Origin of the sequence: Aquipseudomonas ullengensis (assembly GCF_014174475.1) — a bacterium.
Lineage (GTDB): Bacteria > Pseudomonadota > Gammaproteobacteria > Pseudomonadales > Pseudomonadaceae > Aquipseudomonas > Aquipseudomonas ullengensis.
The window spans coordinates 1-55,748 of sequence record NZ_JACJUD010000004.1 but is presented as its reverse complement, the minus strand read 5'-3'; the positions used below and the strand labels follow the sequence as shown (position 1 = coordinate 55,748).

The 55,748-nt window shown below is 61.9% G+C and carries 56 protein-coding genes (1 of these 56 running past the window's edge); 29 read left to right on the top strand and 27 right to left on the bottom strand.

Annotated features, from left to right (window positions below; translation table 11 throughout):
* The 8 genes from H3H51_RS12665 to flgB all read right to left on the bottom strand — a co-directional run.
* On the bottom strand, positions 1-605 hold the 5' portion of the coding sequence (locus tag H3H51_RS12665) for a flagellar basal body P-ring protein FlgI (RefSeq protein ID WP_183089421.1). Its footprint begins 496 nt before the window's first position; only the first 605 of its 1,101 coding nucleotides appear in the window; its start codon is at positions 603-605; the stop codon falls past the left edge of the window.
* Between the two features lie 11 nt (positions 606-616).
* Positions 617-1,312 carry a flagellar basal body L-ring protein FlgH gene (flgH, locus tag H3H51_RS12660; protein WP_183089420.1) on the bottom strand — a complete coding sequence of 232 codons (696 nt, stop codon included), beginning with the start codon at positions 1,310-1,312 and terminating at the stop codon, positions 617-619.
* 64 nt (positions 1,313-1,376) lie between these two features.
* Positions 1,377-2,162 (bottom strand): flagellar basal-body rod protein FlgG, encoded by a 786-nt coding sequence (gene flgG, locus H3H51_RS12655; protein ID WP_183089419.1) that lies wholly within the window; start codon positions 2,160-2,162, stop codon positions 1,377-1,379.
* A gap of 46 nt (positions 2,163-2,208) precedes the next feature.
* Positions 2,209-2,952, bottom strand: coding sequence for a flagellar basal-body rod protein FlgF (gene flgF, locus H3H51_RS12650; protein ID WP_183089418.1), 744 nt, complete (start codon positions 2,950-2,952; stop codon positions 2,209-2,211).
* A gap of 198 nt (positions 2,953-3,150) precedes the next feature.
* The gene (flgE, locus tag H3H51_RS12645) at positions 3,151-4,464 is read right to left on the bottom strand and encodes a flagellar hook protein FlgE (RefSeq protein WP_183089417.1); all 1,314 of its coding nucleotides are present in this window, start codon (positions 4,462-4,464) and stop codon (positions 3,151-3,153) included.
* A gap of 44 nt (positions 4,465-4,508) precedes the next feature.
* On the bottom strand, positions 4,509-5,189 hold the full coding sequence (gene flgD / locus H3H51_RS12640) for a flagellar hook assembly protein FlgD (RefSeq protein ID WP_183089416.1): 681 nt from the start codon (positions 5,187-5,189) through the stop codon (positions 4,509-4,511).
* Positions 5,190-5,209: 20 nt separating this feature from the next.
* Positions 5,210-5,653, bottom strand: coding sequence for a flagellar basal body rod protein FlgC (gene flgC / locus H3H51_RS12635; RefSeq protein ID WP_183089415.1), 444 nt, complete (start codon positions 5,651-5,653; stop codon positions 5,210-5,212).
* Positions 5,654-5,667: 14 nt separating this feature from the next.
* Complete coding sequence (flgB, locus tag H3H51_RS12630; protein ID WP_183089414.1) at positions 5,668-6,075, bottom strand: flagellar basal body rod protein FlgB; 408 nt, start codon at positions 6,073-6,075, stop codon at positions 5,668-5,670.
* Between flgB and H3H51_RS12625 the strand changes: the two genes are divergently transcribed.
* Positions 6,040-6,339, top strand: coding sequence for a hypothetical protein (locus H3H51_RS12625; protein WP_183089413.1), 300 nt, complete (start codon positions 6,040-6,042; stop codon positions 6,337-6,339). The two genes, flgB and H3H51_RS12625, sit on opposite strands and share 36 nt — an antisense overlap.
* Here the strand turns inward: H3H51_RS12625 and cheR are convergent.
* Together cheR and H3H51_RS12615 are read right to left on the bottom strand one after the other, a co-directional pair.
* A complete protein-coding gene (gene cheR, locus H3H51_RS12620; RefSeq protein WP_183089412.1) occupies positions 6,320-7,147 on the bottom strand; it encodes a protein-glutamate O-methyltransferase CheR in 828 nt (275 codons plus the stop codon). The two genes, H3H51_RS12625 and cheR, sit on opposite strands and share 20 nt — an antisense overlap.
* 44 nt (positions 7,148-7,191) lie before the next feature.
* Positions 7,192-8,124, bottom strand: a complete 933-nt coding sequence (locus H3H51_RS12615) for a chemotaxis protein CheV (protein ID WP_183089411.1) — start codon at positions 8,122-8,124, stop codon at positions 7,192-7,194.
* Between the two features lie 80 nt (positions 8,125-8,204).
* On the opposite strand from H3H51_RS12615, the gene flgA reads away from it, so the two are divergent.
* The 4 genes from flgA (at position 8,205) to H3H51_RS12595 (ending at position 10,785) form a co-directional block, all read left to right on the top strand.
* Positions 8,205-8,963: a flagellar basal body P-ring formation chaperone FlgA gene (gene flgA / locus H3H51_RS12610; RefSeq protein ID WP_183089410.1), complete on the top strand. Its 759-nt coding sequence runs from the start codon at positions 8,205-8,207 to the stop codon at positions 8,961-8,963.
* Between the two features lie 133 nt (positions 8,964-9,096).
* Positions 9,097-9,438, top strand: a complete 342-nt coding sequence (gene flgM, locus H3H51_RS12605) for a flagellar biosynthesis anti-sigma factor FlgM (RefSeq protein ID WP_183089409.1) — start codon at positions 9,097-9,099, stop codon at positions 9,436-9,438.
* Positions 9,439-9,487: 49 nt separating this feature from the next.
* Positions 9,488-9,955 carry a flagella synthesis protein FlgN gene (locus tag H3H51_RS12600; protein ID WP_183089869.1) on the top strand — a complete coding sequence of 156 codons (468 nt, stop codon included), beginning with the start codon at positions 9,488-9,490 and terminating at the stop codon, positions 9,953-9,955.
* Between the two features lie 86 nt (positions 9,956-10,041).
* Entirely contained in the window at positions 10,042-10,785 is a 744-nt protein-coding gene (locus tag H3H51_RS12595; RefSeq protein WP_183089408.1) for a flagellar brake protein, read from the top strand.
* A 22-nt stretch (positions 10,786-10,807) separates the two neighbouring features.
* Here H3H51_RS12595 and H3H51_RS12590 read toward each other — a convergent pair whose 3' ends face one another.
* The 3 genes from H3H51_RS12590 to H3H51_RS12580 form a co-directional block, all read right to left on the bottom strand.
* The gene (locus tag H3H51_RS12590; protein WP_407926501.1) at positions 10,808-12,151 is read right to left on the bottom strand and encodes a glutamine synthetase family protein; all 1,344 of its coding nucleotides are present in this window, start codon (positions 12,149-12,151) and stop codon (positions 10,808-10,810) included.
* Between the two features lie 98 nt (positions 12,152-12,249).
* Positions 12,250-12,486 (bottom strand): glutaredoxin family protein, encoded by a 237-nt coding sequence (locus H3H51_RS12585; RefSeq protein ID WP_183089407.1) that lies wholly within the window; start codon positions 12,484-12,486, stop codon positions 12,250-12,252.
* A gap of 48 nt (positions 12,487-12,534) precedes the next feature.
* Positions 12,535-13,692 carry a DUF5610 domain-containing protein gene (locus H3H51_RS12580; protein ID WP_183089406.1) on the bottom strand — a complete coding sequence of 386 codons (1,158 nt, stop codon included), beginning with the start codon at positions 13,690-13,692 and terminating at the stop codon, positions 12,535-12,537.
* A gap of 166 nt (positions 13,693-13,858) precedes the next feature.
* Between H3H51_RS12580 and H3H51_RS12575 the strand changes: the two genes are divergently transcribed.
* Positions 13,859-15,820: a monovalent cation:proton antiporter-2 (CPA2) family protein gene (locus tag H3H51_RS12575; protein ID WP_183089867.1), complete on the top strand. Its 1,962-nt coding sequence runs from the start codon at positions 13,859-13,861 to the stop codon at positions 15,818-15,820.
* 1 nt (position 15,821) lies between these two features.
* Here H3H51_RS12575 and H3H51_RS12570 read toward each other — a convergent pair whose 3' ends face one another.
* Positions 15,822-16,379 (bottom strand): TetR/AcrR family transcriptional regulator, encoded by a 558-nt coding sequence (locus tag H3H51_RS12570; protein ID WP_183089405.1) that lies wholly within the window; start codon positions 16,377-16,379, stop codon positions 15,822-15,824.
* Between the two features lie 153 nt (positions 16,380-16,532).
* Between H3H51_RS12570 and H3H51_RS12565 the strand changes: the two genes are divergently transcribed.
* Both H3H51_RS12565 and H3H51_RS12560 read left to right on the top strand, forming a co-directional pair.
* Positions 16,533-17,399, top strand: coding sequence for an MBL fold metallo-hydrolase (locus H3H51_RS12565; RefSeq protein WP_183089404.1), 867 nt, complete (start codon positions 16,533-16,535; stop codon positions 17,397-17,399).
* 107 nt (positions 17,400-17,506) lie between these two features.
* Entirely contained in the window at positions 17,507-18,781 is a 1,275-nt protein-coding gene (locus tag H3H51_RS12560) for an OprD family porin (RefSeq protein ID WP_183089403.1), read from the top strand.
* Positions 18,782-18,837: 56 nt separating this feature from the next.
* Here H3H51_RS12560 and H3H51_RS12555 read toward each other — a convergent pair whose 3' ends face one another.
* Positions 18,838-20,046, bottom strand: coding sequence for an ammonium transporter (locus H3H51_RS12555; RefSeq protein ID WP_220790997.1), 1,209 nt, complete (start codon positions 20,044-20,046; stop codon positions 18,838-18,840).
* 380 nt (positions 20,047-20,426) lie between these two features.
* Between H3H51_RS12555 and H3H51_RS12550 the strand changes: the two genes are divergently transcribed.
* The 4 genes from H3H51_RS12550 (at position 20,427) to H3H51_RS12535 (ending at position 22,687) form a co-directional block, all read left to right on the top strand.
* The gene (locus H3H51_RS12550; RefSeq protein WP_183089401.1) at positions 20,427-20,741 is read left to right on the top strand and encodes a DUF883 family protein; all 315 of its coding nucleotides are present in this window, start codon (positions 20,427-20,429) and stop codon (positions 20,739-20,741) included.
* A gap of 3 nt (positions 20,742-20,744) precedes the next feature.
* Positions 20,745-21,137, top strand: coding sequence for a phage holin family protein (locus H3H51_RS12545; protein ID WP_183089400.1), 393 nt, complete (start codon positions 20,745-20,747; stop codon positions 21,135-21,137).
* The gene (locus H3H51_RS12540; RefSeq protein ID WP_183089399.1) at positions 21,134-21,451 is read left to right on the top strand and encodes a hypothetical protein; all 318 of its coding nucleotides are present in this window, start codon (positions 21,134-21,136) and stop codon (positions 21,449-21,451) included. Before H3H51_RS12545 ends, H3H51_RS12540 begins: the two co-directional genes overlap by 4 nt.
* 72 nt (positions 21,452-21,523) lie before the next feature.
* Positions 21,524-22,687, top strand: coding sequence for an EAL domain-containing protein (locus H3H51_RS12535; RefSeq protein WP_183089398.1), 1,164 nt, complete (start codon positions 21,524-21,526; stop codon positions 22,685-22,687).
* 5 nt (positions 22,688-22,692) lie between these two features.
* Here the strand turns inward: H3H51_RS12535 and H3H51_RS12530 are convergent, their stop codons facing one another.
* Entirely contained in the window at positions 22,693-23,787 is a 1,095-nt protein-coding gene (locus tag H3H51_RS12530) for a GGDEF domain-containing protein (protein WP_183089397.1), read from the bottom strand.
* A gap of 183 nt (positions 23,788-23,970) precedes the next feature.
* On the opposite strand from H3H51_RS12530, the gene H3H51_RS12525 reads away from it, so the two are divergent.
* The 3 genes from H3H51_RS12525 (at position 23,971) to H3H51_RS12515 (ending at position 29,418) form a co-directional block, all read left to right on the top strand.
* Positions 23,971-25,302, top strand: coding sequence for a deoxyguanosinetriphosphate triphosphohydrolase (locus tag H3H51_RS12525; RefSeq protein ID WP_183089396.1), 1,332 nt, complete (start codon positions 23,971-23,973; stop codon positions 25,300-25,302).
* Between the two features lie 2 nt (positions 25,303-25,304).
* Positions 25,305-26,360, top strand: a complete 1,056-nt coding sequence (locus H3H51_RS12520) for an FUSC family protein (RefSeq protein WP_183089395.1) — start codon at positions 25,305-25,307, stop codon at positions 26,358-26,360.
* 103 nt (positions 26,361-26,463) lie between these two features.
* Positions 26,464-29,418, top strand: coding sequence for an HD domain-containing phosphohydrolase (locus H3H51_RS12515; protein ID WP_183089394.1), 2,955 nt, complete (start codon positions 26,464-26,466; stop codon positions 29,416-29,418).
* A gap of 105 nt (positions 29,419-29,523) precedes the next feature.
* On the opposite strand, the gene H3H51_RS12510 is transcribed toward H3H51_RS12515, so the two are convergent.
* Entirely contained in the window at positions 29,524-29,862 is a 339-nt protein-coding gene (locus H3H51_RS12510) for a 50S ribosome-binding protein YggL (protein WP_183089393.1), read from the bottom strand.
* 242 nt (positions 29,863-30,104) lie between these two features.
* Here H3H51_RS12510 and dacB point away from each other — a divergent pair, with 242 nt between their 5' ends.
* Positions 30,105-31,547, top strand: coding sequence for a D-alanyl-D-alanine carboxypeptidase/D-alanyl-D-alanine endopeptidase (gene dacB, locus H3H51_RS12505; protein WP_183089392.1), 1,443 nt, complete (start codon positions 30,105-30,107; stop codon positions 31,545-31,547).
* A 115-nt stretch (positions 31,548-31,662) separates the two neighbouring features.
* Here the strand turns inward: dacB and rlmKL are convergent, their stop codons facing one another.
* Positions 31,663-33,861, bottom strand: a complete 2,199-nt coding sequence (gene rlmKL / locus H3H51_RS12500) for a bifunctional 23S rRNA (guanine(2069)-N(7))-methyltransferase RlmK/23S rRNA (guanine(2445)-N(2))-methyltransferase RlmL (protein WP_183089391.1) — start codon at positions 33,859-33,861, stop codon at positions 31,663-31,665.
* Positions 33,862-34,246: 385 nt separating this feature from the next.
* On the opposite strand from rlmKL, the gene rmf reads away from it, so the two are divergent.
* The gene (gene rmf, locus H3H51_RS12495) at positions 34,247-34,462 is read left to right on the top strand and encodes a ribosome modulation factor (protein WP_183089390.1); all 216 of its coding nucleotides are present in this window, start codon (positions 34,247-34,249) and stop codon (positions 34,460-34,462) included.
* Between the two features lie 135 nt (positions 34,463-34,597).
* Here the strand turns inward: rmf and H3H51_RS12490 are convergent, their stop codons facing one another.
* Positions 34,598-35,623: a quinone-dependent dihydroorotate dehydrogenase gene (locus H3H51_RS12490; RefSeq protein WP_183089389.1), complete on the bottom strand. Its 1,026-nt coding sequence runs from the start codon at positions 35,621-35,623 to the stop codon at positions 34,598-34,600.
* Positions 35,624-35,732: 109 nt separating this feature from the next.
* Positions 35,733-35,954 (bottom strand): DUF2835 domain-containing protein, encoded by a 222-nt coding sequence (locus tag H3H51_RS12485; protein ID WP_183089388.1) that lies wholly within the window; start codon positions 35,952-35,954, stop codon positions 35,733-35,735.
* A gap of 149 nt (positions 35,955-36,103) precedes the next feature.
* On the opposite strand from H3H51_RS12485, the gene H3H51_RS12480 reads away from it, so the two are divergent.
* A complete protein-coding gene (locus H3H51_RS12480; protein WP_183089387.1) occupies positions 36,104-36,997 on the top strand; it encodes a DUF6685 family protein in 894 nt (297 codons plus the stop codon).
* A 66-nt stretch (positions 36,998-37,063) separates the two neighbouring features.
* Here the strand turns inward: H3H51_RS12480 and H3H51_RS12475 are convergent, their stop codons facing one another.
* The 4 genes from H3H51_RS12475 to H3H51_RS12460 form a co-directional block, all read right to left on the bottom strand.
* Positions 37,064-37,405 carry a ribonuclease E inhibitor RraB gene (locus tag H3H51_RS12475; protein WP_183089386.1) on the bottom strand — a complete coding sequence of 114 codons (342 nt, stop codon included), beginning with the start codon at positions 37,403-37,405 and terminating at the stop codon, positions 37,064-37,066.
* A gap of 286 nt (positions 37,406-37,691) precedes the next feature.
* Complete coding sequence (locus H3H51_RS12470) at positions 37,692-38,453, bottom strand: SDR family oxidoreductase (protein ID WP_183089385.1); 762 nt, start codon at positions 38,451-38,453, stop codon at positions 37,692-37,694.
* Entirely contained in the window at positions 38,450-39,376 is a 927-nt protein-coding gene (locus tag H3H51_RS12465) for an alpha/beta hydrolase (protein WP_183089384.1), read from the bottom strand. Before H3H51_RS12465 ends, H3H51_RS12470 begins: the two co-directional genes overlap by 4 nt.
* Positions 39,360-40,832: a flavin-containing monooxygenase gene (locus H3H51_RS12460; RefSeq protein WP_183089383.1), complete on the bottom strand. Its 1,473-nt coding sequence runs from the start codon at positions 40,830-40,832 to the stop codon at positions 39,360-39,362. Before H3H51_RS12460 ends, H3H51_RS12465 begins: the two co-directional genes overlap by 17 nt.
* Positions 40,833-40,940: 108 nt before the next feature.
* Between H3H51_RS12460 and H3H51_RS12455 the strand changes: the two genes are divergently transcribed.
* The gene (locus H3H51_RS12455) at positions 40,941-41,954 is read left to right on the top strand and encodes an AraC family transcriptional regulator (RefSeq protein ID WP_183089382.1); all 1,014 of its coding nucleotides are present in this window, start codon (positions 40,941-40,943) and stop codon (positions 41,952-41,954) included.
* Between the two features lie 168 nt (positions 41,955-42,122).
* Here H3H51_RS12455 and H3H51_RS12450 read toward each other — a convergent pair whose 3' ends face one another.
* Complete coding sequence (locus H3H51_RS12450; protein WP_183089381.1) at positions 42,123-44,174, bottom strand: LTA synthase family protein; 2,052 nt, start codon at positions 44,172-44,174, stop codon at positions 42,123-42,125.
* 403 nt (positions 44,175-44,577) lie between these two features.
* Between H3H51_RS12450 and H3H51_RS12445 the strand changes: the two genes are divergently transcribed.
* Both H3H51_RS12445 and H3H51_RS12440 read left to right on the top strand, forming a co-directional pair.
* Positions 44,578-46,023, top strand: coding sequence for a methyl-accepting chemotaxis protein (locus H3H51_RS12445; protein ID WP_183089380.1), 1,446 nt, complete (start codon positions 44,578-44,580; stop codon positions 46,021-46,023).
* A gap of 97 nt (positions 46,024-46,120) precedes the next feature.
* Complete coding sequence (locus tag H3H51_RS12440; RefSeq protein WP_183089379.1) at positions 46,121-47,131, top strand: alpha/beta fold hydrolase; 1,011 nt, start codon at positions 46,121-46,123, stop codon at positions 47,129-47,131.
* Positions 47,132-47,179: 48 nt separating this feature from the next.
* Here the strand turns inward: H3H51_RS12440 and speE are convergent, their stop codons facing one another.
* Together speE and H3H51_RS12430 are read right to left on the bottom strand one after the other, a co-directional pair.
* Positions 47,180-48,040 (bottom strand): polyamine aminopropyltransferase, encoded by an 861-nt coding sequence (gene speE, locus H3H51_RS12435; protein WP_183089378.1) that lies wholly within the window; start codon positions 48,038-48,040, stop codon positions 47,180-47,182.
* A 174-nt stretch (positions 48,041-48,214) separates the two neighbouring features.
* A complete protein-coding gene (locus H3H51_RS12430) occupies positions 48,215-48,406 on the bottom strand; it encodes a PLDc N-terminal domain-containing protein (protein WP_183089377.1) in 192 nt (63 codons plus the stop codon).
* Between the two features lie 231 nt (positions 48,407-48,637).
* Between H3H51_RS12430 and H3H51_RS12425 the strand changes: the two genes are divergently transcribed.
* The 8 genes from H3H51_RS12425 to H3H51_RS12390 all read left to right on the top strand — a co-directional run bounded on the left by H3H51_RS12425 (position 48,638) and on the right by H3H51_RS12390 (position 55,564).
* Positions 48,638-48,904, top strand: coding sequence for a hypothetical protein (locus H3H51_RS12425; protein ID WP_183089376.1), 267 nt, complete (start codon positions 48,638-48,640; stop codon positions 48,902-48,904).
* A 173-nt stretch (positions 48,905-49,077) separates the two neighbouring features.
* Positions 49,078-50,061, top strand: coding sequence for a GlxA family transcriptional regulator (locus tag H3H51_RS12420; protein WP_183089375.1), 984 nt, complete (start codon positions 49,078-49,080; stop codon positions 50,059-50,061).
* Positions 50,062-50,152: 91 nt separating this feature from the next.
* Positions 50,153-50,392, top strand: a complete 240-nt coding sequence (locus tag H3H51_RS12415; RefSeq protein ID WP_183089374.1) for a DUF1272 domain-containing protein — start codon at positions 50,153-50,155, stop codon at positions 50,390-50,392.
* A 13-nt stretch (positions 50,393-50,405) separates the two neighbouring features.
* Positions 50,406-51,581, top strand: a complete 1,176-nt coding sequence (locus H3H51_RS12410; protein WP_235981370.1) for an MFS transporter — start codon at positions 50,406-50,408, stop codon at positions 51,579-51,581.
* A 348-nt stretch (positions 51,582-51,929) separates the two neighbouring features.
* Entirely contained in the window at positions 51,930-52,433 is a 504-nt protein-coding gene (locus tag H3H51_RS12405; protein WP_183089372.1) for a hypothetical protein, read from the top strand.
* A gap of 512 nt (positions 52,434-52,945) precedes the next feature.
* Positions 52,946-53,377 (top strand): WapI family immunity protein, encoded by a 432-nt coding sequence (locus H3H51_RS12400; RefSeq protein WP_183089371.1) that lies wholly within the window; start codon positions 52,946-52,948, stop codon positions 53,375-53,377.
* Between the two features lie 1,294 nt (positions 53,378-54,671).
* Positions 54,672-55,028 (top strand): hypothetical protein, encoded by a 357-nt coding sequence (locus tag H3H51_RS12395; protein ID WP_183089370.1) that lies wholly within the window; start codon positions 54,672-54,674, stop codon positions 55,026-55,028.
* 80 nt (positions 55,029-55,108) lie between these two features.
* Complete coding sequence (locus tag H3H51_RS12390; protein ID WP_183089369.1) at positions 55,109-55,564, top strand: DUF4304 domain-containing protein; 456 nt, start codon at positions 55,109-55,111, stop codon at positions 55,562-55,564.
* Positions 55,565-55,748: the final 184 nt, after the last annotated feature.

Here is a 55,748-nt window from a genome sequence, read left to right as displayed (position 1 = left end):
ATATTCTTCGCCGTGGTGAAGTCCGGACGATTGAGGTTGAGGGTCAGGCTGTTGCCCTGATCGAAACCACTTGGCACCGGACGCTCCACGGTACCGCCGGCAGGAATGCGCCCAGCCGACGGGATATTGACAGTGATGCGCGAGCCATCGGCGCCACCAGCGTCGAAGCCGCCAACCACCAGATTGCCCTGGGCGATGGCGTACACGTTGCCGTCGATACCTTTCAGCGGCGTCATCAGCAAGCTGCCGCCGCGCAGGCTCTTGGCGTTACCGATGGAGGAAACGGTCACGTCCAGGGTTTGTCCCGGCTTGGCGAACGGCGGCAATTCGGCGTGTATCGACACGGCCGCGACGTTCTTCAACTGCACGTTGCCGCCACTGGTCGGTACCTTGATGCCGAACTGCGCCATCATGTTGTTGAAGGTCTGCAGGGTGAATGGCGTCTGCGTGGTCTGGTCACCCGAGCCATTGAGGCCGACCACCAGGCCGTAGCCGATCAACTGGTTGGCCCGCACACCCTGGATGCTGGCCAGATCCTTCAGGCGCTCGGCCTGCACCGTGCTCGCAACGAGCAACAGGCAGAGGGTCGAAATCAGTCGCTTCATGATCAGGCTACTCAGAACGGGAACAACGGGCTGGCGAAGAAGCGATCGAACCAGCCCGGTTGGCTGGCATCGGCGAAGGCGCCCGTGCCGGAGTAGGTGATGCGCGCATTGGCCACACGGGTGGAGGCCACGGTGTTGTCGGTGGCAATGTCATCGGCGCGGATCATGCCGGCAATGCGCACCAGCTCGTCGCCGGTATTGAGGGTCATCCACTTCTCGCCGCGCACAGAGAGAATGCCGTTGGGCAGCACTTCCGCCACGGTTACGGTGATCGAACCGCTCAGGCTGTTGCTCTGGTCGGCCGCCGCGTCGCCTTCAGTGTCGCGCGAGCCGCTGTAACCGGCGTCCAGGCTGAGTTTGCCATCGGAAAACGGATTGTTGGTGCTCACGCCACCGCCAAACAGCGAGGTCAGGCCGATATTGGTGGTGCTGTCCTTGGACATGGACGAGCCGGACTGCTTGCTCGCCTGGGTCCTCTCGCTGAGGGTGATGGTGATGATGTCGCCCACCCGGTAGGCCTTGCGGTCGTCGTACAGGTTGGTTTCGAAACCGGCCTGGTAGATCGAGCCGTTGGTCTGCGCGGCCGGCAGCGGAGTGCGTGGCAACACGGGCGCGTAGTACGGGTCATCCGGCTTCGGCGGGGGCGTCACGCAGCCACTAAGGGCGACGCTACCCAGCAGGGGGAGAAGAATAATCAGCCGGTTCATAACCACTACCTCACGGCGTTCGTGTTGCTCAATGCCGGCACCGACCTAGGTCAGCGCCTGCGGATTAAAGATTCTGGGTAATAAAGGACAGCATCTGGTCGGCGGTGGAGATGACCTTGGAGTTCATCTCGTAGGCACGTTGGGTGGTGATCATGTTCACCAGTTCCTCGACCACGCTGACGTTGGAGTTTTCCAGGGTGTTCTGCAGCACCACGCCCAGGCCGGTCAGACCTGGCGTTCCCACCTGCGGCGCGCCGCTGGCGGCGGTTTCGAGGAACTGGTTGTTGCCAATCGCCTGCAAGCCAGCCGGGTTGACGAAGTCGGCGGTCTGGATGTTGCCGATCACCTGCGAGGCCGGGTTGCCGGCCACGGTTACGGAAACGGTGCCGTCCTCGCCCACGGTAAAGGTCTGGGTCTCGGCGGGCAGGACGATGGCCGGCTCCAGGGCAAAGCCTTGCGAGGTGACGATCTGGCCGTCGGAGTCCAGGTGGAAGCTGCCGTCACGGCTGTAGGAAACGGTGCCGTCTGGCTGCAGGATCTGGAAGAAGCCGCGACCGTTGACGGCCAGGTCCAGCGGCTGCTCGGTAGTCTGCAGGCTGCCCTGGGTGAAGATCTTCTGCGTGCCGGCAATGCGCACACCGGTACCCAGCTGCAGGCCGGTGGGCAGTTCGCTGTCCTGGCTGGACTGACCGCCGGGCTGGCGACGAATCTGGTACAGCAGATCCTCGAATTCAGCGCGATCGCGCTTGAACCCGGTGGTCGATACGTTCGCCAGGTTGTTGGAAATAGTGGTCAGGTTCATGTCCTGGGCGGACAGACCGGTTTTACTGACCCACAGAGCCGGAATCATCTTTCTTCTCCTCGAGCGCCGGTTTTACGGCACATCGCGCTGGTAATTAGCTGAGTTGCATGACGCGTGCCATGGCCGCCGCGTCGTCTTCGGCGGTCCGCATCATCTTCACGTGCAGTTCGAACTGGCGGGACAGCGAGAGGATCGCGGTCATCTCCTCCACGGCATTCACGTTGCTCGCCTCGATGAAGCCGGAGGTCAGGCGTACGTTGGCATCCGCCTGGGCCGGGCCGGTGGCATCCTTGACCCGGATCATGCCGTCGAGGCCCTTCTCCATGGTCTTGGGATCGGGGTTGACCATCTTGATCCGGTCGACTTCAGCCATCGTGCTCGGCGACTCGCCAAGGGCGCGGATGCTGATAGTGCCGTCCTGGCCGATCTCCACTTTCTGCTCTGGCGGGATGGCAATCGGTCCGCCATTGCCGAGAACCGGCAAACCGTTGCCGGTGCGCAGCTGGCCCAGCGAATCGATCTGCAGGCTGGCGGTACGCACATAAGCCTCGCTGCCGTCAGCCGACTGCACGGCAACCCAGCCCTGGCCATCGATGGCAATGTCCATGTCGCGACCGGTTTCCTGCAGCGAGCCCGGGGTGAAGTCCGTACCCGGACGTTCGCTCATCGCGTAGACGCGGGCCGGATAGCTGTCGCCGAACACCGGCATCGAACGCGCCTGCTCGAAGTCACGGCGAAAGCCGCTGGTGGAAATGTTCGCCAGGTTGTTGGCGTGGGCACGTTGAGCCATGGTGTTCTGGCTGGCGCCAGTCATGGATACGTACAGCATCTTGTCCATTGTCTTCTCCGAGGTGGGCGGCGATTGCCGCTCGCTGCTCTGTTACAGGCTATTCAGCAAAGCCCGTGCCAGACTCGAAAAATAATTACAAGATACTGATTTTAAAGGATTTAAATAAAACAAAAGGCTCCCGAAGGAGCCTTGAAAATGCGAAGACGGCGAGGCCTTGCCGCCTGCGGCAAGGCCCCTCCCCTGGCGTTACCGCAGGTTGATGATGGTCTGAGTGATCGCGCTTTCGGTCTCGATGGTCTTGGCGTTGGCCTGGTAGTTACGCTGAGCCACGATCAGGTTCACCAACTGATCAGACAACTCGACGTTGGAGTCCTCCAGGGCGCCGGCCTGCAACGCACCGAGCGTACCGGAGCGCGGGGTTCCCACCACCGGCTCACCGGACTGGAAGGACTGCACCCAGGCGGTCTTGCCGACCGGGGTCAGGCCCTGCACGTTGGCAAAGTTGGCCAGCACGATCTGCCCTTGCACCTTGGACTGGCCGTTGGTGTAGCGCGCAAAGATCACCCCGGTATCGTCGATTTCCAGGCCCGACAGCTCGCCGGTGGTGTAACCATCCTGGCTGATGCTGCTGACCGCGAAGGCACTGGAGAACTGGGTGGACGAACGCAGGTCGAGGGTTACACCGGCGGCGGCGGGATCAGCGCCATTGCCTGCCCAGACGGGCGGCGTCCCGCCATCCGATGCAGCTGGCACCCAGGCACCGGCAGGCATGGTGATAGTGCCATCGGCATTCACCGTCAGCTCAGGCGAACTCAGGGTCGTCAGATCCAACTGACCGGCCGTGGTGAAACCCACGTTCGCGGTATAGGGCGTGGTCAAGCTCGGGTCCGCCGGGTTACGCCCATCGATCAACACGTTCATGTTCCAGGTATTGGCCGCGGTCTTGACGAAATACTGAGTGAACACGTGGGCGTTGCCCTGCGAGTCATAGATGTTGGTCGAGGTCGACGAGTTGTACGAGGTCGGATCGGTCGGATCGAACGGCGTGGTAGTCGGCACCGTGTTCGTCGAGTTCAGGTTGAAGGTCTGGGTGATCTCTTCCGTCGGACGCGGCGACTGGCTGGCCGTCTGGATCTGGATGTCACTGACCACACCGTTCTGCAGGTTACCGGCGTCATCCACCGCATAACCCTGCAGCTTGTAGCCGAAGTTGTTGACCATGAAGCCATCGCGGTCGGTACCGAAGTAACCGGCGCGGGTGTAGCTGACTTCGCCGTTGTTGCTGGTGACGAAGAAGCCGTTGCCGTTGATGGCCAGGTCCAGCGCGTTTTGCGTGTAGTTGATGTTGCCCTGGTTGAACAGCTGCGAGACGTCCGACAGCAGCACACCGCTGCCCTGAGGGTTGGAACCCGAGCCCAGTACGGACGCGGCATACACGTCGGCAAACTCGGCACGCGACTGTTTGAAGCCTGCGGTGCCGGCGTTGGCGATGTTGTTGCCGGTGACGTTGAGGTCACTGGTGGCAGCTCGCAGACCGCTCAGACCGATGTTGAAAGCCATGGAATACTCCTTTGCCGCTACTGCCGGCGCTTACAGTCTGTGAGTTATTGACCGATCATTTGTACTTGCGACAGCGAGACGCTGCCGAGGCCGGCGAGATTGAGCTGCATCTCGCTGCCGTTCTGGCCCAGGGTGACGCTGTCGACGTTGGCCGGTAGCAGCGTGTAAAGCCCTTTGGTGCCATCTGCATAGGTGGCTTGCGCCTCGAACTTGTAGGTCCCCGGCGTCATCACGTTGCCGCTGGAGTCCTTGCCATCCCACATGAAGCTGACCTGGCCAGCAGCCTGCTCACCGAGGTTGACCCGGTTGACCACCGAGCCCTTGCTGTCATAGATGTTCACGTACACGTTGCTGCTGGTGACCGGCAGCACCAGGCTGCCCTTGAAGGTTTCGCTGGTATCCACCACGGCCTTGTCGGTCGGCACAATCACCGTATGACCCACCAGCGACGAAGCCTGCAGCGCCTGCGAAGACTGGTATCCCGTCAGCAGCGAACCCATGCTGGTGTTGAGCTTCTCGATGCCCTCTACCTGGCTGAACTGCGCAAGCTGGGCGATGAACTCACCGTTGGCCTGCGGCTCCAGCGGGTTCTGGTTGTTCAACTGAGCCACCAGCAGCTCCAGGAACTGGTTCTTGCCCAGCTCGTTGCTCGCCGTACCGCTGCTGTCGTTGTTGATCTGGTATTGATCAAGTGCCGAAGAACCGACGCCACTTACACTGCTCATCCCTTACTCCTCCCTGCGACTTACTGACCCAGGGTCAGGACGCGCTGCATCATCTGTTTGGCGGTGTTCATCATTTCAACGTTGGTCTGGAAAGCGCGGCTGGCGGAGATCATGTCAGCCATTTCCTCGACCACGTTGACGTTCGGGTAGTACACGTAACCTTTCGCATCAGCCGCCGGATGGTTCGGCTCGTAGCGCGGCATCAGGCTGCTCTGGTCCTCGACCACACCCAGCACCTGCACGCCACGGCCCGGCTCGTCCTGGTCGGCGAACAGCGAGCCGCGATCACCGTCCATGCTCGACTCGAACACGGTGGCGAACACCGGGTGACGGGCGCGGTAGGTCTGGTCGATGCTGGAAGACACGGTCTCGGCGTTGGCGATGTTGCTGGAGATGGTGTTCAGGCGAGTGCTCTGGGCGCTCATGCCGGTACCGGCGATATTGAAAACACTGGAAAGTGACATAACTGAATCTCCCCTTATTCGCCGCGCAGGGCGCTGACCAGCCCTTTGAATTTGCTGTTGAGCAGGGTGAAGCTGGCCTGGAACTGCACCGCGTTCTCGGTGTAGTTCGACTGCTCCTGCTGCATGTCGACGGTGTTCTGGTCGATGGACGGGTGGAACGGCGTACGGAAGCGCAGCGCCGGATCAGCCAGCTCTAGGCCATCGGCCGGAATGTGCTGGCTACTGGTCCGGTTCAGGCTGATCTGCTTGCCCTGAGCCCTCTCGTTCTGCTCCGCCAGCACCGAGGCGAAGTCAAGGTCACGGGCCTGGTAATGCGGGGTGTCGGCGTTGGCGATGTTGTTGGCCAGCACTTCGGCGCGCTGGGCGCGGAAGTTGAGAGCCTTTTCGTGAATGCCGAGAGCGCTTTCGAAGCTGATACTCATGACCTTGAACCTTTGCCGTTGGGCGATCTGGTGGTGCGTACCAGATATTTAGCAAAGGCTGTGCCAATTTATTTTTTACTTATAGATCAATTACTTACTTATTTATTAGCCAATCAAAAAGCGGCAAGCGGCAAAGCTTTTCCGCTATCAGGCAAGGCAAGCGGCAATGCCCGACAGCCTGTTTTGCCGCCACAAACAAAAACGGGAGGCCATTGGCCTCCCGTTCACTTACCAGCGCTGCGGTTCATTTCACCTTATAGATGATCCCCGGGCTGCACTGGACCATCTGGTACAGATGAGGCAACCCGTTCAACGCCTCGGACGCACCGAGAAACAGGTAACCGCCAGGCTTCAGGGTGGCATGGATGCGGGTGAGGATGTCCTTCTTCACTTCAGCCGAGAAGTAGATGAGCACGTTGCGGCAAAACACGATGTCGAACTTGCCGAGCGCCGCATAACTCTCCAGCAGGTTGATCGCACGAAACTCGACGCGACTCTTGATCGGCGCCTTGACGGCCCAGCGCCCCGGCCCTTTAGGGTCGAAGTAACGCTGCAAACGCTCCTGGGACAGCCCCCGCCCCATGGCCAGGCTGTCGTACTCGCCGGACTTGCAGGTCGTCAGCATCGAGCCCGACAGATCAGTGGCAACGATCTGCACACCAGCCTTGAGCTGGCCCAGGTTGGTTTTTTCGAACTCGTCGATGGTCATCGATAGCGAGTAAGGCTCCTGCCCGGATGAGCAGGCCGCGGACCAGATACGCAAGCGCTGGTTGGGGCTGGCCTTGATCATCTCCGGCAGCACGCGATTCTTCATCACTTCAAACGGATAGGTATCGCGAAACCACAGGGTTTCGTTGGTGGTCATCGCATCGACCACCTGCTCTCGCAGGCCGCCGCGCGGTTGCAGTTGCATCTTCTGCACCAGCTCACCGAGCGTCTTGATCCCTTGCTGTTCCATCAGCTTATTGAGACGGCTAGACACCAGGTACTGCTTGTTACTGCCGAGCAGGATGCCGCAGGCCTTCTCCAGAAAGACGCGGAACTGCTCGAAATCCAAATTGCCTGAAGACACTAGTGCCGCCTCACCAAACATAGAATCAACAGAGGGCCAGGCCCTCAGCCCCCATCTGAAACCCGGATACGCTCGACCACGCGGGAAGCCAGATCGTCGGGACGGAATTTCGCCAGGAAATCATCCGCACCAACCTTCTTCACCATCGCCTGGTTGAATACGCCGGACAGTGAAGTATGCAGAATCACATGCAGCTTCTGCATCCTTGGATCGGAGCGAATCTCCGCCGTCAGGGTGTAACCATCCATCTCCGGCATTTCGATATCGGAGATCAGCATCAGGAACTCTTCCTCCGGACGCCGTCCTTCTTCGACCATCTTGTGCAGATAGTCGTAGGCCTGGCGACCGTCGTTGAGCGACACCACTTCGACCCCGACGCTTTCCAGGCAACGCGTTACCTGCTTGCGCGCCACCGACGAGTCGTCACAGATCAGGACCTTCTTGGAAACCGCCTTGGCCTGTGTCTCGACGTCCACCACGCCCTCGGAAATCGCTTCCGACATAGGCGCCACCTCGGCGAGGATTTTCTCGACGTCGATGATTTCCACCAGTTGCTGATCCAGCCGGGTAACCGCGGTCAGGTAATGATCGCGGCCGGTGCCCTTGGGTGGTGGATGAATTTCTTCCCAGTTCATGTTGACGATGCGCTCGACCGAGCGCACCAGAAAGCCCTGAACCTTGGTGTTGTATTCAGTGATGATGACGAAGCTGTTTTGCAGATCGTTCAAACCTGTACGCCCGGTGGCGAGCGCCAGATCGAGGATCGGAATGGTGCCACCGCGGATGTTGGCTACGCCGCGCACTACCGGGCTGGACTTGGGCATGATGGTGAGTTTGGGGCATTGCAGCACCTCCTTCACCTTGAACACGTTGATCCCATAAAGCTGCTTGCCGTCGAGACGGAACAACAGCAACTCCAGGCGGTTCTGCCCAACCAATTGGGTACGCTGGTTAACCGAGTCCAATACTCCGGCCATGCCCAGACTCCTTCTTATGCAAGTCGTCACGTGCTTGGCCTTAGCGTAGCAGGCGGCACGAGGCTTGCTTTGTAGTGTTCATGAACGTTATGACGACACTTTTCCGGCACATGATGGCAAAACGCCGCTTCTCTTTCGGTGTTTTACCTGCTTTGTGCCTGCTCGGCTACAACCCACTGCAAGCAGCAGCACTGGTCATGCCTGAGGAGCTTATCGGCGCAACCGAAGGCTTTCTTGAGTTCAGTGTCGAAGACTATTTAGAGCGTAGCGAAATCCAGGCTCGCTATGAAATAAGCGTTAACCCACTCGACCCGCGGTTACGCCTTGCCGCTTGCGACAGCGATTTGACGCAGGCCCTGGAAAGCCCTGCGCAGCCTGTTGGACGGGTTACGGTACGGGTCAGTTGTGAAGGCAGCACGCCTTGGACTATTTTCGTCCCAGCACAGGTTCGCCTGTTCAGTCCGGTGGTCGTCGCCACTCGGCCGCTTAATCGCGGCGATTTGCTTGGCCCAGACACTGTTGCCTTGGCTGAACAGGACATTGGCACGCTGACCCGAGGTTATCTGACCAGCACAGAACTGGTTGTCGGCAGAAAAATGACGCGCCCCGTACGCACCGGCCAGGCGCTGACCCCAGCGCTGCTCGAGTTGGCTGAAAGTATCAAGCGTGGCGACCAGGTGGTAATCAGCGCCCGCAGCGGCGGTATCAATGTGCGTATGCCTGGCGAGGCCTTGTCTGGCGGGACGCTCGGGCAGCAAATCAGTGTGCGCAACCTGAGCTCGCAGCGGGTGATCAAAGCCAGAATTGCAGGCCCTGGCCAGGTAGAAGTAGAAATGTAGGCATGAATTTTGTAGCGTGGTTGTTTAGCGATTCCCTACACTGTTAAGCATTGCTCAGTTTTTTACCCTAAAGTTCCGGCGGATACGGCCGACAAGCTAGTCAAGCGTCCAGATACCGTCAGAGGTTTGCACCATGGTCATCGACTTCAACCGGCTGAATAATGCCGCCTCCACCGCCAACAGCGGCCGAGCGGGCAATACCCAGTCCAGTAGCCGCAATGAAGCAGTCAGCGGCACTCAGCCGCCTGCCGCGCAGGCTACCAGCGAGCAGGCTGGCACCAGCAAACCTGGTGACTCCGTGCAGCTCAGCCATGATGCGCAGCAATTGCAAAAAGCCAGCGACAAGCTGCGCGACCTGCCCACCGTGGACAAGGAACGCGTTGCCAAACTGAAGCAAGCCATCGCCGATGGCAGCTATCAGGTAGACAGCCAGCGAGTTGCCGGCAAACTGCTCGACTTCGAATCCCAGCGCTAGTCCCAGGGCTGCGCTGGGGATATTGGACGCCCAATCCCCAGAGCCCGCGATGCAAGAGACGACCCTGCTCCATCTGTTCAGTGAAGATATCGGCACAGCCCAGCATCTGCTTGAGCTGATCGATGCCGAATTCCAAGCGCTTAGCGAGCGAGACCTGCCGCGCCTGGAAAAGCTTCTCGGTGAAAAACTCCCCCTTCTTAGCCTGCTCGATCAGCACGGTACTGCGCGCAGTAAAGCGCTGCTTGATCAGCAACTCAGTGCCGACCGCAGCGGCCTCGAAGCATTGGCTGGCCGTTCTGAAAACGGCACAGAGCTGCTTGCCAGCAGCGAGCAGCTGGGGCAATTGCTGGAGCGTTGCCGTGAAGCCAACCTGCGTAACGGCCGGGTGATTCGCGCCAACCAGGCCTCCCTAAACAGTGTGCTCGGCATACTTCGCGGCGGCGAAACACCAGGGCTCTATGACAGCCGTGGCAGCGCCGCTAAAATCGGCCAACAGCGCCCGCTCAGTCAGGCCTGATCACAAGAAAACAAGCACAGGGACATACCGGCAATATGCCAGTATCCTAGGTGCCGTAGTCGTTCGTGCCTGGAGATTTTTGGTCCGTGTCCAATCCATTTCTCGATGAAGATGGCCCTCAGCCGCCCAAGGTGCTGAGTGCACCGTTGGAAATCTTCACCAACCTGCGCCTGCTGCAACAGCACAACGATCCGCTGGTCATCACCTTCAAGGATCGCAACCAGCGTTTTCAAAGCTTTCTGGTAGCCGCCGACCGCGAACGCGGCGTGCTGGCACTGGACGAACTCGTACCCAATGACGGTGAGCGCTTCCTGAAAAGCGGCGAAGCCTTCCGCGTCGAAGGCTTCCACGATGGCGTGCGCATTGCCTGGGACTGCGAAGACCCGATCGAGATTGGCGAGCTGGAAGGCGCACGTTGCTACTGGTGCCACCTGCCCGAAAAGATCATTTACCACCAGCGCCGCAGCGCTTTCCGCGCCCAACTTGGCAAGGCGCAGATGGTGAATATCGAACTGAATGGCAAAAGACTCAGCAAGCCGATCAAAGGCCAGATGCTGGATATCTCCGCCACCGGCTGCCGCCTGCGTTTTCCCGGCGACATCACCAACACCCTGCAACCTGGCCAGGTCTATGAGAGCCTCAGCGCTTCATTGCCCGTAGGCAACCTGAGCACGTCGATCGAAGTGCGCCACGTGCGCTTCGACGAGAAGGTCGAGATGACCTTCGTCGGCGCCCGCTTCCACCGCCTCGGCGGATTGGAGTCGCGCCAGGTCGAGCGCTTCGTCTATCAGTTGCAGCGCGAAGCCCGGCGCACCGACAAGGACGACTAACGAAGTCGTCCCGCCTCAAGCATCAGACCTGGGTGCCCAGCACTCGCCGCTCCCAGGGCGTGATCTCGTCGAGAAAACTCATCATCTCTATGGTCTTGCTGGCAACGTAGCCGTCGACGAACTCGTTACCGAACAACTCCCGTGCCAGCGTACTTTGCTGCAGGCGCGCCAGTGCCGCATGCATCGTGCAGGGCAAGCTCAGGTGCTCAGGTACCTCGAACTCGCCCTGAATCGGCTCGCTCGGTTGCAAGCACTGCTCCAGTCCATACAAACCCGCCGCCAGGCTGGCAGCAATGGCCAGGTAAGGGTTGGCGTCCGCCCCCGGCAAGCGGTTCTCCACGCGCCGCGCCGCCGGACCGCTGGCGGGAATACGCAAACCGGCCGAGCGGTTGTCGTGCGACCAGCAGGCATTGTTCGGCGAGGCATACGGGTGGCAGAAGCGCTGGAACGAGTTGATGTTCGGCGCGAACAGCAATGTGAAATCCGCCAGAGCCGCCTGCTGCCCAGCAATAAAATGCAGGAACTCTGGCGTCGCATCGCCCGCCGCATCACTGAAGATATTGCGACCACTGCCCTGCTCCACCACGCTCTGGTGAATGTGCATCGAGCTGCCCGGCGTGTGTGCCAGGGGTTTGGCCATGCACACCACACTGAGGCCGTGTTTCAGGCCGACTTCCTTAAGCAGGTGCTTGAACAGGAAGGTTTGATCGGCGATCAGCAAGGGATCGCCGTGCAGCAGATTGATCTCGAACTGGCTGACCCCCATCTCGTGCATGACCGTATCGCGCGGCAAGCCAAGCTCAGCCATGCAGCGATAGACCTCATTGAAGAACGGCCGCAGGCCATTGCCGGAAGACACGCTAAAAGCCGAGCAACCATCCTCGCGCCGACCGTTCAAGCCAACTGGCGGCTGGAACGGCTGCTGCGCATCGCCATGTCGATCAAAGATGAAGAATTCCAGTTCGGTGGCCACTACCGGCTGCCAGCCGCGCTGGGCGTAGCCTTGCACCACGCGCTTGAGCAGGCCGCGGGTAGAAAGCCCCGAACTGCGCCCATCCAGCTCATCGGCGTCGCAGATAGCCAGCGCGCGTGGCGGCTCGCTCCAGGGCAGGCGGTGGATCTGCGTCGGCTCGGCATTCAGTGCCAGGTCGCCGTCGTCGCTGCCATAGAAGCGCGCGGGCGGATAGCCACCCATGATGCATTGCAGCAGCACACCCCGCGCCAACTGCAGCCGCCGCCCTTCGAGGAAGCCCTCGGCGGTCATGACCTTGCCGCGGGCAACGCCGTTCAGGTCAGGGGTAACGCATTCGATTTCATCAATGCCGGTCAAGCGCTCTGCGAGCGAACTGCGGCCGTCGGTTGTCATGACTTCTTGTCCTTGTTAGCGCGAATGCCGGTACCACGGCGATGCGTACAAAATACGCATCAGCCGTTCGAAATATCAAGCATCCGAAAACAAGGAAATCAACCGAGAAACTGCACCACCTGATCCGCATCGAAGGGCCAACCCAGCTCGGCGCCAGTGTCCTGACGCCGCAGTAGCGGGATGCGCAGGCCGTACTGTTCGACCCAGTCTTCGCGCTCGGCAATATCGACCAGTTCCACCAGCAGGCCATGTTCGACAAAGGGCATCAGCAACGCCTCGGCCACCTCACAGAGGTGGCAACCAAGGGTGCCGAAAAGTTGGCATTCGGGAAGCATGCGGGGCGTCTCTGCAAGGGTTCAGAGACGCAGTTTATCGCAGCGACTTCAGCTTGCCGAAGCCTCGTCAGCCGGCAGCAACCCTTGCAGGCCCTCGAGCAGGCGTTGATTGAGCGCCTTGGCCTTGTCCAGCTGCTCATCGCTGAAGCGATTGTCCAGGCTGAAACCGCCGTCCAGCAGTTGCTCCAGGGTGGTCTTGGCATCGTCGCTGACGTCGCCAGCAGTGCTCAGCGCATCGAGCAGGCTGCGGGCGTAGTCGATCAGATTGTCGTTGACCGCACTGGCCGCCTGGCCACCCTGCTGAGCCACGCTGCTGTAGGCGTCGGTGGCCTGGCGCACGCTGGTCTGAGTCAGGTGCAGGGACATCGACGCCAGCTGCGAGCCATCCATATCCAGTTGCATGGCTCGGTCGAAAGCGCCCTCCAGATCACCGGAATAGAACTTGCTGGAAAGGTCCTGCACCTGGCTGAACAGATCCCCCAGGGCCGCACGCTCCTCGGCATCCAGCTCACCTTCAACCTTCACCTGCCAACCGCCGATCTGCAAAGTACCGGACTCGCTGCTGGCAATCGCGGCAGAACCGTTGGCGTTGCTGGCGGCGGCGACACTGGTCTTCGACCAACTGGCCGAAGCACTGGCAATGGAAATGCTCAGGCGATCACCGTCACGGGTGGTGACCTGCATATCGAAGGTATCCGCGCGGGCGGAAAAACGTTCGCTATAGGCAGCAACGGCGCTGCTGCCGGTATTGGTGGTCGGCGTGGTGCTGGCCAAGCTATCGGCCAGGCCGGCCAGCCCGCTCTGGATCTTGTCGTAGGTGGCGTCGATGTTCTCCGCGACCTTGCCTTGAAGCACGCCCATGCCGTCGAGAATCTTGCGCGCCTCGGCAAAGCCCTTCTCCACGCCTTCGCGGGCCTGGTCCAGCAGGCTCTGCAGTTTTGCCGGATCGGCACCAGCGGCCGCTTCGCTTTTCAGGCGCTGCTCGACGAAGCCGAGTATGCGATCGGCTACCTTGTCCGGAGTGAAGTCTTCGCTCTTGCCAGACAACGCGCCCGCACCCAACCCCAGCTTGTCTGCCAGGCGATTGGCCAGGGTGGCTTGGGCATCGACCTTGCCGTTCGAACCGGGCAGCGTGTTAGAGCTGGTCAGGTTTTTCAGCGACGGGGAGTGTTGCAGCACGGGGGAGAAGCTGGGCAGCGAGTTCATGGCGGTGTACCAAGGCAGGACATCTACTCGTATGACGGCCTTTAGACGGAAAACTTGAAGCGCACCGACAAACGGCCCTAATTGTTGCAGATCAAGGAGATGCAGCGTGCCCGTGGACGACCGCCTGTCGCCCGGTCATGCTCGCGACACGCCCAGGAGAAATACCGTGTTCACTGACCTGCTGATCATTCTCGCCTGCTCCCTGCTGGTGATCGCCCTGTTCCGCCGCCTGCGTCTGCCCGCCGTGCTGGGGTATCTGTGCGTTGGTCTGCTGGTCGGGCCAAGCGCCCTGAACTGGATCAGCAACTCGCAGGACTTGCCGCACCTGGCCGAACTTGGCGTGGTTTTCCTGCTGTTCAGCCTGGGCCTGGAGTTTTCCCTGCCGCGCATGCTCGCCCTGCGCCGTACCGTGTTCGGCCTCGGCAGCCTGCAGGTACTGACCTGCGGCGCGGCGCTGAGCGGCTTGCTGTATCTGTACGGTTTGTCATTTGGCAGTGCCGCGCTGCTCGGCCTGGGCCTGGCCCTGTCTTCCACCGCCATCGTCGGCAAGGAGTTGAACAGCCTGGGCGAGGTCTTCAGCAGCCACGGCCAGAACGCCATCGGCGTGCTACTGTTCCAGGATCTGGTGGCGGTCCTGCTGCTCAGCGTGGTGCCACTGCTCGCTGACGGCAGTGGCGAGCAGGCCTGGTACTGGAGCCTGCCGCTCATCCTGGGCAAGACCGTGTTGCTTTTCTGCGGCCTGCTGCTGGCCAGCCGCTGGCTACTGCCGCGCCTGTTTCGCGAGGTCGCCGAGGCCCATTCGCCCGAGCTGTTCGTCATGCTCGCCCTGGTCATCGTGCTGCTGACTGCCTGGCTGACGCACCTGCTTGGCCTGTCCATGGCGCTTGGTGCGTTTCTCGCCGGCATGTTGCTGGGCGAGAGCCATTATCGGCATCAGATCGAAGCCGATATCCGCCCCTTCCGCGACATCCTCCTTGGCTTGTTCTTCGTCAGCGTCGGCATGCTCATCGACCTGCGCCTGTTCACCGAGCACGGCGGGCTGATTCTGCTCGCCACTGCCTGCCTGCTCGGTATCAAAGGCTTGCTGGTGGCCGCCCTGGTGCGACTTCGCGGTGAAAGCGGCGAGACCGCCTGGCGCAGTGGCCTGGCCCTGGCCCAGGCCGGCGAGTTTTTCTTCGCCCTGGTGGCGGTGATGAGCCAGCAAAAGCTGCTGGATGCCGACACCAGCCGCCTGCTGCTGGCCGCGGCGTTCTGCTCGATGGCGCTCACGCCGCTGCTGCTGCGCCTGGCACCGCACCTGGCGGTACGCCTGCGCCAGGTGCAAGGGCAACCCAGCTCGCTGGAGGATATTGCCAGCCACGGCGCCGAGCTCAGCGGGCATGTGGTGATCTGCGGCTATGGCCGGGTTGGCCAATCGATCGGCCGCTTCCTGCAGCGCGAACAGCTGTCCTTCATTGCCCTCGATGACGACCCGGTGCGGGTCGAGGAAGCCAGCGCCGGCGGCGACAGCGTGCATTACGGCGACTCGCGGCGCCCGGAGTTGCTGGTTGCCGTTGGCATCGCTCGCGCACACCTGCTGGTGGTCGCGGTGGACAAGACCGACGTCGCCCTGCACATCGTCCAGCAAGCCCGCCAGCACTGCCGGGACTTGCCGATTCTGGTACGCACCCGTGACGACAGCCGGCTCGCCGAGCTGCAGGCGGCGGGCGCCACAGAGGTGGTGCCGGAAGTGCTGGAATCCAGCCTGATGCTGGCGTCCCATGCACTGGTGATGCTCGGCGTGGCCGAGCAGCGGGTGCAGGAGCACATGAATCAAGTGCGCGGCAGCCGCTATCGGTTGCTGCATGGCTTCTACCATGGCGCCCAGGCCAATCTGCTGGATGCCCGCGGCCAGCCGCGCCTGCTGCTACACGCGGTCAACCTGCCAACTGGCGCCCACGCCTGCGGGCGCAACCTCGGGGACTTGCAGTTGGAGAGCCTCGGCGTGGAAGTCCAGGCGCTGCGGCGCGACGGCGAAGAGCTCGGCCTCGGCGCCAGCGCACAACTGCAGGAAGGCGATGCGGTACTGATTTCCGGCCCACTGCAGGCCGTTGAGGCCTGCGAGTCGCGGCTGCTGGGCGGTAGCTGACTCAGCGGCTAGCGGCGTCCAGCAATACTTCAGCGGCGGCTTTCGCCTGCTGCGCCTGTTCACCCGGGCCTTGCAGGTGAGCCATGCTCAGCGCGCCCTCCAGCAGGAACTGCAGCTGATTGGTCAACGTGTCGACTTGCTCCACGCCCAGCGCCAGCAGCTGCTCGCGGAAGAACCCGGCAAATGCCTGCTTGAATGCGGCTGCCTGCTGGTGGATCGCATGCTCGCGGCTCTGGAATTCCGCCGCAGCGTTGATGAAGCTGCAGCCGCAGAAATCCTGCTGATGAATCCACATATGCAGCCCGTCGAAGATGCGCAACAGCGCCTCGCGCGGCGCCAGGCCCTGCAATCCAGCAGCCAGCAGATCGAGCGTGGCCTGCTGGTTTGACTCAAGGACGGCCAGGATCAACTCGTCCTTGGAGCGGAAGTGCTTGTACAGAGTCATCTTCGCCACCCCGGACTCCGCCAAAATGCGGTCGATGCCCGTCGCGTGGTAACCCTCGCGGGCAAAGAGCGCCTGCGCGGTGTGGATCAGTTGATCGCGTTTGCTTGTTGCCATTGGAAGCCTCCAGGGGCGGCCATTATGCGCAAACCGAGGCGTGACGCTCTACGGCAGAAAGTCGATGGACAGAAAGCACGCTTGAAATATACAGACCTGTCTGTCTAATATCTATCACATCGACATCACTTCTGCCCGCCAAAGGAACCCGACATGCGCTATCTATCGCTGTTACTGCTGGCCCTGCTCGGCTTTGGCTGCCTGCCCGTCCAGGCTGACGGCCTGCGTTTTGCCTTGGTCAAGACCAGCGAAACGCAGACCCGCGATGCCTTCACCATCGTCGGTGGCTCGTGGACCGAAACGGCCATCGCCAACCATGTCGCCATCCTGATCGAACACCACGCCGCGACCCTGCTGTTCGATACCTCCCTCGGCCGCCAGGTCGACCAGCAGTTCGAAAGCGAAATGCCCTGGTATGACAAACCGCTGCTGCGCTACGGCAAGGTCGTGCCGGTACGCGACCAACTGGACCGCGATGGCATCCGCATCGACCGCATCCTGTTGTCCCACGTTCACTGGGACCACGCCTCAGGCCTGGCCGATTACCCGGAAGTGCCGGCCTGGGCACCCTACGAGGAAATCGAGTTCAGCCAGATCTCCACCCCGCCCGCCGTATTGCCCAGCCAGTTCAAGCACCCGATCAAATGGGTGCCGTATAGCTTCGGCGAGCAACCATTCGAGGGTTTCGCGCAGAGCCACGACCTGTTCGGCGATGGCAGCCTGGTACTGGTGCCGCTGGATGGCCACACCCCCGGTTCAGTCGGGCTGTTCCTGACGCTAGAGGATGGTCGCCGCTTCTTTTTCACCGGTGACGCCAGCTGGCGCCTGGAGGGCTTCACCGGCCCACGGGAGAAGTTCTGGATCAGTCGCCGGATGGTCGACAACGACCGCGAACGCACTCGCCAGCAACTGGAAAAAGTGCATGCCCTGATGCAGGCCGAACCCCAGTTGACGGTAGTGCCCGCCCACGATGAACGCGTGCAGCGTGAACTCGGCTACTACCCGCATTGGGTGCAATGACTCGACCAAGGTCTAGAAGCGGTAATAATTTCAAAATGTTTTAGTCTTCAGGCTGCAACGAGTTCGGACAGACCGAACCGCCATCACCAGCCGAGGAAACAATAACAATGAGCAAGTCCCCCCTAGCCCGCAGCGTGGCTCTGGCCGCGCTGGGCACCAGCCTCACCTTGCCCACCCTCACCCAGGCGGCCTTCCTTGAAGACAGCAAGGCATCCCTGGAGCTGCGCAATTTCTACTTCAACCGCGACTACCGCCAGGACGCTGACCCCACTCCGACCCAATCCAAGCAGGAAGAGTGGGCGCAGGGTTTCCTGCTGCGCTATGAATCCGGCTTCACCGAAGGCACGGTCGGCGTCGGCCTCGACGCCATCGGCACCCTGGGGCTGAAACTCGACTCCAGTGCCGACCAAAGTGGTAGCGGCCTGCTGCAACGTGACCGCGAAACCGGCCGCGCCCAGGACAGTTATGGCGACCTCGGCGCCACTGCCAAGGTCAAGGTTTCCAAGAGCGTGCTGAAAGTCGGCACCCTGATGCCGAAGCTGCCAGTGGTGCAGGCCAACGACTCGCGCCTGCTGCCGCAAGCGTTCAGCGGTGGCGCGGTGAACTCAACCGAAATCGACGGCCTGATCGTGGATGCCGGCCGCCTCAAGCAATACAACCTGCGTGATTCCTCGGACTACGAGGACATGCTCATGACCACCGGCGGCAAGCGCAACATCACCGGTACCACTGGTGTTACCGCCGACCAGTTCGACTTCGGCGGCCTGAGCTACAAGTGGACCGACAACCTGACCACCAGCTACCACTACGGTGCACTGGAAGACCTGTACAAGCAGCATTACCTGGGCCTGGTCCACGTCCTGCCGCTGGCCGACAAGCAGTCGCTGAAGTCGGATATCCGCTGGGCACGCTCCACCGACGACGGCGCCACCAACGTCGACAACAAGGCGCTCAACGCCATGTTCACCTACGGCCTGGGCGGCCACGCTTTCGGCCTTGGCTACCAGGAAATGAGCGGCGACACCGGCTTCGCCTACATCAACGGCACCGACCCGTTCCTGGTGAACTACGTACAGATCGGCGACTTCGCCAACAAGGACGAGACGTCCTGGCAGCTGCGCTACGACTACAACTTCGCCGCCATCGGCATTCCCGGCCTGACCTTCATGACCCGCTACCTCAGCGGCGACGATGTCGACCTGGGCGTGGAGGGCAACAACGGCAAAGAGTGGGAACGCAACATGGACATCGCCTACGTCTTCCAGGATGGGCCGCTGAAGAACTTCGGCGTGAAGTGGCGCAACGCCACGACGCGCAGCAACTTCACCAACGACCTGGACGAAAACCGCCTGATCCTGAGCTACATGCTGCCACTCTGGTAAAACGTTGCCCCATGAAAAAGCCCGCCAATTGGCGGGCTTTTTCGTTAGCGCAGGGCTCAGTCCTGGCTATTGGCGCCAATCTTGTGGATCGACAGGTCAGCCCCGTAATACTCCTCTTCCTGGCTCAGGCGAATGCCCACCAGCAACTTGAGCAGGCCATACACGGCAAACCCGCCGAGCAACGCGACCAGCACGCCAAGGCCGGTACCGATCAACTGACTGATCAGGCTCACACCGCCCAGGCCAGCCAGGGACTGCTGGCCGAAGATGCCGCAGGCGATCCCGCCCCATACGCCGCACAGGCCATGCAACGGCCACACGCCGAGCACGTCGTCGATCTTCCATTTCACCTGAGTGGCGGTGAACGCCCAGACGAACAGTGCACCGGCGATGGCGCCGGTGACCAGCGCGCCCACCGGATGCATCACATCCGAACCGGCACAGATCGCCACCAGGCCGGCCAACGGGCCGTTGTGCAGGAAGCCCGGGTCGTTACGCCCGACCAGCAGCGCCGTCACCGTGCCGCCGACCATCGCCATCAGCGAGTTGACCGCCACTAGGCCGCTGATGCTGCCCAGAGTCTGCGCACTCATGACGTTGAAACCGAACCAGCCAATGATCAGGATCCACGAGCCCAGCGCCAGAAACGGAATGTTCGACGGCGCGAAGGCCACCAGGCGACCCTCGCGGTAACGACCATTACGCCGGCCCAGCAGGATCACCGCGCCGAAGGCCAGCCAGCCACCGACCGCATGCACCACCACCGAGCCGGCGAAGTCATGGAACGCCGCGCCGAAACGCTCGGTCAGCCAGGCCTGCAGGCCGAAGTTGCCGTTCCACACCAGGCCCTCGAAGAAGGGATAGATGAACGCCACGATCAGCACGGTGGCACACACCTGCGGCGCGAACTTGGCGCGCTCGGCAATACCGCCGGAGATGATCGCCGGAATGGCCGCAGCGAAGGTCAGCAGGAAGAAGAACTTCACCAGCGCATAACCACTGCTGCTGGTCAGCTCACTGGCCGGCGCGAGGAACGTCACCCCATACGCAACCCAGTAGCCGATGAAGAAATAGGCCAGGGTCGACACGGCAAAGTCGGACAGGATCTTCGCCAGGGCGTTGACCTGGTTCTTGTGGCGCACCGTACCGACTTCCAGGAAAGCGAAGCCGGCATGCATGGCCAGGACCATGATCGCGCCCAACAGAATGAACAAGGTATTGGAACCGTGGACCAGATTTTCCACGGCGCTATTGAGATTTTCCATCGACAGATTGGCTCCGGCAGTGTCGAAAAGCACCAAAAAAGCTCGCCACCCACTCATCACGCACCGTTATGTGACCGGCGCGCACCATAAATAGCCGTCCCTGAGAGCTGAACTGGCGCAGGCAAGGTTGACGAAGCACACGAGCTTTTTGTGTTTATCGTTGTTTTTCATCAGCTTGAACGCTCTACATCGGGTGTTGCAGCGGCAACAAAACGCCCCGTTATCGAGCACTTAACGCTGTATTCGCACCAGCGAAATGCAAGGGCTATACCAGCGCGTCAGTTCAGCCGACCAGGTGCAGGCGCCGCAGCGTTTTGTTGAACCATCGCCAAACCAGCGAACTCCTAACCTCAGACCCTGAAGAAGAAGGAGTGCACCCCATGCCCCGCAAACCCGCCATTCATGCCCAGGATGATCTGATGAACGAATTCAAGGCGCTGGTCAGCGATACCGAAAAACTCCTGCAACACACCGCAGAGCTGGCCGGCGACCAGGCCAGCGAGCTGCGCGACCAGTTGCACGACAACCTCAAGCGCGCCCGGGAAACCCTGCACAGCACCGAAGAAGGCCTGCGCGAGCGTGGCCGGGCCGCGGTCGAGGGTGCCGAAGACTATGTGCAAGAGCATCCGTGGCAGTCGATCGGTATCTCCGCTGGCGTCGGCTTCCTCCTCGGCCTGCTGGCCGCGCGGCGCTGATCGATGAGCCAGACGCCACCGCCAGGTGCCTCGGCCATCGGCCAATCCCCATCGTTGACGCGCCTGGCGGCGGCCTTTCTCGGCCTGCTGCACGGGCATGTCGAACTGTTCGGCAGCGAGCTGCAGGAAGAAAAAACCCGCAGCCTGCGTCTGCTGCTGCTCGCCGGGCTGGCTCTGGTATTCGGCCTGCTGCTATTGCTTGGCCTCTCCGCACTGGTGCTGATCCTGGCCTGGGAGGATTACCGCCAGCAGGCGATTCTCGGCCTGTGCCTGTTCTATGCCCTGGCCACCCTGTATTGCGCGGTCCGCCTGTATCGCGCGCTGGATGAAGATGTCTCGCCTTTCAGCGCCACCCTCGAAGAACTGGCCCGCGACCGGGAGCGCCTGTTGCCATGAGCCTGCCTGAACTGCCGCACAACTGCTCACGCCGCGAACTGCGGCGAGCGCTGATCCGCATGCGACTGGAGATGCATCGCCAGGAAATCCGCCACGAAAGCCTGCTGCTGACCCGCCCACTGCGCCAGGTACAAGGGCTGGCCCGCGACCTGCCCGCCAGCCTGGGGCTCAAGCACGCACCGCTATGGGGCATTGCCGGTGTCGGAATCCTCGGCTTCCTGGTCGCCCGCGGCGGCGACATCGGTCGTTGGGCCAGTATCGGCAGCCGCCTCTATCCCCTGTTACTGGCCGCCCTGCGCCCACCCCGAAGCTGACCCGTCGGACAAAACTGGCCACATTCTTGCTATGTCAGTGCGGTCTTCCACCGTACAACTAAGGATGTCTCCGTGATCGACGGGCAACCGCTCGCCAGCTTCCAGCCCTTTATCGACACTGCCACCGGCCTGATTGCCGGTGTCGAGGCGCTGGGCCGCTTGCGTCAGGAAGACGGCCGACTGCTCTCCGTCGGCCCGCTGTTTACCGACCCCAAGGTTTCCCCCGCACTGTTGCGCCGTCTCGACCGCGAGATTCGTGACAATGCGTTCAACCGCCTGCACCAGGCACCGGCGGACTGGTTTCTCAGCGTGAACATTTCCCCTCGCTGGATCAGCCGCCTGCGCCCCAACCAGCCGCTGCCAAGCCTCAAGCAACTGGAGCGCTGCGGTATCCCGGCGTCACGGGTGGTGTTCGAAATCACCGAACTGGGCGGTGCCAACGACAAGCTGAGCGAGGTGGTCGCACGCTATCGCCTGGCGGGGGCACGCATCGCCATCGACGACTTCGGCGCCGGTTACTCGCAACTCGACCGCGTGCTGGCCCTGCAGCCGGACATTCTCAAGCTGGACATGCGCCTGTTTCAGGAAGCGGCGCGCGGCGGGCCCAGCGGTGAAGTGGTCAAGGCGCTGGCGCAGATGGCCGAGAAAACCGGCTGCTGGATCATTGCCGAAGGCGTGGAGACGCCTGCCGAACTGGATTTCGCCCTGGAATGCGGCGCGCGCTATGTGCAGGGCTATCTGTTCGCCAAACCGGAACTGGAGTTCTTTGCCACCGATGCCTTCGTCGAGCGCTTCGCCGAGCTGCGTGACCGCTACGTGCAACGCAAACTGGCTGAACGCGCACGGCTGATGAACCTGCGCCAGCAATTGGCCGATCTGATGAGCCTGCTCAGGGGCTGGGTCGAGCGCGGCGACAGCCTGGCAAGCCTGCTGACGCCGAGTAACTATCCCTGGCTGCTGCGCATCTATCAGTGCGACCGGCATGGCACGCAGTTGACGCCCAACCTCGAGTGGGACGGTAAGAAGTGGCAGGAGGATGCGCGCTACCTGGGCCACAACTGGTCCTGGCGGCCATACTTCTATCAGTTGCTGGCCGAGGGCTGGGATGAGCGCCGTCTGACGCTCTCCACTACCTACCGCGACGCCACCACCAACCAGTACTGCCTGACGGCAGGCCAGTTCATCGACAACGGCCGCCGCCTGTTACTGCTGGATATCGATGCCGTCGGGTTGTAGCCCGCTCACACCGTCTGTGGGCGGGCGAAAGCCGCCAGCTCCATGCGATTACGGCCGTTCTGCTTGGCCCGGTACAGGGCCTTGTCGGCGCGCTCGATCAGCATCGGCACACTTTCCTGCAGGTAGTACTGCGCCACCCCGATGGACGCGGTAATCCGATAGTCCGCCGCGAAACCCTCGAAGTGGGTGGCCGCCAGGGCATCCTGAATGCGCACGATGCAGTGCTGGGCCATCTCAAGCGAGGTCTGCGGCAGGAACAGCAGGAACTCCTCACCGCCATAACGGGCGAAAAAATCGGTACTGCGCAGCAACGGCTCGACGGTCGCGGCGAAGGTCTTCAGCACCGTATCGCCAGCCGGGTGGCCGAAACTGTCATTGACCCGTTTGAAGTGGTCGAGGTCGAACAGGCACACGCAGAAACCACCGCCGCCCCGGTCGGTACGGTTCTTTTCGTGGCCGAGCATTTCCAGCAGGTAGCGGCGGTTGTAGGCGCCGGTCAGCTCGTCATGGGTGGCCAGCTCGGTCACCTGTTGCAGCACTTCCTGCAACTGCGCGTTGCTCGCCATCAGCTTCTTGCGCAGGTCACTGATGTTGCCGCCGAGTACCGAGATGAAAGGCAGGAAGGCAGAGAAACTGCACCAGAGGATCATCTCCACGGCGAGATTGAAGCGCTCGCCCTCCAGCCAGCGGATCAGCGGCAAGGTCGCGGCATATGCACCGATGGTCAGCACACTCAGGGCCAGCAGTTGGCGGGTATGCAGTTTGAAGGTGCCGAACACCATGATGATCAACAGCACCACCAGGTAGGCACCGCGTCCCTGGCCGGCATACACCTGGGTAAACAGCACCATGGCAATCGCTGCCAGCATCTGCGCGATGGTCAGGCTCGGGTCTTTGAAACGCAGGTTGAGGTTGTAGCGAAACAGCAGGTAGAAACCCAGGTTGGTCACCACCGCCATCGCTACCCACGCCAGCATCACCCAGCTCGGGGACACTCCGGCGTACAGCGAAACGCCCTGGGGGACCACAGCGAGGACATACATCGCCAGGCTCATCATGAAGCGGCGGACACGCAACTGCTGCTGCGCATCCTGGGGCATGGAAGCTTCTGTAATCACGCGTTGTTATCTCTTGTTATTGGCTTATTACGCGATGGCATTACGATAGCATTGTGATCACAGACTGCCTATTCACGGCCAAGTGCCGCCGGTCGGCGCCATCAGCGCTTGCAGGCCACCGTACGAAGCCCGAAGCTAAGGCCGAATGACTGGCGAGGACAGCCCTTGGACTGGAACACCCTGCTCACCCGCGAACGCCTCGGCAAACCCGCGCACAGCTCTGACGAACTGGGCCGCAGCCCCTTTCACAAAGACCACGACCGCATCATCTTCTCCGGCGCCTTTCGCCGGCTGGGGCGCAAGACCCAAGTTCACCCGGTTTCCAGCAACGACCATATCCACACCCGCCTGACCCACTCACTGGAAGTCAGCTGCGTCGGCCGCTCGCTGGGCATGCGCGTCGGCGAAATGATCCGCGACGAACTGCCGGACTGGTGCGACCCGGTCGACCTCGGCGTGGTCGTACAGTCCGCCTGCCTGGCCCATGACATCGGCAACCCACCGTTCGGCCACTCCGGCGAAGACGCCATCCGCCACTGGTTCCAGCAGGCCGCCGGACGCGGCTGGCTGGATGCCATGAGCGAGGCCGAACGCGGCGACTTCCTCAATTTCGAAGGCAACGCCCAGGGCTTTCGCGTGCTCACCCAGCTGGAATACCACCAGTTCGACGGCGGCACCCGCCTGACCTACGCCACCCTCGGCACCTACCTGAAATACCCCTGGACCGCCCGCCACGCCGAAGCCCTCGGCTACAAGAAGCACAAGTTCGGCTGCTACCAGAGCGAGCTGCCGCTGCTCGAACAGATCGCCAGCAAACTCGGCCTGCCGCAGATCGAGGAGCAGCGCTGGGCGCGCCATCCGCTGGTGTACCTGATGGAGGCCGCAGACGACATCTGCTACGGCCTGATCGACCTCGAAGACGGCCTGGAAATGGAGCTGCTCGACTACCCCGAAGTCGAAGCCCTGCTGCTCGGCCTGGTCGGAGATGACCTGCCGGAAACCTACCGCCAGCTCGGCCCCAATGACTCGCGCCGGCGCAAGCTGGCGATCCTGCGCGGCAAGGCCATCGAACACCTGACCAATGCCGCCGCTAAAGCCTTTGTCGACCAGCAACCTGCCCTGCTGCGCGGCGACCTGCAAGGTGACCTGGTGGAACACATGCACGGCCCGGCCAAGCGTTGCGTGCAGCAGGCCAAGGCGATCGCCCGGGAGAAAATCTTCCAGGACAAGCGCAAGACCCTGCACGAGATCGGCGCCTACACCACCCTGGAAATCCTCCTCAACGCCTTCTGTGGCGCGGCTCTGGAGCAGCATGGCGGCGGCACGTTGTCGTTCAAGAACCGGCGCATCCTCGACCTGCTGGGGCACAACGCGCCCGATCCGGACTGGCCGCTGTACCGTTCCTTCCTGCGCATGATCGATTTCATCGCCGGGATGACCGACAGCTACGCTACTGAAATGGCCCGGGAAATGACCGGCCGCTCCAGCCCGGTGTAACCATGAAGAATGTGCTGCGACAGATCATCGGCTGGCATGCCGGCCCACCCGCCTGGGGACCCGCCGTGGTCGCCGGGGTGGGTTGCGCGCTGCCGCTGCTGCTCGGTCTGCTCAGCGGCCATCCCGGCTTTCTCTGGGCCTCGGCCGGTGCTTTTCAGGCAGCACAACCCAACCCGCTGCACCGCTTCGGCATGCTGCGCATGCTCCTGCTCACCCTGCTCGGCGCCTGCAGCGCCGGCTTGGGCTTCTGGGCTGCCACTCACCCGCTGATCAGCCTGAGCATGTTCGCCATTTTCGGCGCCATGCTCGCCTGGCTGCAGCGCCTGGGCAGCGAGGCCGGCAAGCTCGGTGTCGGCCTGACCGTCTGCCTGTGCCTGGGCCAGGGCCAGTTCGGCCTGGGCAACCTCGACAACCCTTACGCCGTGGCCATGCTGTTCACCCTCGGCGGGCTATGGGTGATGTTGCTTGCCTTTGGCCTGCGCGGCCTGCACGGCCTGCGCATGTGGCCGTACATGCCGCGCTTCGTCAGCCTGTTCAAGGTGCTCAAGCGCCATGCCCAGCGCCTGCCGGAACAACGCTGGCGCCTGCACGCGCTGCGCTGCGCACTGACCTGCGCGGCAGGCGGCCTGATCGTCAACCTGGCGCAGCTGCCACGCGGCTACTGGCTGACCATCGCCGTGATCGGCACCCTGCAACTGGAGTTCAAGGGCAGCCTGGTGCGCGCCCTGCAGTCGGGCATGGGCAGCCTGTGCGCCGCGGTGCTGCTGATCTACTTCGGCCACAGCCTGCAGAGCCCGCCGCTGATGGTGGCGACCATCCTGCCGCTGATCACCCTCAGCCGTGCGTTCCAGGCCCACAACTATGGCCTGTTCGTGCTGCAGGTGACCCTGAGTTTCGTGCTGCTCGCCGAGAGCCTGTCGAAAGACTGGCACCTGGCCCAGCTGCGCCTGCTCAACTGCCTGATCGGGGTGGTACTGGCCATGTCGGTAGCCTTGATCATCTATGGCATCGAGCAATGGCTGTTGCGCCGCCAGGAGAAAGCAGCAAGCGCGCTGTAGCGATAAACAAAAAATGGAGTTTGCGCGCGTTTAGACCGGCACATACAGCAAGGTTTCACTATGCTTTTTGCTGGCCCTGAATGCAGTCAATGGAGTGATGTACATGCCCGTAAAACCGCGAGTCAAAGAGCGACGCCTGCCCCTGCATGTACACATCAGCGTGTTGTTCACGCTTCTGTTATTGCTCACCGGCGTGGTCCTGGGGTTGTTCAACTACCACCAGACCACCCAGATCATCCTCTCCAGCAGCAGCCAGCTGTTCAACCAGATGCGCGAAGAGGTCGAAGCAGACCTGCAGCACACCTACCAGCCGATCCGCCACCTGCTCAGCCTGCTGGCCTTGGACAAGGGCAGCCAGGTGAACGACAGCTACCTGCGCATGGAAATGCTGCCGCTGTTCGCCCAGGCCCTGAACGACAACCCAAAGCTGGCTTCGCTGTACCTGGGCTACCCCGATGGCGACTTCTTCATGGTTCGCCCACTGCGCACAGAGCGGCTCAAGGGCATCTTCGACGCACCGGCCCAGGCCGCCTTCCAGGTCTGGAGCATCGACCGCAACGGCTCGGCTCGGCCCGTTTCCGAGTCGCAGTACTTCGACGAGAAGCTGGAGCCCATCAGCCGCCGGCAGAACCTCAGCGAGTCCTACGACCCCCGCACCCGCCCCTGGTACAAGATGGCGCTGGAAAGCGGCCAGCAGGTCACCACCGAGCCCTATGTGTTCTTCTCCACCGGTGATGTCGGCACCACCCTGGCTCGCATCACGCAGAACCAGGTGGTGATTGGCGCCGACCTCACCCTCCACGACCTTTCCGCGACGCTGGCCCGGCACAAGGTCACGCCGTCTACCGAAGTGGTGCTGTTCAGCCCGAACGGCTCTGCCATCGCCTATCCCGATACCAGCCGACTGATCATCCAGAACGACGGCATGCACCTGGCCAAGGTCGAGCAACTCAGCCCCGCCCTGGGCGAACTGTTCCAGCGCGGCTTGCAACAGGATCGCCAGGGCTCGATCAAACTGGCCAACAACCGCTGGCAGCTGTCCTACTCCAACCTGACCGAAGGTGGCCCGAACGGCCTGCGCCTGGCCTTGCTGGCGCCCGAGGATGAACTGCTCGCCGACGCCTACCGCATCCGCTGGCAGAGCGCGATGATCACCCTCGGCATCCTGCTGCTGTGCATCCCGCTGGGCTGGATGATGTCGCGCAGCATCGTTCGCCCGCTGCGCGCCCTGGTCGATGAGGCAGAGGCCATCCGCAGCTTCAACTTCGACCGCCCGGCCAGCGCCCGCTCGATGGTTCTGGAGGTCGACCAGTTGGCCGTGGCCATGGCCAAGATGAAGGACACCCTTGCCAGCTTCCTCGACATCACCGCCAGCCTCTCCGCCGAAACCCGCTTCGATGCCCTGCTGCGCCGCGTGCTCAAGGAAACGGTCGACCTCAGCGGCGCCAGTGGCGGCCTGCTCTACCTGCGTGACAGCAGCACAGGCCATCTGGAGCCCCATGGCCTGTTCCTCAATCACGAACAGCACAACCTCGAAGAACACCGTATTCCCGGCTTCGCAGCGAATGATCCGCGCCTCCCCGACTGGCTCCAGCACACCGCACAAGGCGGCGCCAGCCAGGTGCTTTCACTCGGCTTCGATCAGGCCGAAGGCTTCCAGAGCCTGCTCAGCACCCTCGACAGCCCGCGCGTGCATGTGGTCAGCAGCGGCTTGCACAACCGCCAGGGCGAAACCCTGGGCGTGCTGATTTTGCTGCACCGCGACACCGGCGAAGCCGCCGATCAAGAAATGATCAGCCCGGAACGCATCGCCTTCGTCGAGGCCGTTTCCGGCGTCGCCGCGCTGTGCATCGAGAGCCAGCGCCTGCTGGAGCAACAGAAGAAACTGCTGGATGCCTTCATCCAACTGATCGCCGGCGCCATCGACGCCAAGAGCCCTTACACCGGCGGCCACTGCCAACGCGTCCCGGAGCTGACCCTGATGCTCGCCCAGGCCGCCGCCGACAGCGAAGAAGCCCCCTTCCGCGACTACCAGCCCAACGATGAGGAATGGGAAGCCCTGCATATCGCCGCCTGGCTGCATGACTGCGGCAAGGTCACCGTGCCCGAATACGTAGTGGACAAGGCCACCAAGCTGGAGACCATCTGCGACCGCATCCACGAGGTGCGCATGCGCTTCGAGGTGCTCAAGCGCGATGCCTGGATCGCCTACTGGCAAGGCCTGGCCACAGGTGGCGAAGCTGCCAGCCTGGGCGCGCTGCGCGACGAGATGCTGGCAACCCTGGACGACGAGTTCGCCTTTATCGCCCGCTGCAACCTCGGCGGCGAAGCCATGGCCGATGCCGACCTGGAGCGCCTTCGCACGATTGCCACGCGGACCTGGACGCGCACCCTGGATGACCGTCTTGGCGTGTCCTGGGAAGAAAATCAGCGCCAGGCCCGCACCCCGGCGCCCGCGCTACCGGTACAGGAAGCGCTGCTCAGCGACAAGCCCGAACACCTGCTGGAGCGCCCGGCCAGCGAGCTGATCGCCGACGACAACCCCTGGGGCTTCAAGCTCGATGTGCCGCAGTACAAGCTCAACCGTGGCGAGGTCTACAACCTTGGCATCGCCCGCGGCACCCTGACCAACGAAGAGCGCTTCATCATCAACGGGCACATGGTGCAGACCATCCGCATGCTCAGCTACCTGCCCTTCCCCAAGCACCTGGCCAACGTCGCCGAAATCGCCGGCGGCCACCACGAGAAGATGGACGGCACCGGCTACCCGAAGCGCCTGAAACGCGAGGACATGAGCCTACCGGCGCGGATGATGGCCATCGCCGACATCTTCGAGGCGCTGACCGCCGTTGATCGCCCCTACAAGAAAGGCAAGACGCTAACCGAATCGCTCAACATCATGGCCGGCATGTGCCGCGGCGCTCACGTCGATCCGGAGCTGTTCGGCCTGTTCATCCAGGCCGAGATCTACCAGACCTATGCCGAGCGCTACCTGCGTGCAGACCAGATCGACAGCGTGGACAAGGCGGCCATCCTGGCCAAGGCCGGGCTCGCCTGATCGCCACGACCTGCGACCAGAAAGAAATCGCAGCCAATAAAAAGCCCGACCTAGGTCGGGCTTTTGCGTAGCAGCGTGAGGATCGCAATCCTCCTGCGGGGAAAATCAGGCGTTGACCGAATTTTCCGGGTACCACACGTCCATCAACGGGCTCAGGGTGAAGCCGGTCAGCTCGCTACGGCCTTTCAGCCAGGCTTCTACCTTGTCGCGCTGCTCGGCGTTGACCGAACCACGCTTGGCCAGGCAGACGAAACCGTAGTCATCGCCACCGACATAGCCCAGGCCGTTGCCTTCAACGCCATCACGCAGGAAGGCTTCAACAAAGCTGTCCATCTCGGCTTCCGACAGACCGTCGCGGAAGCTCAGAGTCAGCTCGCAGCCCAGCTCCTGGAATTCGTCGACACAGAGTTTCTTGCGCAGACGGCGGGAACGGTTAGTGGCCATGTAAAAAACTCCTCAACACTCAATAGAAATTACCGGCGGCACTTTAGCAGTTTGCCGCGCCAGCCGCCCGCCTAACGGCCGCAAAGGCTGAAAAAACCGCCGAAACGTGCAACTAACCGCCCGTGCCGGGCGTCCATCAGCGGTGTGCTTGGGGCATAATGCGCCGCACTTATTCGAACCGCCGAGGCCGCGTGCTCATCGGCGCCATGTCTTTTTCACCTGTGTATTTTTCGACCTTGCCAATGATCAAATCGCTTCGTTACCTCGCTCTCGCCAGCCTGCTGATGCCGCTGGCGCTTCCCGTTTCCGCTGCTGTCAGCAGCGTGCTACCAGCCAAAGTGCAACAGGCCCTCAAGGCCAACAAGATCAGCAGCAACAGCCTGTCGGTGGTGGCTATTCCTCTCACCGGCCCCGGCACCAGCCTGGTCTACAACGCCGATGTCTCGGTGAACCCGGCCTCGACCATGAAGCTGGTCACCACCTACGCCGCCCTGGAACTGCTTGGCCCCACCTACCAGTGGCAGACCGAGTTCTACGCCGACGGCCCGCTGAAGAACGGTGTGCTCAACGGCAACCTCTACCTCAAGGGCGGCGGTGATCCCAAGCTCAACATGGAGCGTTTGTGGCTGATGATGCGCGACCTGCGCGCCAACGGCGTGCAGCAGATCACCGGCGACCTGGTTCTCGACCGCAGCCGTTTCATTCAGCCGCAACTGCCGGTGTTCAACGATGACGGCGGCGACAAGAACAAGCCGTTCCTGGTTGGCCCCGACTCCCTTCTGGTCAACCTCAAGGCCGTGCGCCTGGTGACCCGCACCGATGGCGGCAAGGTCAGCGTGATGATGGAGCCACCGCTGACCAACGTGCGCATCGACAACCAGGTCAAGGCCCTGCCCGCCGCCAAGTGCCCGGGCTGGCCGGACGTGCGTTTCAACCCGGTGACCCAGTTCGACGGCACCACCCTGATCGTCACCGGCAAGCTGGCCGAAGGCTGCAGCGCGCAGACCTATCTGTCGCTGCTCGACCACGCCGGCTACGCCGCCGGCGCCGTTCGCGCGATCTGGAAAGAGCTGGGTGGCAGCATCCTTGGCAAGGACCAGCTCGGCAGTGTGCCGAAAGGTGCTCGCCTGCTGGCCCGCGCCAACTCGCCTGACCTGGTCGAGATCATCCGCGACATCAACAAGTACAGTAACAACACCATGGCCCGCCAGCTGTTCCTCAGCATCGGCGCACAGTTCCGCAACAGCGCCGATGGCGACGACTCCAAGGCCGCGCAACGGGCGATTCGCGGCTGGATGGCGCGCAAGGGTCTGAGCGCCACGCACCTGGTGATCGAAAACGGTTCCGGCCTGTCGCGCGACGAACGCGTCAGCGCCCGCGAAATGACCGCCATGCTGCAAGCCGCCTGGCGCAGCCCCTACGCCGCCGAGTTCACGGCATCGCTACCGCTGGTGGCCATGGACGGCACCATGCGCAAACGCCTGCGCCGCACGCCGCTGGTCGGCGAAGGCCATATCAAGACCGGCACCCTAAACAACGTGCGCGCCATTTCCGGCTTCAGCCGCGACAGCAACGGCAACACCTGGGCCGTCACCGCCATCCTCAACGACCCACGCCCGTGGGGCGCCTCGACGATCCTCGATCAGGTCCTGCTGGAAATCTACAAGCAGCCCGCCCAGCGCTAGGCAGTCTGCTGAAACAAAAATCCCCCGCGTCCTGTCAGGACCGGGGGATTTTTTTAGCCTGCCATTTGACCGACTTTTGTAGGAGCCAGCTTGCTGGCTCCTACACCCACGCGGCTCAGCCCTTGGCGGTGAGGCGCCAGGCGCGGTGGATCTTCGGGTTACGTGCAAAGTCCTGGTCAATGGTCGTCGCGCTGAGCTCTTCCACCGCATACCGCGCGGCCAGGCTCTCGTCGAGCTGGAACTTGCGGAAGTTGTTGGAGAAATACAGCACGCCGCCCGGCGCCAGGCGGCTCATGGCCAGGTCGAGCAGGCGCACGTGGTCACGCTGCACGTCGAACACCCCTTCCATGCGCTTGGAGTTGGAGAATGTCGGCGGGTCGATGAAGATCAGCTCGTACTCACCACGATCAGCCTCCAGCCAGGTCATCACATCGCCCTGCTCCAGCTTGTTCTTGTCGGAGAAGCCGTTGAGCGACAGATTGCGCCGCGCCCAATCCAGGTAGGTCTTCGACAGATCGACGCTGGTGGTGCTGCGCGCCCCGCCCTTGGCCGCATGCACAGTGGCTGTGGCGGTGTAGCAATACAGATTGAGGAAGCGCTTGCCGGCAGCCTCCTTCTGGATGCGCAGGCGCAGCGGCCGGTGGTCGAGGAACAGGCCGGTGTCCAGGTAGTCGGTGAGGTTGACCAGCAGCTTCACCCCGCCTTCGGTGACTTCCATGAACTGGCCCTGCGTGGACTGGCGCTCGTACTGCTTGGTGCCGGCCTGGCGCTCGCGGCGTTTGATCACCACCTTGTCCGGGGTAATCCCGAGAGCCACCGGAATCGCTGCCAGCGCATCGAGCAGGCGCGTCTGGGCCTTCTCCGGATCAATGGAACGCGGCGGTGCGTATTCCTGCACGTGCACCCAGTCGCGATACAGGTCGATGGCCAGGGCGTACTCCGGCATGTCGGCGTCGTACAGGCGATAACATTCGATATCCGCCTTCTTCGCCCACTTGCCCAGGGTCTTGAGGTTCTTCTGCAGGCGGTTGGCAAACATCTGCCCGCCCTCGGAGAGCCGTGCCGCCTGGTAGGCCGGCGCTACGGCAGGCTCGTCAGTGGACTCCTCGCTAGCCTGGCTGGAGCGCCGCTCGCCAGTCACGAACTGCTCGGGCAGTACCTTGAACAGCAGCAGCTTGCACGGCAATGCGCCGTTCCAGAACGCGTACTGCTTGTGGCTGCGCAGGCCCATGCGCTTGCCCAGTTCCGGCGCGCCGGTAAATACCGCCGCCTCCCAGTTCAGGCAGCTCTGGCGCAGGCGTTCGCCGAGGTTCTGATAGAGATACAGCAGGCTGGCTTCATCACCCAGGCGTTCGCCATAAGGCGGGTTGCTGACAATCAGGCCGGTCTGGTTCTTGTCCGGACGCGGCTCGAAGGTCGCCAGCTCTCCCTGGTACAACTTGACCCACTCGCCGAGCCCGGCACGGTCGATGTTGTTGCGCGCCGGCTGGATCAGCCGCGGGTCGGCTTCATAACCACGAATCCACAGTGGCGGCTTGGCCAGGCCTGCGGCGGCGCGCTGCTCGGCTTCTTCATGGAGCTTCTTCCACAGCGCCGGGATATGCCCCAGCCAGTTGGAAAAGCCCCAGCGCTCACGCTTGAGGTTGGGCGCCAGGTCGGCGGCGATCATCGCGGCCTCCACCAGGAAGGTGCCCACACCGCACATCGGGTCAGCCAGGGCGCCGCCTTCGGCCGCGATTCGCGGCCAGCCAGCACGGATCAGGATTGCCGCCGCCAGGTTTTCCTTCAGCGGCGCAGCGCCCTGCTGCAGGCGATAGCCACGCTGGTGCAGGCTGTGCCCGGCCAGATCGAGGGACAGCACCGCCTCGCCACGGTCCAGGCGCAGGTGCACGCGCAGGTCCGGGTCGATCTTGTCGATAGAAGGCCGCGTGCCATCGGCGGTGCGCAGCTTGTCGACCATGGCGTCCTTGACCTTGAGGGCGCCGAAGTGGGTGTTATCGATGCCCGAGCCGTTGCCGCTGAACTCCACCGCCAGGGTGCCGGAGGGTTCCATGTGCTCGGCCCAGTCGACCTCCAGCACGCCCTGGTAGAGCGACTCGGCATCCACCACCGGGAAGCGGCGCAAGACCAGCAGCACGCGGTTGGCCAGGCGCGACCACAGGCACAGCCGATACGCCGTTTCCAGCCCGGCAAAGCCGCGGATTGCGGCAGTCTGCTCGCGTACTTCCTCGAGCCCCAGGCCCGCCGCCTCTTCAGCCAGCAGGCTTTCCAGGCTTTTCGGGCAGGTCAGGATCAGTTCGTAACGGTCGGACATGAGGCATCCAGTAAAGAGTGAGGGCTTGCTAGCCAAAATATGTGACAGAACGTCGCGTTGCGACCCTTCGTCGGAATAAATAACGGCGCCAATAGGAGCCATTTGCAATGGCAAAACGCCGCTGCGCTCCGGTACGACTCCCATATGGCGGGGGCCGGAGCAAAACACCGGGAAAAAACCGGTTGTAGCTTATGGCCCATGTCCCAAATGCGTTACGTCCTTATGACAAAACGATCATTCACAGGCCCCAGTGCATTCGATAGAAATCAACTCAGGCCGACGCCGCAATGGAGTCGGCAGGTGGTCCGCCACGCCGGCAGCGGACCCCACCGGCAGAGCCTTTCTGCCCATGGGACATAACAGTCAACAGTGAGGGCAACACCCGATGAGAAGACTTAAGCGTGATCCTTTGGAACGAGCTTTCTTGCGCGGTTATCAGCACGGCATTCACGGTAAATCCCGCGACCTGTGTCCTTTTACCCTTTCATCCACCCGCCAAGCCTGGATCAACGGCTGGCGCGAAGGACGCGGCGACAACTGGGACGGACTGACCGGCACTGCCGGCCTCCATCGACTCAACGAACTGCACGCCGTCGGCTGAACAGGATCACCCCGACTTCACCAGGCCGTCCCATCCGGGCGGTGGGCGCAAGCCCGAGGGCCCCTCAGGGGCCCTTTTTTATGGCCTGTAGGAGCGAGCTCTGCTCGCGAACCAGACCGACAGTAGTTACGGCTCTCACCCCCGCGGCAGCGCGGCGATGGCATCCACCGCCTCACGGATCAGCGCCGGTCCCTTGTAGATAAAGCCCGAGTAGATCTGCACCAGGCTGGCCCCCGCAGCGATCTTCTCAGCCGCGTGCGCCCCCTCGGTAATGCCGCCAGCAGCGATGATCGGCAGACGCCCTTTGAGCTCCCCTGCCAACACCTTGACCGTGTGCGTGCTCTTGTCGCGCACCGGCGCACCGGACAGGCCACCCGCTTCGTTGCCGAACGGCAGGTTTTCCACGCCATCGCGCGCCAGGGTGGTGTTGGTGGCGATCACCCCGTCCATACCGGTTTCGATCAGCGCCTGAGCCACCTGCACGGTTTCCTCGTCGCTCATGTCCGGGGCGATCTTGATCGCCAGGGGCACGCGCTTGCCGTGCTGAACGGCCAGGTCTTCCTGGCGCTGGCGCAGGGCCTCGAGCAATTGCTTGAGCGAGTCGCCGAACTGCAGGCTGCGCAGCCCCGGCGTGTTCGGCGAACTGACGTTGACCGTGACGTAGCTGGCGTGGGCATACACCTTGTCCAGGCAGATCAGGTAATCGTCCACCGCGCGCTCCACCGGCGTGTCGAAATTCTTGCCGATATTGATGCCCAGCACGCCCTTGTACTTGGCGGCCTGCACCCGGGCCAGCAGATGATCGACACCGTGGTTGTTGAAGCCCATGCGGTTGATGATCGCCGTGGCTTCCGGCAGGCGAAACAGGCGCGGCTTCGGGTTGCCCGGCTGCGGGCGCGGCGTCACGGTACCGATTTCGACGAAACCGAAGCCGAGCTGAGCAAAACCGTCGATGGCATCGCCGTTCTTGTCCAGGCCAGCGGCCAGGCCTACCGGGTTGGCGAACTCCAGGCCCATGACATTCACTGGCAGGCTCACAGGCGCCTTGCACAGCAGGCCATTGAGCCCAAGACGACCACCGGCGCCGATCAGGTCGATCGACAGCTCATGGGAGGTTTCCGGGGACAATTTGAACAACAGGGCGCGGGCCAGCTCGTACATGGGCAGTTTTGCTCGGTCTTGGCAGTGGGAAGCAGGCCGCGATTATAGCCGTGCGGACTAGCATCGGGCGAGGCAAGGGAGTAATAAGAGCCTGTTCGGAGCCGAGCGGCTATCTCAGCTGATGCAGGCCAAGCAGCTCACCGCTGGCGCTGAATTCCAGCTCGAACACGCCATAGATGCCGTCATGGCGTAGAAACGGCCGCAGATGGTGCGCCGGCAAGCTGACCTTGCGGCCATCGCGGCTGACCAGCAATACCCGATTGGCGCGCCCCTGGTAAACGGAGCGAAAGCGCTCTGCAGGCAGAGCAATATCCAGCACGAGGCTGGGCATGGAGGCATCCTCGAAATGATTGGCGCAATTTTGCCACAGGTACACCGGCAACCCGAGTCTAAAGCGCTCGCCCAGGCGTTAGCCGGTAGTGCGTACCCGGCAAGGCTCTGCCAAACTGGCAAGCAAGTCTCAGGAGTGCGCTGCGGGTCATGAGTCTGTCCGAATCCAACACCAGCCTGGCATCGCGCCTGTCTGCCCTGGCCCAACGGCTGGGGTTGAGCGGGCGTGCGCCGCGCATGGTGTTCGAGCGGGCCCGCAGCCTCAACCTACCCTTCAAGGCGCTACCCGATACCCAGCAAAGCATCTGGTGGCACGCCGGTCCGCCCCTGCATCGCCTGGTCGACCTGCCGCGCGATGCACTCTCTGGTCCGGTTCAGGAAGACAAAGCGCAAGCCCGCGCCGTACTGATGCGCGTCGTCGAGCTGGAGCAACAGCACCTGCATGACTTCGACCTGCGCCAGATCGACGGCCTCTGCGGCCCCATCCCTGCCGACGCGCCGGCTTTCGCCAACCTCGAAGAATTTGCCGCCACGCAGCCCTGCCGCAGCGTGCGCATCATCAGCTACAAGGATTTCCTCAAGACCATCAGCCAGGCCATGCCGCGCTTTCTGGCTGCCGAGGCCGTGGAGTTGCGTCAGGCCAGCTGGTATGGCTCGCGCATGTTCTGGGCGTCGGAGCAGCATGGCGAGGTGTTCGCCAGTGCGATTGCCTATGCACGCCTGCGTGGCCTGGAAGTGACGCTGCCGGCGGAAGTCAGCCGCTATCGCCTGAACCGCGACGGTTTGGCCGAACTCAAGCGCCAATACCATGTACTGGCCATGCCGGTGCAGGCCTGGAGCGACCCTGCGTTCATGGCCCTGCTGCTCGACAACGGTTTGCCCTACTCGCGCCTGTCCCTGTTGCGTGACAGCGGCGCACCGGAAATCCTCCTGCTGCCCAAGGAATCGGCAGAAGCCAATGCCCTGGGCGAAGGCCTGCGCCTGACCGGCGCACCGGATGTGGTCAGCTACCTGGAAACGTTGCAGCAACGCAGCGCCGGCTAGCGCCAGGCTGGGAGACTAATAAGGGGAGGAAGGACACCGGCCGACCCGCAGGTCAGCCGGCTGGCTCTAGCGACTGGGGGCTGGTACTTCCTGGGTCACGCCCCAGCCATCCAGCACACCACCGAGCGGTGTCACGAGCGATTCCATGTCCTGCTCGAAATCACCGATCCCGGCATACGTGGCATACATCACTTTGCTCACTTGCAGGTGCCAGGCACCGTCATCGCGCAGACTGACCTGGGCATTCAACGACTCACCACGAAACTGACCTGCCGCCTTTCTGGCCCGATCCTCGTCGGGAAAGATGACGTAGAACTCGATGGGATGGACACGGGCGAAATCGAAACCGCCCTCTTTCATGCGGCGTAGAACATGGGTGCTGACATCATCTTGGAAGGCTGTGCTCATAAACGACCTCCTCGCAGGCGATGGAATGAACCGCAGCTACCACGCTGGCAGCTTGAGGGCACCTGGCGGTGCCACCGGAGACCAGGCGGGAAGCCACCTGGCAAGTCAAGAACCGGGCCACCGCTCACGCCCGGTAGACGGCCGGACTCGCAGAACACGAACCGAAGCCGTCACATGCAGGGTAGCGGCTGACGCGCCGCTTTGCTGAATGGATATACCGCCGACAACCGCCCGGCGACAGGCGGCTCTCGGTAATTCTGACGCCGACGAACTGGCGCGCTTGGTATCAGTCGCGGCTGATCCAGGCCATCAGCAGACGACTCAGCGCCGGCGGCGACAGCTGGCCAGACCAGTACATCAACTTGAACAGCCAATGAATCGGCCGATGCACCTGCGAATGGCCAGCCTGCTGCCAGACCGCCTGGGCAATATCTTCCGCTTGTAGATTGACGCCCAGGCGCTTCAGCGCCGGTGGCGTGAAACGCTGACTGTCCACCATCGGCGTACGCACGAACGGCGGCATCAGGTCCCCCACGCGGATGCCATGGCGACGCCACTCCAGGTCCAGCGCCTCGGTCAGGCCACGCACGGCGAACTTCGATGCCGAGTAACTGGCCATGTGCGGCGTGCCATATAAGCCGGATGCCGAGCCCATGTTGATCACCTGCGCGTCGGGCGTGGCCTTGAGGTAGGGAAACGCCGCATGGCTGACCTGCAACAGGCCGAGCACGTTGATCTGCAGGATGCTCACGTGCTCCTCCAGGCTGATCTCCTCGAAGTAGCCGAAGCGCAAAATCCCAGCGCAGTTGAACAGCAACCGCAACTGGCCGCCGTGCAGCGCACAGAAATCGGCCAGGGCCTCGCGCACCGCTCCGGCATCGCTGACATCCAGCTCGGCGTGCCACACGCCACCCAGCTCAGCGGCCAGCGTGGCCAGGGCGGCATGATTGATATCGAGCAGGCCGACCTTCCAGCCACGCGAATGAAACAAGCGGGCGGTCGCCGCGCCGATGCCGGAGGCGGCACCGGTAATCAGGATGGTATTCATCGGCAACCTCGCTGACGGAGAAATTCGAGCACCCGCTGCAACGCCAGGTCGGCGATATCCAGCAAGCCGCAATTGATCTGGAACACATGCCACTGGCGCGGATAGAGCTCCAGTTGCAGGTCGATACCGGCCTGCTCCTGCAAACGCAGGCTCTGGGTCAGCAGGCGCTCGTCCTCGCCAACCTGGACCAGCAGCGGCGGCAGGCCGCGCAGATCGGCATACAGGGGCGACAGCGCCGGATCACGCCGATCGACGCCCGGCGGGCAATAGGCATCCACGCCCTGCCCCAGCCAGGCCGTTTGCAACAACGGATCGCCCGCCGGTGGCTCGTGCAGGTTGGCGCCGCTGACATCGGTGACCGGCGAGAAGCACACCAGCGCCGCCGGTTGTGGCAAACCCAGCTCGCGCAGGCGCAGGGCCGCGCACAAGGTCAGGTTGCCACCCGCCGAGTCGCCGGCAATGACGATGCGCTCGGCTGCCTGCCCCTGCTCCAGCAGCGCGCGGTAGGCCGCCAGCACATCATCCGGCGCCGCCGGGAACGGGTGCTCCGGTGCCAGCCGATAATCCAGCGCACACACGCGCAACTGGCCATGCCGGGCCAGGTAGCTGGTGATGCTGCGGTGGGTCTGCGGTGCGCCGACCATGAACGCACCGCCATGCAGGTAGAGCAGTACCCAGCCGTTATCGGTTGGTGGCGTCAGCCATTCGCACGGCACGCCACCAATCTGCCCCGGCTCGATGCGTACCGAGCGCACCACCGGCGCAATGCGGGTAGCCAGGCGCAGCAAGCGACGCTGACTGACAGGCGAAACGCCAGGCCGGAAACCGCTGCGAAACAGCGCCCAGGTGCTCGCGCGCAGCAACGCCGAGAGCAGCCGCTGCCCGACGCCCGGTGCGACGGGCAACTCAACGGACAAGGTCATAGTCGCTCCAGTCCGGTTGGCGGGTGTGCTGGCGGTAGCGGAAGGTGAACCCCGCCCAGTTGTTGGTGTTTTTGCCGGCGGCATTCTTGTACCAGCTGTTGCAGCCCTGCTCCCACACCGAATGCTCGATGTCGTGCTGTAGGCGCTGGTTCCAGGCGTGCTGCACCGGTGCGCGCACGTCGAGGTAGCGCACGCCCTGATCCAGTTGCTGCAGGCAGCTCAGTACGTAGGGGAACTGGCTTTCCAGCATGTAGATGATCGAGTTGTGGCCGAGGTTGGTGTTCGGCCCGTAGAGCAGGAACAGGTTCGGAAAGCCATTGACGCTGATGCCCTTGTACGCCTCGGCGCCGTCCCGCCAGGCCTGGTTCAGGTCAAGGCCGCCGAGCCCACGGATGCGCATCGGCGCGAGGAAGTCGCTGGCGGCGAAGCCGGTGCCATAGATCAGCACATCCACTTCGCGCTCACGGCCATCGGCAGTGACCACCCCGCGCTCGCTGATTTCGCGAATGGCCTCGTTGACCACTTCGGCCTGCGGTTGTGCCAGCGCCGCGTAATAGTCGTTGCTGATGAGGATGCGCTTGCAGCCCAGCGGGTAATTCGGGGTCAGCTTGGCGCGCAGCTCCGGCTCCGGAACCTGCCGCGCGAGCTGGCGCAGGAAGTTGGCGCGGTAGGGTTTCATCAGCCACGGCACAAGGAAGAAGGCCACGCCCCGGGCCTCGTGATAGACGTACTGCAGGCCGCGGTCGAGCTTCTGCGTCCAGGGGAAGCGCTGCATCAACGCCAGTTCGAAGCGACTGTAGGCGCGGTCCGGCTTGGGCAGCACGTAGGCGGCAGAGCGCTGGAACAGGTGCAGCTTCGCCACCTTCGGCATGATCTGCGGGACGAACTGGATGGCACTGGCGCCGGTGCCGATCACCGCCACGCGCTTGCCACTCAGGTCGATGTCATGCCGCCAGCGTGCCGAGTGGAAGCTCTCCCCGGCAAAGCGCTCCAGCCCGGTAATCTTCGGATACAGCGGCCGGTTGAGTTGGCCGCAGGCGCTGACCAAGGCCCGTGCGCTGAATTGTGCGCCGTCGGCGGTGGTTACCCGCCACAGCGCCGCTTGCTCGTCGAACTCTGCCTCGGCCACTTCGCTGTTGCAGCGAATGCGCGACTGCAGCTGGTACTTGGCCACGCACTGGCGCACATAGGCGAAGATTTCCGCCTGCGGTGCATAGCGACGCGTCCAGTCGGTTTTCGGTTCGAACGAGAAGGAATACAGGTGCGAGGGCACATCGCAGGCGGCGCCCGGATATGTGTTGTCGCGCCAGGTGCCACCGGGCTCGCTGCCCTTCTCGAGGATCAGAAAATCCTCCACACCCTGCTGGCGCAAGCGCATGGCCAGGCCCAGGCCGGCAAAGCCGGAGCCGATGATCAGCACGCGCAAGGGTGCCTGTTCGGGAGTCTTGTTATTCATTGTGGTCTCCGTGAACCGCCAGTATTGCGGATGTACGGATGCTAACCACTCGGCCTGTGAAGGTTTATGGCATAGTCGGCCAATAAATTGTGACTTTCGGACAGACACATGCCTGCCTCCCACTGCCCTCCTCGTCGCAGCGCCATCAGTGTGCAATTGATGGCGCAATTCGGCCTCGATCAGGGCTTGTCGATCGACGCCTGCCTGGCCGGCACCGACCTGAGCTGGCAGCTGCTGGCGGACCCTGGCGCAGAGGTCGCCGCCGATCAGGAGCTGCAACTGATCCGCAACCTGGTGCAAGGCCTCGGCGATCGGCCCGGTATCGGCCTTCTCGCCGGACGTCGCTATCAGCTCAACACCTACGGCATCTGGGGTTTTGCCCTGCTCAGCAGCCCGACCTATCGTGACGCGGTGCTCCTGGGCCTGCGCTATCTGGACCTGACCTATGCCTTTCACGGCATGCGCATTGAGGAGCACGGCGAAGAAGTCCACCTGTTACTCGACGACCAGCACATCCCAGCTGATTTGCAGCCCTTCATCCTCGACCGCGACCTGGCCGGCATGCTCACCGTGCAACGCGAGTTGCTCAACCGCGAAGTGCTGATCCAGCGCATGGACCTGCGCCAATCGGCACCCGCAGACACACAGCCTTACCTCCGCGAGTTCGGCCTGCTGCCCAACTTCGCCCAGGCCGAGAACCGCCTGGTGTTCGAGCGCTATCTGCTCGACCTGCCGCTGCCAGGGGCCAACCCTTCCACCGCCAGCCTGTGCGAAGCGCAGTGCCAGCAACTGCTGGATAAACGCCGCCGCCGCGACGGCCTGGCCGGACAGATTCGCAACCAGTTGCTCAGCCGTCCGGGACGTCTGGCCGATATGGAAGAAGTTGCCGACGGCCTGCACATGAGTTCGCGAACCCTGCGCCGGCGCCTGGAAGAGGAAAACACCAACTTCCGCCTGTTGCTGGAGGAAGTCCGCCAGGCCCTGGCCGAGGAACTGCTGGCCATGGGCGGGCTGACGTTGGAGCAAGTGGCCGAACGCCTGGGCTATGGCGAAGTGTCGAACTTCATCCATGCCTTCAAACGCTGGAAAGGGGTGACGCCGCGCCAGTACCAGCGCAGCTGAGTACCTATGCAAAGCCTGCTGCGCGTCGGCCCTGCTGCGTCAAAAACAGGCTCGGACTGCTCATTTATCCCAGTAAACTCCGCGTCCTCGCCTGTTTTTTCCTTGCAATGGCTCTAGCTCGCAAGCCTGTACATAGGTACCCCGCAGTTGTGCTGCGGACCGAAAGAGTTACTGCGCCTTGCGCTCAGCAACCCCGGCGGTGTTCTGCAGCAGGCTCTGCGTGGCGATCTGCAGGAACGACTCGAGACGCTGCTGCATCAGCGCCTGGGCCGGGTCGCCATTCACCACTTCAACCTTGGCGCCAGCTCCCAGTTGGTAGTGGTAGAGCTTGGCCGGCATGCCTTTGGGCTGCACCAGGATCTTGTCGCCGTTGACGATGGCCACGGTCTGGTCGCTGCCCGATGGCTTGATCACGCCAATACCCTGGTCGCCCTCAGGCAGGTTGAGCAGGTCGCGACCCCAGCACTGGTGGCGTACATCGCCACCGAGGCGACCCATGATGGTTGGCACCACGTCGATCTGCGTACCCACGGTATCGCGGTGGGTGCCGAACTTCTCCTGCGTTCCCGGCGCGATCACCAGCAGCGGCACGTTGAAGCGGAACAGGTCCATCTCGGTCAGCTGTTCCGGGCTACCGAAACCATGGTCACCGACCACCACGAACAGGGTGTTGTTGTAGTACGGCTGCTTTTTCGCCTTCTCGAAGAACTGCCCCAGCGCCCAATCGGAGTAACGCATGGCCGTCAGGTGCTCGTTGTAGGAGCCCTGGTCGGTCACGGGTGCTACCGGCAGGTCTTTCGGCAAGGCATACGGCGTGTGGTTGGAGAGCGTCTGCAGCAGCGCGTAGAACGGCTTGCTCGGGTCGAGCTTGGCCAGTTCAGCGGCGCCACGGTCGAACATGTCCTGGTCGGACACGCCCCAGGTCGGATCGATGAACACCGGGTCGACGAAGTCTTCACGGCCAATAAAACGGCGCATGCCCTGGTTGCTGAAGAAGCCGGACTGGTTGTCCCACTGGAAGTTGCCGTTGTAGACGTACAGGTCGTCGTAGCCACGGGCACTGAGCAACTGCGGCAGGCCGGAGAACTGGTGGCCGCCTTCCGGGGTGCGCATCAGGTACTCGAAGCCCGGCAGGTTGGGGAAGCACGCCATGGTGGCGAACATGCCCTGGTGGGTATGGGTGCCGTTGGAGAAGAAACGGGTGAACAGCAGCCCTTCCTTGCTCAGGCGGTCGAAGTTCGGGGTGATGTTGGAGTCGCTGCCCAGGGCACCGACCCAGCGGCCGGCGAAGCTTTCCATGAGGATCACTACCACGTTGCGCGCCGGCAAGGTGCCGGCCAGCGGCGGGGTGAACTCGCGGCGCACGGCGGCGCTGTCGGCATCGACCAGCTTGTCGTGCTCGCCGACCAGCATCTGGCGCACCGTCTGCAAGGCTTCGGCCTCTGGCAGATTGGCCTTCCAGGTGTTGTCACGATGGCTGGAGAAGCTGTTCTTCGCCGCATCGACCAGAGTCAATGTGCCGTTCAGACCCAGGTGGTTGGCGAACATCGACTCGGTGGTGTAGGCATCCCCCCAACGCAGCGGCGGGCCCTGCTTGAGAGTGCCACGGGCAGCCAGCACGGCCACCAGCAGGCACACCAGCAGCACGCCAAGCCGGCCGTACCAGGCCATCAGCGGCTTGCTGCGACGCGGGCGAGTGGCTTGCTCGACCAGGTGGAACAGCCATACCAGCGCCAATGTCGCCAGGGCCCAGGCCAGCAGGTAGCGCACCACCGGGAAGCCGTACCAGAGCATACTCAGCACGGTGCCCAGGTCTTCCTGCATGTACTGGAACACCAGGCCGTTGAGGCGCTGGTGAAACTCGCGATAGAAATCCAGCTCGGACACGCCAAGGAACAGGGTCAGGCTGGCAAACAGGCTCAGCCAAGCCACATGCACCCGCCGCGCGGCCATCGCCCGCGGCGCCAGCAGCGACAGCAGCAACGGCGCACAGGCGTACACCACCAGGCGCAGATCGAAACGCAGGCCATTGAGGAAGGCCTCGGCGAACTCGATCCAGGGGGTCGTGCCGATCTGCTCGTGGTTGTAGGCCAGCAAGGCCACACGCAGCAGCGAATACATGAGCATCAGCACCAGGGCGCTGGCCAGGGTGAATGCCAAGTGGCTGCTGACGCTGGGTGTGAGGCGCGGTTGCTTGAAAGTGCTATCCATTGACGACATTGGCGAGGAATCCAGGCTCTCGAAAAGGTAGGGGCCGGAGACCGCCAGCGGCTCAGGCGCGGCGCGCAGTATACGGCTGGGATGTGAAATTTCCGTTGAAACGGCGCGTAGAACTTGAATCGAGATAAGTCTGAACCGCCACAATTCGGCCACGCGATGCCGATTCGGCCTTTTCTTCAGGCTGTTCAGCCGCATCAACCGCCACAGCCCCCGAGAGGTGGCGCCTCGCGAGTTTCCTCAGCCCAAACCTGGCTGCAGCTCATCGCCAGACTATCGCCGCCAGCACTTTGACGGGGTAATCTGCCTAAAGGCCAACTGCCACTATCTGGCAGTGGGTGCCTGCGACCCTCGCCGATCATGCGGCGAAGTCAGCACTTCCAATAACAAGAATTGAGGCCATCCCATGCAACAAGGGCTATTAGCCACGTTCATGCCGCAGGTCGAGCAGGACCGCAGCGACCAGTTGCTCAGCCACATGCTCGCCTTTTTCTCCCTGTGCGGGCTGGTCATCGGCCTGTACAGCGGCATCAAGTGGGGACGCCTGGGCAACGATGCGCTGGTCCAGGGCTCGTTCCTGCTGATCATCGGCATGCCGCTGGTGCTGCTGATCCTGCGCAACGCCTGGCTCACCGCCCGCGCGGTGGGCAACCTGTCCATGGCGCTGATCAGCAGCTACGCGATGATCCTCATCTACCACCTCGGCGGCCTGCATTCAGCGCACATCTACTGGCCGCTGGTGGTGATCGGCTTCGCCTACCTGCTGCTGGGTGGCCGTAGCGCGGCCTTCTGGAGCCTGCTGCAAATGCTCTTCGTGCTCTGGCTGATCAAGCTCGACCGCTCCGGCGCAGTCCTGCCGGTGTTCGAGCTGAGCCCGCGCGATGCCATGGTCAATGAATACTCGGGGTATCTGCTGCCGGTGATCACCGTCTGGCTGGCCCAGTGGTACAACGCCAAAGTCCGCCAGCAAGCCCTGGCCGATGCCCAGCAACACCTGCAGGACGCTCAGGTCGTCAACCAGCAGGCCACGGCCGGCAGCCAGCAACTGGCCGCCCTGCTCGAAGAAGTGCGGCAGAGCGCCGGCGACCTGCGCCAGCTGTCCCAACAGCTGCACGCCACCCAGGACAATATCCGCCAGCGCTGCCACAGCATCGACGGCGACGTGCAACAGCAGGCCGACGCTATGCATGGGCTCGACCTGGCCCTGCATGAAGTACTGGAAAACCTCGCCGTCAGCACCTCGCACATGCAGCAGTTGAGTCAGGACACCCAGCACAGCAGCCAGCAGGTCAACCACTGCGCCGAGCGCATGCAGGAGGCGCAGCAGAGCATGCAGGCCATCCAGCAGAGCAACCAGCGCATCGCTGAATCCATGCAGATGATCAGCGCCATCGCCCAGCAGACCAACCTATTGGCCCTCAACGCCGCCATCGAGGCGGCCCGCGCTGGCCAGCATGGACGCGGCTTTGCCGTGGTCGCCGATGAGGTGCGCAGCCTGTCGCAACGCAGCAACCAGACCGCCGACACCGTGCAGAGCGTACTCGGCCAGTCGGAACAGATCGTCAACACCGGCGCCTCGCAAGTCAGCGATGTCGGCGTGGCACTGGGCACCAACGCCGCCCTCACCGACAACCTGTCCACCGCCATCCTCCAGCACAGCCAGGCCCTCGACCTGGCTCACCGCCAGCTCGCCCAGGTGCGTGACAACAGCGCCGCCCAGCGCGAGGCCAGCCAGCGCCAGCGCGCCGCCAGCGCCGACCTGCTCAGCGCCCAGGACTCGTTGCTGGCGCTGGGCGAGCGGCTGGACCAGCTCTCCCACCAGTTGCACCAGCGGGTGGTGGAACAGCGCTGAACGACGCACTGGAAATATCCCGGCACACAGTGAGACTTTCTCAGCGGGCGGCAGTTGTCCTACAACTGCCGCCTGCACATTGCCAGGAGTTCCACCCATGCCCAGGCTCAACGCCGCCGCCCTGCTGCTCGCCCCGCTACTGAGCAGCACCGCCCTCCACGCCGCCACGCCCAGTTACGGCGAACGCCTGGAAGGCTTCGACTACCCCTATCCGCAGCAGCACTTCGAGTTCCAGTCCCAGGGCCAGAGCTTGTCCATGACTTACATGGACGTCCCCGCCAAGGGCAAGGCCAACGGCCAGACCGCTGTGCTGCTGCATGGCAAGAACTTCTGCGGCGCTACCTGGGAACAGACCATCGCCACCCTGAGTGACAACGGCTACCGGGTGATCGCCCCGGACCAGATCGGTTTCTGCGCATCCAGCAAGCCGCGCGGCTATCAGTTCAGCTTCAACCAGCTGGCGCAGAACACCCAGGCACTGCTGGACCGGCTGGGCATTGCCAAGGCCACGGTGATTGGTCACTCCATGGGCGGCATGCTGGCCGCACGCTTTGCCATCAACCATCCGCAGAGCGTGCAGCAACTGGTGCTGGTCAACCCGATTGGCCTGGAGGACTGGCAGGCCGAAGGCGTGCCCTATGCCAGCATCGACCAGCTCAACCAGGGTGAGCTGAAAACCAATGCCGAGAGCATCAAAAACTACCAGCTGCGCTTCTACTACAACGGCCAGTGGAAGCCGGAGTACGACCGCTGGGTAGACATGCAGGTCGGCCTGTACCACGGCCCGGGCCGCGAGATAGTCGCCTGGAACCAGGCGCAGACGGCCGACATGCTGTTCAGCCAGCCGGTGATCCATGAGTTCGGCCGCATCCAGGCGCCGACCCTGCTACTGATCGGCGGCAAGGACCGTACCGCGCCGGGCGCCAACCGTGCGCCGAAGGAAGTTGCCGCGCGCCTGGGCAACTATCCGGAGCTGGGCCGCAAAGCCGCCGCTGCACTGCCGAAAGGCACGCTGGTGGAGTTCGCCGAACTGGGGCACTCACCGCAGGTCGAGGCGCCGGAGCGTTTCCATCAGGCGCTGCTGAAAGGCCTGGCCCAGCAGCACTGAGGCAATGAAAAAGCCGGCATTCGCCGGCTTTTTCATATCACCTGCAACTCAGTCGTTGCTCGGTTTGTTGATCGCCTGCAATACGTACTGCGGCAAGGCGAAGGCGCCGATGTGGATTTCCGGGTTGTAGTAGCGGGTCACGATACCGCTGCCGGCGTAGCGTTGGCGCAGGGTTTCCAGCGGCAGCTTGCGGTAGTCGGCATCGGTGGCGCCCCAGGCGAAGGTCATGCTGCCACCGATGTAGGTGGGCACCGCCGCCATGTAGAAGTGCCAGTCGGCGAACAGGCCATCCATGCGGCTGGCGGTGTTCTGTACTTCGCTGAGCTGCATGAACGGCGTGCCGTTCTGCGTAACCAGGATGCCGCCATCGTTCAGGCAGCGGCGGCAAGCCTGGTAGAAATTCTCGGAGAACAGTACTTCGCCCGGGCCGATAGGGTCGGTGGAGTCGGAGATGATCACGTCGAATTTCTCCGTGGTGTTGGCCACGAAGTTCATGCCGTCGTCGATCACCAGGTTCAGCCGTGGGTCTTCATAGGCGCCGCAGGAGTGGTTGGGCAAGAACTCCTTGCACATATCGACCACGGTGCCGTCGATCTCGACCATGGTGATGCTCTCCACGCTGCGGTGCTTGCGCACCTCGCGCAGCATGCCGCCGTCGCCACCGCCGATGATCAGCACGCGCTTGGCATTGCCGTGGGCGAGGATCGGCACATGGGTGAGCATCTCGTGGTAGATGAACTCGTCGGCCTCGGTGGTCTGGATCACACCGTCCAGCGCCATCACCCGGCCCATGCGCGCATTCTCGAAGATCACCAGGTGCTGGTGCTCGGTGCGCACTTCATGCAGCAGCTTGTCCATGCTGAAGCGCTGGCCATAGCCGGGATAGAGAGTTTCCTGATAGTCGCTCATGGGTTAGTCCTCCTCGTTGTGGTGGATTAGGACGGACTGCAACCCGCCCATGAAAAGGCGCGCATTGTAAGGAGATACGCGCACAGGCTCCACCACCACGCTGCCACAGCATGTGTGACGCCCCTGCCAGCGGTAGACGCGTGCAGGCAGGGGCGGTTCAGGCAGATTGGAGGATTACAGACGGACGTTGCCACGCGGGCCGGCCACGGCCCAGATGATCAGGCCCAGCACGGGAAGGAACAGGATCAGCAGCACCCAGACAACCTTCATCCCGGTGTCGGCGCCGCTTTTAATGATGTTGATGATCGCCCAGATATCCAGGGCGAGGATGGCCAGACCAATCAGACCGCTCAGTGCAGAACCCATGGGGACACTCCTGTGTGATGGGGGTACTCGATTTAGGATATGCGCTATCCCCGGATGTTCCTGTTTCTTCGCTAAAAGCCCGATAAAACGGCCACATGCGACATATTGCTATGTTTTTACGACAGGATGTGACTCCAAGGTCAGGTTCCGCCATCAATAGTTCACAGGCCGCGCAATACACGTTCTTGCTGGCCTAATTGCATATTGGGCATCTTTCGGAGAACCAGACCCATGAACACCATGCTCCGCGTTAACGAAGCACTCTTGATCGCCGGCCGCGCCTTCCAGCCTTTCCAATGCGTGGCGTGGTCCGCGCAGGATGGCACCGGTGAACTCAACCTGACCGTGGTCGACCGCACCAACACCCGCGTCGGCCAGGCCCGCATTCCCAGCAGCACCTACCGCGACCCGTCGCAGCTGGCCGACGTGCTGACCCACTCCCGCGAGCAGCTCAGCAGCCAGGGTTACGCTCTTGAGCCCTGGAGCATGCCGGAGTAAGTACACCGTAATACCCCGGCCTGCCGCCACCCCAGCCCCCTCCGCCCCAGGCCGAGGGGGTTTTTATTGGGCGCAGTAAAAGCCCCCACGCTGGCAATATCTGTGGGGTTATTGTCCTTGTTGCCAATTCGCCCCGGAGGCAGACTGCGTTCATCTTCTTACGAGCGCACGTCATGAAAACCGTCGCCTGCCTGATCTACCCGGATGTAATGAGCCTGGATGTCACCGGCCCCCTGCAGGTCTTCGCCTCGGCCAATGTCGAGTGCCAGCGCCAGGGCCGCGCGCCGCTCTACGTTCTGCGCCTACTGGCCGAACAGCCAGGGCCGGTGGCGACCTCCGCCGGGTTCCAGTTGGTGGCCGAACAGGCCTGGCGCGACGTTGACCCCGCGCAGCTGGATACCTTGCTGATTCCCGGCGGCCTGGGCGAAACGCGGCAGTGCAGCAACCCGCCGCTACTTGACTGGCTACGTGCGGCCGAACCTCAAGTACGCCGGCTCGGCTCGGTCTGCTCCGGCGCACTGATCCTCGCGGCCAGCGGCCTGCTGGATGGGCGCCGCGCCACCACGCACTGGGCTGACGTGGCAGCCCTGCGCTGCCATGAGCGGATCGAAGTCGATGGCGACCGCCTGCACACCTACGACCCGGACGGCCATGACGGCGACGCGCATGTCTTCACCTCCGCCGGGGTTACCGCCGGCATCGACCTGGCGCTGGCCCTGGTCGAGGCCGACCTCGGCCGCCCGCTGGCGCTTGCCGTGGCGCGCCGCCTGGTGATGTTCCTGCGCCGCCCCGGTGGCCAGGCACAGTTCAGCGCCTTGCTCACCCCGGATGCCAACCGCACGCCACGCCTGCTCGGCCTGCTCGAATGGATGGCGCAGAACCTGGCCTCCGACTTGTCGCTGGAGGCCCTGGCCGAACGGGCCAATCTGTCCAGTCGCAGTCTGTCGCGGCTGTTCGTGCAGGAACTGGGCATGGGGCCGGGGCGCTACGTCGAACAACTGCGCCTGGAATCCGCGCGCCTGCTGCTGCAAAGCGCGGGGACATCAATCGGCACCGTGGCCCGCCTGACCGGTTTTCGCCATCCGGAAAACCTGCGCCGCACCTTCCACAAACACCTCTCGGTGAGTCCACAGGACTACGCCGAGCGCTTCGCCTGATCACAATCTGCTGCGCGTCGGCCATGCCGCGTTAAAAACGGCCTGGCTCTAACTCGCGAGATCGTAAAAAGCTTCCCAAGGAGAAATTGCCATGCTGCAACTACGCCCCAGCTGTGAGTGCTGCGACCGTGACCTGCCACCCGACTCGCCGGACGCCATGATCTGCTCGTTCGAATGCACCTTCTGCCGCACCTGCGCGGAAGAGCGCTTGCACGGCCACTGCCCCAACTGCGCCGGTGAACTGGTGCGTCGACCGATCCGCCCGACCGCCAAACTGGCCGCCAACCCGCCCTCCCGCGAGCGCATCCACAAGCCCACCGGCTGCGCCTGAGATCACGCCCATGTTGCTACTTCGCAACCCCACGTTGCTGCGCCTGTTCATCGCCCAAGCCCTGTACTGGAGCTGCGCAATGATCGGCATCACCCTCACTGCCCTGATCGGCCTGCAACTGGCACCGAGCAATGGCCTGGCCACCTTGCCGCTGGCCTTGCTGGTGCTCGGCAACCTGCTCAGCGTGCAGCCGCTGTCGCTGTTCATGCAGCGCCGCGGCCGCCGCCCCGGGCTGATGCTCGGCGCGGCACTGGGCATTCTTGGTGGGCTGCTCAGCGCACTGGGTGTGTGGATCGGCGATTTCTGGCTGTTCTGCCTGGGCGCCCTGCCCATCGGCGGCTACCAGGCCTCGGCCATGTACTACCGGTTTGCCGCGTTGGAGGCGGTGGACCAGGCGCACAAGGGCCGCGCCACGGCCTGGGTGGTCGGGGGTGGCGTGCTGGCCGCGCTGCTCGCACCGAGCCTGGCGCTGTGGGCGAAGAATGCCCTGGCCACGCCGTTTGTCGGCGCCTACCTGAGCATTGCCGTGCTGGCACTTGCCGGCCTGCTGCTGATGGCCAGCCTTGGCGATGGCGGCCTGCCGCCGACGCCCGTGCGTGATCCCGGCTTGCGTCGGCGATTGCTCGGCCGTCCGGTCGTGCGCGCCGCCCTGGCCACCACCGCCATCGGCCATGGGCTGATGGTACTGGTGATGAACGCCACCCCACTGGCCATGAAGTTCTGTGGCCTGCCACTGGAAGTCGCCTCGGAAGTGATTCGCTGGCACATGCTCGGCATGTTCCTGCCCGCCTTTGTCGCCGGCCCGCTGGTGGATCGTCTGGGTAGCCGGCGCACCGCCCTGCTCGGCTGCCTGATTCTGCTGTCCAGCGCTGCAGTGGCGCTGACCGGCATCGACCAAGTGCATTTCCTGGCCAGTTCCTTCCTCCTGGGGTTGGGATGGAACCTGATGCTGGTAGCCGGCACCACCCTGCTTGGCGAAGGTCACGCCACCGAAGAGCGCGGCCAGGCCCAGGGTTTGATGGAGCTGGGCAACGGCCTGGTCGCCGCCTGCGCGTCCTTTGCCTCGGGTGCGCTGGTTACAGGTGCTGGCTGGAGCGCGGTGAACATCGGCATGCTGCCGTTGGTTGCCATCGCCCTGCTGATGCTGCGTGGCGGTGCACGACAAAGACCGGCAGCACAACCGGGCTGATCGGTAGATAGCCTTCCGCGCCCTAATTGAGTGATGAACAGCGCTTGTCTGTACCAGGTGCTTCGGGCGCTGGACTTTGCTGGCCAACGTAGGCAAGTGCTTTCGACACTTCATTCATGCACCCGCTAGACATCCCTCGCCCCTATCCGTAATTTCTCAGGCAATGGTGCGCGACTCGCTCAGCACCCTGATCTTGTCCACTGTCGCTTTTTGTCCTGCACATGTCGGGTCTGCCGCGTGGTCAGGTATGAGAATCAAGAGCTTGGCGTGTGACAAGGAACGTTATGCGACACAAGTGGCGTAAACAATCACCCCACATGTGTCGTCTACTTATAGTTAGGGCCAACCATGCGCCACTGCCTCGCCCTCATCATCTTAATTGCTACAAATGCTTTAGCTGTCGAAAGTCACTGCTCCAGCCAGGAGCGTACTATTTTCTCATGCAAAGTTATGAACTCGTCAAAAGTTGTATCACTGTGTGCCTCTCAAAATCTTTCAGCAGAGTCTGGATCATTAACTTATAAATTTGGAAAAATTAATAGAATTGAGCTTTCCTATCCAAACAACAGCGAAAGATCTCTTGAGAAATTTCGATACGCACACTATGTGCGCTATCAAGTCGACCGAAAACAAATCTCTTTCACTATCGGTGCTTACAATTACTCTATTCTCGATTACTACGAAGGTGAACAAAAACCTAGTACATATCGCGGAGTACTCGTCGTAGACACCCGAGTCGAAAATAGTGAAACTTCTCTTCTTTGCGGCCCTCAAGCAATATCAGACCTCACAACGCTAGATGGCCTTGTACCTTGTGATGAAGGCAATGCACTTGCAAATTGCAAGCCCTAACAAATGGTTCAAGTCGTTCGCTTCGCTCACTCGGGACCGGCTAAAGCCGGCCCCTTAACCAAACGTTAGGCTCCAAGGAGGGATCGTGTCAGCCTTAAATCCGATGACAGCATCATTATTCGGCGTTCTAGCAGCAGCTTACTGGGCTATTTTGTTTTTACGGAATACTTATATAAGCACAAACAATTCCGAGGTAAGTAAAAACAAAAAAACTGCATCCGCAATCATCGCAGCCATAGCTTTCTTGCCAGCGTTATTTATTGCATATTACCTGAGTTTTCCTATAGGCAGCGTATTCTTGCGGCCCGGCCCTTCGGTTCACATCTTAATGTCTCTGAATGTTGCTCTCTGTGTTTCAATAATCGGAGCCCTGCTTACGATTACGTCAGGGCAAGCATCGCTATACATACTTAAGAAAATGGGCAGTGGCGCCTAACAATGCGCTCAAAGCGCTCACTTCGTTCGCTGGGACCGGCTAAAGCCGGCCCCTTAGCTTAATCGTTAGGCGCTCTATGAAGTCCTTTGCAATTGGAGCCAACGACGGCGAGAGCGTCGCCCTCACCGTTCTCAACTATGAGCGGCCTCGCACAGGTGAGTTCTACGACGACAACTGGCTGCTTTGCGAGGTCACAGTTAGGGCCGGTTCGTTCAAAGGCACTTTCCAAGCCAACTTTCTGACGTCCGAGCTAGTCGACCTTCTGCAGGGGCTAAGAAAAATTAGCGCGGAGTTGCGCGGCGAGTACAACTTTGAGCCAATGGAAGGCCAGCTTGTTTTTAGAGCATCCTGTGACTCACTTGGGCATATCCACGTTTCGGGCAAGGCTATGGACCAGGCAGGAATCGGCCACACGCTCGGTTTCGGCTTTTCGCTCGACCAGACATTCCTTTCCGCGACACTGCATGAGCTATCCGATTTGGTTCAGGCATTCCCGGTCCGCGCCTAACCAATCATTCAAGCCGACGCCTTCGGCGCGGCTTAACTAAGGCGTTAGGAGAAGCTTTGGAATACCAACGGGCCCGCCTCCAATACCAATTCAATAAACTTCGTCCAATTCGCGAGGGAGTTTATCCGCAATACGGCGGAAACACTGAATTTGAGCTATTCGCTTTCTTTGAGATCTGCTATCACCTTAAAGACTGGGTGAAGCACAGCCATGAATACCCTTCACTTAGCAACATTGAGCACTTCATCGATAGCAGTCCGGCACTAAGAATTTGCGCAGACATATGTAACAGGCTGAAGCATTGCAAATTAACGAAAAAACGCAGAAGCAATTCTGAGCTCGGGGTTTTCCAGCTAAAGTCGACCACCACAATTTTCCCATACCCCGGCGGGGCACTAGAAAGCCTAGATGAAGCAAAAATAGTAACGGAGCGTGGCGAGGAATGTTGTTTCGCTCTGGCAGACGAGTGCATGGCTGAATGGAAACGTTATTTCCAGGAAAATGGAGTTTAGTGCATGCTTCTCCTAACAACTGGTTCAAGTCGTTCGCTTCGCTCACTCGGGACCGGCTAAAGCCGGCCCCTTAACCAAACGTTAGGCGCAAGGGCAAAATTGGTTATTCAGCACCGAGCCAGGAAACACAATCACTGCATCAGCGCGGTGTTCCTGAATCGAATGGTTGCTTGGTAGTTGAGGCCGTCATTTGTGGTCAGCAAAGGAGTTGCTTTCAGAGAATGTGCACATCACAAATAACTTTCCGGGCCAAAACCGACACGCCGTGCGCACCGCCATTTAAGCTCGGCGCTGGCACCACTTCCGGTGTCCGGCTGGGCAATCTAACAATTGGCTCAAGTCGTTCGCTTCGCTCACTCGGGACCGGCGAAGCCGGCCCCTTAGCCAAACGTTAGGTGTCAATAGTGCAGACCACCAGACCACCAATAACTCTCAGCTGGCTCGGCACCGTTAGCCAGGGCAAGTAACTAGAGCTGGGAGCCACAACAGATACAGAGAACCTCATCCTTGCAACAATAGTTGCAGATGACGCAGATGAGTCACTTTGGTTTGAGCTGTACATTGAGAACCAAGCTGTTCAAATACCTCTGGAGGTAATCAGCAAAGCTATTGAGGCAGCAAAACAGGATGTTCACTCTGAAGCTTGGTATGAAAAGAATGTTTACCCAAGCTCCGAGAGCACCTAACAATGCGCTCAAAGCGCTCACTTCGTTCGCTGGGGCCGGCGAAGCCGGCCCCTTAGCTTAATCGTTAGAAGCCGCCGCATGGAATCCGAGAAACCCATGATCGCTCGCCCCAAACTCGTAGGCTACAGCCTGCTATTTTTAGTCATACCATTAGATATTTGGGCTTTATCAGGCGTCGTATCGAGAAACATTGAAAACTCTTTCTTCATTGCACTTCTCTGCATTCCTGCCAGCTATTTTGTAGCCAGGTGCCTTTCAACAGAAAAGCAAGACATCTCCGAACTCATCAGTCTTCGCGAAGCACGTATCATTTATTCCACCTGCATCACCGGTGCCTTAGTCGCATGGTTCTGGTCTGGTTTTCTATTTGCCCTCCCAGGGTTTCTAGCTGCACTATTCTTTTCAATACGCGAACATACAGTCAGGAAAATTGTGCGAGGCGTCAGCTTCTAACTACTGGTTCAAGTCGCTCGCTTCGCTCACTCGGGACCGGCTAAAGCCGGCCCCTTAACCAAACGTTAGGAGTAAGAAAGGTGGAAACCCGGAAAAAAGTGAAAGGTCCGAATGATTTAATAAAAGACGCTCTGAAGCGTGTGCTTGTTCCCCACTTGACCGAGCTAGGATACTCAGGAAAATATCCCCATTTTCAGAAGAAGCAGTACGACCTACTACATCTGATCACCATTAGTTTCTCATGGCCATTTAGTCGTTTTATTCTTGATATAGGGACATTTCCGGCAGGTGATATCACTGATCCAAGTAGATATGGTAAAGCGATCCCAGAGGGCAAGATAGATGCTACTTTTGCCTTCCCCCGGGCCCGGTTGGGGCCTGACAGCCAAGTCACCAGTTGGTTCCACTACTCTGATTTCGGCTCTGACATAGAAAAATACGAAACTATCGCCAAGGAAGTTTCATCTTTACTTTATCAAGCCGAAGCATGGCTAGAGTCGAGAGTTGTTGGCTCCTGCATACAAACACTTGGATAAACTCCTAACAAAACGCTCAAAGCGCTCACTTCGTTCGCTGGGACCGGCGAAGCCGGCCCCTTAGGGATGGTCTGAAGTAGCCATGTATTTCTGGCTGACTTCAGCCCCCGCCGATTTTGAAAGCGGCGAATCGATCAAAGACGATCAGGTCACCCGCTCATTTCTGCGTTTTTAGCCGCCACGA

Excerpts from the sequence above, each read along its gene's own strand:
- H3H51_RS12580 (WP_183089406.1), bottom strand. The coding sequence starts at position 13,692 with ATGAACTCGCTGCCCAGCTTCTCCCCCGTGCTGCAACACTCCCCGTCG.
- H3H51_RS12430 (WP_183089377.1), bottom strand. The coding sequence starts at position 48,406 with ATGGGTTCTGCACTGAGCGGTCTGATTGGTCTGGCCATCCTCGCCCTG.
- flgC (WP_183089415.1), bottom strand. The coding sequence starts at position 5,653 with ATGTCACTTTCCAGTGTTTTCAATATCGCCGGTACCGGCATGAGCGCC.
- H3H51_RS12465 (WP_183089384.1), bottom strand. The coding sequence starts at position 39,376 with ATGACCTTGTCCGTTGAGTTGCCCGTCGCACCGGGCGTCGGGCAGCGG.
- H3H51_RS12440 (WP_183089379.1), top strand. The coding sequence starts at position 46,121 with ATGCCCAGGCTCAACGCCGCCGCCCTGCTGCTCGCCCCGCTACTGAGC.
- H3H51_RS12475 (WP_183089386.1), bottom strand. The coding sequence starts at position 37,405 with ATGAGCACAGCCTTCCAAGATGATGTCAGCACCCATGTTCTACGCCGC.
- flgE (WP_183089417.1), bottom strand. The coding sequence starts at position 4,464 with ATGGCTTTCAACATCGGTCTGAGCGGTCTGCGAGCTGCCACCAGTGAC.
- H3H51_RS12405 (WP_183089372.1), top strand. The coding sequence starts at position 51,930 with ATGCGCCACTGCCTCGCCCTCATCATCTTAATTGCTACAAATGCTTTA.
- H3H51_RS12395 (WP_183089370.1), top strand. The coding sequence starts at position 54,672 with ATGATCGCTCGCCCCAAACTCGTAGGCTACAGCCTGCTATTTTTAGTC.
- rmf (WP_183089390.1), top strand. The coding sequence starts at position 34,247 with ATGAGAAGACTTAAGCGTGATCCTTTGGAACGAGCTTTCTTGCGCGGT.
- speE (WP_183089378.1), bottom strand. The coding sequence starts at position 48,040 with ATGAGCGACTATCAGGAAACTCTCTATCCCGGCTATGGCCAGCGCTTC.
- flgG (WP_183089419.1), bottom strand. The coding sequence starts at position 2,162 with ATGATTCCGGCTCTGTGGGTCAGTAAAACCGGTCTGTCCGCCCAGGAC.
- H3H51_RS12470 (WP_183089385.1), bottom strand. The coding sequence starts at position 38,453 with ATGAATACCATCCTGATTACCGGTGCCGCCTCCGGCATCGGCGCGGCG.
- H3H51_RS12485 (WP_183089388.1), bottom strand. The coding sequence starts at position 35,954 with ATGCCCAGCCTCGTGCTGGATATTGCTCTGCCTGCAGAGCGCTTTCGC.
- flgD (WP_183089416.1), bottom strand. The coding sequence starts at position 5,189 with ATGAGCAGTGTAAGTGGCGTCGGTTCTTCGGCACTTGATCAATACCAG.
- flgA (WP_183089410.1), top strand. The coding sequence starts at position 8,205 with ATGAACGTTATGACGACACTTTTCCGGCACATGATGGCAAAACGCCGC.
- H3H51_RS12550 (WP_183089401.1), top strand. The coding sequence starts at position 20,427 with ATGCCCCGCAAACCCGCCATTCATGCCCAGGATGATCTGATGAACGAA.
- H3H51_RS12510 (WP_183089393.1), bottom strand. The coding sequence starts at position 29,862 with ATGGCCACTAACCGTTCCCGCCGTCTGCGCAAGAAACTCTGTGTCGAC.
- H3H51_RS12420 (WP_183089375.1), top strand. The coding sequence starts at position 49,078 with ATGAAAACCGTCGCCTGCCTGATCTACCCGGATGTAATGAGCCTGGAT.
- rlmKL (WP_183089391.1), bottom strand. The coding sequence starts at position 33,861 with ATGTCCGACCGTTACGAACTGATCCTGACCTGCCCGAAAAGCCTGGAA.
- flgM (WP_183089409.1), top strand. The coding sequence starts at position 9,097 with ATGGTCATCGACTTCAACCGGCTGAATAATGCCGCCTCCACCGCCAAC.
- flgF (WP_183089418.1), bottom strand. The coding sequence starts at position 2,952 with ATGGACAAGATGCTGTACGTATCCATGACTGGCGCCAGCCAGAACACC.
- H3H51_RS12425 (WP_183089376.1), top strand. The coding sequence starts at position 48,638 with ATGAACACCATGCTCCGCGTTAACGAAGCACTCTTGATCGCCGGCCGC.
- H3H51_RS12455 (WP_183089382.1), top strand. The coding sequence starts at position 40,941 with ATGCCTGCCTCCCACTGCCCTCCTCGTCGCAGCGCCATCAGTGTGCAA.
- H3H51_RS12400 (WP_183089371.1), top strand. The coding sequence starts at position 52,946 with ATGAAGTCCTTTGCAATTGGAGCCAACGACGGCGAGAGCGTCGCCCTC.
- H3H51_RS12590 (WP_407926501.1), bottom strand. The coding sequence starts at position 12,151 with ATGACAACCGACGGCCGCAGTTCGCTCGCAGAGCGCTTGACCGGCATT.
- H3H51_RS12445 (WP_183089380.1), top strand. The coding sequence starts at position 44,578 with ATGCAACAAGGGCTATTAGCCACGTTCATGCCGCAGGTCGAGCAGGAC.
- H3H51_RS12565 (WP_183089404.1), top strand. The coding sequence starts at position 16,533 with ATGCGCTATCTATCGCTGTTACTGCTGGCCCTGCTCGGCTTTGGCTGC.
- H3H51_RS12480 (WP_183089387.1), top strand. The coding sequence starts at position 36,104 with ATGAGTCTGTCCGAATCCAACACCAGCCTGGCATCGCGCCTGTCTGCC.
- H3H51_RS12585 (WP_183089407.1), bottom strand. The coding sequence starts at position 12,486 with ATGCTTCCCGAATGCCAACTTTTCGGCACCCTTGGTTGCCACCTCTGT.
- H3H51_RS12560 (WP_183089403.1), top strand. The coding sequence starts at position 17,507 with ATGAGCAAGTCCCCCCTAGCCCGCAGCGTGGCTCTGGCCGCGCTGGGC.
- H3H51_RS12450 (WP_183089381.1), bottom strand. The coding sequence starts at position 44,174 with ATGTCGTCAATGGATAGCACTTTCAAGCAACCGCGCCTCACACCCAGC.
- H3H51_RS12555 (WP_220790997.1), bottom strand. The coding sequence starts at position 20,046 with ATGGAAAATCTCAATAGCGCCGTGGAAAATCTGGTCCACGGTTCCAAT.
- dacB (WP_183089392.1), top strand. The coding sequence starts at position 30,105 with ATGATCAAATCGCTTCGTTACCTCGCTCTCGCCAGCCTGCTGATGCCG.
- H3H51_RS12600 (WP_183089869.1), top strand. The coding sequence starts at position 9,488 with ATGCAAGAGACGACCCTGCTCCATCTGTTCAGTGAAGATATCGGCACA.
- H3H51_RS12570 (WP_183089405.1), bottom strand. The coding sequence starts at position 16,379 with ATGGCAACAAGCAAACGCGATCAACTGATCCACACCGCGCAGGCGCTC.
- H3H51_RS12530 (WP_183089397.1), bottom strand. The coding sequence starts at position 23,787 with ATGCCCCAGGATGCGCAGCAGCAGTTGCGTGTCCGCCGCTTCATGATG.
- flgB (WP_183089414.1), bottom strand. The coding sequence starts at position 6,075 with ATGAGTATCAGCTTCGAAAGCGCTCTCGGCATTCACGAAAAGGCTCTC.
- H3H51_RS12615 (WP_183089411.1), bottom strand. The coding sequence starts at position 8,124 with ATGGCCGGAGTATTGGACTCGGTTAACCAGCGTACCCAATTGGTTGGG.
- H3H51_RS12520 (WP_183089395.1), top strand. The coding sequence starts at position 25,305 with ATGAAGAATGTGCTGCGACAGATCATCGGCTGGCATGCCGGCCCACCC.
- flgH (WP_183089420.1), bottom strand. The coding sequence starts at position 1,312 with ATGAACCGGCTGATTATTCTTCTCCCCCTGCTGGGTAGCGTCGCCCTT.
- H3H51_RS12545 (WP_183089400.1), top strand. The coding sequence starts at position 20,745 with ATGAGCCAGACGCCACCGCCAGGTGCCTCGGCCATCGGCCAATCCCCA.
- H3H51_RS12415 (WP_183089374.1), top strand. The coding sequence starts at position 50,153 with ATGCTGCAACTACGCCCCAGCTGTGAGTGCTGCGACCGTGACCTGCCA.
- H3H51_RS12540 (WP_183089399.1), top strand. The coding sequence starts at position 21,134 with ATGAGCCTGCCTGAACTGCCGCACAACTGCTCACGCCGCGAACTGCGG.
- H3H51_RS12490 (WP_183089389.1), bottom strand. The coding sequence starts at position 35,623 with ATGTACGAGCTGGCCCGCGCCCTGTTGTTCAAATTGTCCCCGGAAACC.
- H3H51_RS12460 (WP_183089383.1), bottom strand. The coding sequence starts at position 40,832 with ATGAATAACAAGACTCCCGAACAGGCACCCTTGCGCGTGCTGATCATC.
- H3H51_RS12515 (WP_183089394.1), top strand. The coding sequence starts at position 26,464 with ATGCCCGTAAAACCGCGAGTCAAAGAGCGACGCCTGCCCCTGCATGTA.